The sequence below is a fragment of the Enterobacter sp. PTB genome, assembly GCF_051130085.1.
GTDB lineage: Bacteria > Pseudomonadota > Gammaproteobacteria > Enterobacterales > Enterobacteriaceae > Enterobacter > Enterobacter ludwigii.
Genome location: NZ_JBDKEE010000006.1, coordinates 114,833 through 171,454 on the forward strand (window position 1 = coordinate 114,833; position 56,622 = coordinate 171,454).

At 54.5% G+C, this 56,622-nt stretch carries 56 protein-coding genes and 1 other RNA gene (2 of these 57 only partly in view); 29 read left to right on the plus strand and 28 right to left on the minus strand.

Going from position 1 to position 56,622, the window contains the following annotated elements:
- Positions 1-49: the 3' portion of a thiamine-phosphate kinase gene (gene thiL / locus AAIR21_RS09825; protein ID WP_032677510.1), read on the plus strand. Its footprint begins 923 nt before the window's first position; the window shows 49 of its 972 coding nt (coding positions 924-972); its start codon lies off the left edge, out of view; its stop codon occupies positions 47-49.
- A gap of 81 nt (positions 50-130) precedes the next feature.
- Here the strand turns inward: thiL and AAIR21_RS09830 are convergent, their stop codons facing one another.
- The 4 genes from AAIR21_RS09830 to xseB form a co-directional block, all read right to left on the minus strand.
- A complete protein-coding gene (locus AAIR21_RS09830) occupies positions 131-1,105 on the minus strand; it encodes an aldo/keto reductase (RefSeq protein ID WP_138613387.1) in 975 nt (324 codons plus the stop codon).
- A gap of 63 nt (positions 1,106-1,168) precedes the next feature.
- Positions 1,169-3,031 (minus strand): 1-deoxy-D-xylulose-5-phosphate synthase, encoded by a 1,863-nt coding sequence (dxs, locus tag AAIR21_RS09835; protein ID WP_183516605.1) that lies wholly within the window; start codon positions 3,029-3,031, stop codon positions 1,169-1,171.
- A 24-nt stretch (positions 3,032-3,055) separates the two neighbouring features.
- Positions 3,056-3,955 carry a (2E,6E)-farnesyl diphosphate synthase gene (gene ispA, locus AAIR21_RS09840; RefSeq protein ID WP_047355639.1) on the minus strand — a complete coding sequence of 300 codons (900 nt, stop codon included), beginning with the start codon at positions 3,953-3,955 and terminating at the stop codon, positions 3,056-3,058.
- Complete coding sequence (gene xseB / locus AAIR21_RS09845; protein WP_047355640.1) at positions 3,956-4,198, minus strand: exodeoxyribonuclease VII small subunit; 243 nt, start codon at positions 4,196-4,198, stop codon at positions 3,956-3,958.
- Positions 4,199-4,509: 311 nt separating this feature from the next.
- On the opposite strand from xseB, the gene thiI reads away from it, so the two are divergent.
- Positions 4,510-5,958 (plus strand): tRNA uracil 4-sulfurtransferase ThiI, encoded by a 1,449-nt coding sequence (thiI, locus tag AAIR21_RS09850; protein ID WP_014168857.1) that lies wholly within the window; start codon positions 4,510-4,512, stop codon positions 5,956-5,958.
- 45 nt (positions 5,959-6,003) lie between these two features.
- Here thiI and yajL read toward each other — a convergent pair whose 3' ends face one another.
- Positions 6,004-6,597, minus strand: a complete 594-nt coding sequence (yajL, locus tag AAIR21_RS09855) for a protein deglycase YajL (protein ID WP_020885217.1) — start codon at positions 6,595-6,597, stop codon at positions 6,004-6,006.
- Entirely contained in the window at positions 6,560-7,471 is a 912-nt protein-coding gene (gene panE, locus AAIR21_RS09860) for a 2-dehydropantoate 2-reductase (protein ID WP_183516604.1), read from the minus strand. The genes yajL and panE overlap by 38 nt, the downstream gene beginning before the upstream one ends.
- A gap of 203 nt (positions 7,472-7,674) precedes the next feature.
- Here panE and AAIR21_RS09865 point away from each other — a divergent pair, with 203 nt between their 5' ends.
- Positions 7,675-8,166, plus strand: coding sequence for a YajQ family cyclic di-GMP-binding protein (locus AAIR21_RS09865; RefSeq protein WP_020885215.1), 492 nt, complete (start codon positions 7,675-7,677; stop codon positions 8,164-8,166).
- Positions 8,167-8,198: 32 nt separating this feature from the next.
- Here AAIR21_RS09865 and AAIR21_RS09870 read toward each other — a convergent pair whose 3' ends face one another.
- From AAIR21_RS09870 to AAIR21_RS09905, 8 genes are all read right to left on the minus strand, one after another.
- Complete coding sequence (locus tag AAIR21_RS09870) at positions 8,199-9,560, minus strand: MFS transporter (protein ID WP_183516603.1); 1,362 nt, start codon at positions 9,558-9,560, stop codon at positions 8,199-8,201.
- A gap of 149 nt (positions 9,561-9,709) precedes the next feature.
- Positions 9,710-10,597, minus strand: coding sequence for a heme o synthase (cyoE, locus tag AAIR21_RS09875; RefSeq protein WP_014168862.1), 888 nt, complete (start codon positions 10,595-10,597; stop codon positions 9,710-9,712).
- An 11-nt stretch (positions 10,598-10,608) separates the two neighbouring features.
- On the minus strand, positions 10,609-10,935 hold the full coding sequence (locus AAIR21_RS09880) for a cytochrome o ubiquinol oxidase subunit IV (protein ID WP_006176899.1): 327 nt from the start codon (positions 10,933-10,935) through the stop codon (positions 10,609-10,611).
- Complete coding sequence (locus tag AAIR21_RS09885) at positions 10,935-11,549, minus strand: cytochrome o ubiquinol oxidase subunit III (protein ID WP_014168863.1); 615 nt, start codon at positions 11,547-11,549, stop codon at positions 10,935-10,937. Before AAIR21_RS09885 ends, AAIR21_RS09880 begins: the two co-directional genes overlap by 1 nt.
- The gene (gene cyoB / locus AAIR21_RS09890; RefSeq protein WP_014168864.1) at positions 11,539-13,530 is read right to left on the minus strand and encodes a cytochrome o ubiquinol oxidase subunit I; all 1,992 of its coding nucleotides are present in this window, start codon (positions 13,528-13,530) and stop codon (positions 11,539-11,541) included. Before cyoB ends, AAIR21_RS09885 begins: the two co-directional genes overlap by 11 nt.
- Positions 13,531-13,546: 16 nt before the next feature.
- Complete coding sequence (gene cyoA / locus AAIR21_RS09895) at positions 13,547-14,494, minus strand: cytochrome o ubiquinol oxidase subunit II (RefSeq protein ID WP_183516602.1); 948 nt, start codon at positions 14,492-14,494, stop codon at positions 13,547-13,549.
- Positions 14,495-14,973: 479 nt separating this feature from the next.
- On the minus strand, positions 14,974-16,449 hold the full coding sequence (gene ampG / locus AAIR21_RS09900; RefSeq protein ID WP_183516601.1) for a muropeptide MFS transporter AmpG: 1,476 nt from the start codon (positions 16,447-16,449) through the stop codon (positions 14,974-14,976).
- Between the two features lie 46 nt (positions 16,450-16,495).
- Positions 16,496-17,074, minus strand: coding sequence for a lipoprotein (locus AAIR21_RS09905; protein WP_014168866.1), 579 nt, complete (start codon positions 17,072-17,074; stop codon positions 16,496-16,498).
- Between the two features lie 304 nt (positions 17,075-17,378).
- Between AAIR21_RS09905 and bolA the strand changes: the two genes are divergently transcribed.
- From bolA to AAIR21_RS09950, 9 genes are all read left to right on the plus strand, one after another.
- Complete coding sequence (bolA, locus tag AAIR21_RS09910) at positions 17,379-17,696, plus strand: transcriptional regulator BolA (RefSeq protein WP_013095855.1); 318 nt, start codon at positions 17,379-17,381, stop codon at positions 17,694-17,696.
- A gap of 330 nt (positions 17,697-18,026) precedes the next feature.
- Positions 18,027-19,325, plus strand: coding sequence for a trigger factor (tig, locus tag AAIR21_RS09915; RefSeq protein WP_183516600.1), 1,299 nt, complete (start codon positions 18,027-18,029; stop codon positions 19,323-19,325).
- 260 nt (positions 19,326-19,585) lie between these two features.
- The gene (gene clpP / locus AAIR21_RS09920; protein WP_020885210.1) at positions 19,586-20,209 is read left to right on the plus strand and encodes an ATP-dependent Clp endopeptidase proteolytic subunit ClpP; all 624 of its coding nucleotides are present in this window, start codon (positions 19,586-19,588) and stop codon (positions 20,207-20,209) included.
- A 126-nt stretch (positions 20,210-20,335) separates the two neighbouring features.
- Positions 20,336-21,610 carry an ATP-dependent protease ATP-binding subunit ClpX gene (gene clpX, locus AAIR21_RS09925; protein WP_020885209.1) on the plus strand — a complete coding sequence of 425 codons (1,275 nt, stop codon included), beginning with the start codon at positions 20,336-20,338 and terminating at the stop codon, positions 21,608-21,610.
- A 183-nt stretch (positions 21,611-21,793) separates the two neighbouring features.
- Positions 21,794-24,148: an endopeptidase La gene (gene lon, locus AAIR21_RS09930; protein ID WP_014168872.1), complete on the plus strand. Its 2,355-nt coding sequence runs from the start codon at positions 21,794-21,796 to the stop codon at positions 24,146-24,148.
- Between the two features lie 210 nt (positions 24,149-24,358).
- A complete protein-coding gene (gene hupB / locus AAIR21_RS09935; RefSeq protein WP_002444653.1) occupies positions 24,359-24,631 on the plus strand; it encodes a nucleoid-associated protein HU-beta in 273 nt (90 codons plus the stop codon).
- Positions 24,632-24,843: 212 nt separating this feature from the next.
- Positions 24,844-26,715 (plus strand): peptidylprolyl isomerase, encoded by a 1,872-nt coding sequence (ppiD, locus tag AAIR21_RS09940; RefSeq protein ID WP_020885208.1) that lies wholly within the window; start codon positions 24,844-24,846, stop codon positions 26,713-26,715.
- A 148-nt stretch (positions 26,716-26,863) separates the two neighbouring features.
- A complete protein-coding gene (locus AAIR21_RS09945) occupies positions 26,864-27,244 on the plus strand; it encodes a helix-hairpin-helix domain-containing protein (protein ID WP_020885207.1) in 381 nt (126 codons plus the stop codon).
- A 99-nt stretch (positions 27,245-27,343) separates the two neighbouring features.
- Complete coding sequence (locus tag AAIR21_RS09950; RefSeq protein WP_014168875.1) at positions 27,344-27,742, plus strand: YbgC/FadM family acyl-CoA thioesterase; 399 nt, start codon at positions 27,344-27,346, stop codon at positions 27,740-27,742.
- 60 nt (positions 27,743-27,802) lie between these two features.
- Here the strand turns inward: AAIR21_RS09950 and queC are convergent, their stop codons facing one another.
- Positions 27,803-28,498 (minus strand): 7-cyano-7-deazaguanine synthase QueC, encoded by a 696-nt coding sequence (queC, locus tag AAIR21_RS09955; RefSeq protein ID WP_014168876.1) that lies wholly within the window; start codon positions 28,496-28,498, stop codon positions 27,803-27,805.
- 66 nt (positions 28,499-28,564) lie between these two features.
- Positions 28,565-30,265, minus strand: a complete 1,701-nt coding sequence (locus tag AAIR21_RS09960) for an SgrR family transcriptional regulator (RefSeq protein ID WP_183516599.1) — start codon at positions 30,263-30,265, stop codon at positions 28,565-28,567.
- 101 nt (positions 30,266-30,366) lie between these two features.
- Here AAIR21_RS09960 and cof point away from each other — a divergent pair, with 101 nt between their 5' ends.
- Entirely contained in the window at positions 30,367-31,185 is an 819-nt protein-coding gene (cof, locus tag AAIR21_RS09965; protein ID WP_014168878.1) for an HMP-PP phosphatase, read from the plus strand.
- Positions 31,186-31,226: 41 nt separating this feature from the next.
- Here cof and AAIR21_RS09970 read toward each other — a convergent pair whose 3' ends face one another.
- Entirely contained in the window at positions 31,227-32,273 is a 1,047-nt protein-coding gene (locus AAIR21_RS09970; protein ID WP_020885205.1) for a PLP-dependent cysteine synthase family protein, read from the minus strand.
- 115 nt (positions 32,274-32,388) lie between these two features.
- On the opposite strand from AAIR21_RS09970, the gene AAIR21_RS09975 reads away from it, so the two are divergent.
- The 5 genes from AAIR21_RS09975 (at position 32,389) to amtB (ending at position 38,327) form a co-directional block, all read left to right on the plus strand.
- Positions 32,389-32,847, plus strand: coding sequence for an Lrp/AsnC family transcriptional regulator (locus AAIR21_RS09975; protein ID WP_020885204.1), 459 nt, complete (start codon positions 32,389-32,391; stop codon positions 32,845-32,847).
- 50 nt (positions 32,848-32,897) lie between these two features.
- A complete protein-coding gene (locus AAIR21_RS09980; RefSeq protein WP_020885203.1) occupies positions 32,898-34,670 on the plus strand; it encodes a SmdA family multidrug ABC transporter permease/ATP-binding protein in 1,773 nt (590 codons plus the stop codon).
- Positions 34,663-36,444, plus strand: coding sequence for a SmdB family multidrug efflux ABC transporter permease/ATP-binding protein (locus AAIR21_RS09985; RefSeq protein ID WP_020885202.1), 1,782 nt, complete (start codon positions 34,663-34,665; stop codon positions 36,442-36,444). Before AAIR21_RS09980 ends, AAIR21_RS09985 begins: the two co-directional genes overlap by 8 nt.
- 222 nt (positions 36,445-36,666) lie before the next feature.
- A complete protein-coding gene (glnK, locus tag AAIR21_RS09990; RefSeq protein WP_008503304.1) occupies positions 36,667-37,005 on the plus strand; it encodes a P-II family nitrogen regulator in 339 nt (112 codons plus the stop codon).
- 35 nt (positions 37,006-37,040) lie between these two features.
- Positions 37,041-38,327 carry an ammonium transporter AmtB gene (gene amtB / locus AAIR21_RS09995; RefSeq protein WP_020885201.1) on the plus strand — a complete coding sequence of 429 codons (1,287 nt, stop codon included), beginning with the start codon at positions 37,041-37,043 and terminating at the stop codon, positions 38,325-38,327.
- Positions 38,328-38,402: 75 nt separating this feature from the next.
- Here the strand turns inward: amtB and tesB are convergent, their stop codons facing one another.
- Complete coding sequence (gene tesB, locus AAIR21_RS10000; protein WP_020885200.1) at positions 38,403-39,263, minus strand: acyl-CoA thioesterase II; 861 nt, start codon at positions 39,261-39,263, stop codon at positions 38,403-38,405.
- 203 nt (positions 39,264-39,466) lie between these two features.
- On the opposite strand from tesB, the gene AAIR21_RS10005 reads away from it, so the two are divergent.
- Positions 39,467-39,994 carry a YbaY family lipoprotein gene (locus tag AAIR21_RS10005; protein ID WP_014168885.1) on the plus strand — a complete coding sequence of 176 codons (528 nt, stop codon included), beginning with the start codon at positions 39,467-39,469 and terminating at the stop codon, positions 39,992-39,994.
- A gap of 30 nt (positions 39,995-40,024) precedes the next feature.
- On the opposite strand, the gene AAIR21_RS10010 is transcribed toward AAIR21_RS10005, so the two are convergent.
- Positions 40,025-40,336 (minus strand): MGMT family protein, encoded by a 312-nt coding sequence (locus tag AAIR21_RS10010; protein WP_025204849.1) that lies wholly within the window; start codon positions 40,334-40,336, stop codon positions 40,025-40,027.
- Between the two features lie 170 nt (positions 40,337-40,506).
- On the opposite strand from AAIR21_RS10010, the gene ffs reads away from it, so the two are divergent.
- The 3 genes from ffs (at position 40,507) to AAIR21_RS10025 (ending at position 41,335) form a co-directional block, all read left to right on the plus strand.
- An RNA gene (ffs, locus tag AAIR21_RS10015) (signal recognition particle sRNA small type) lies at positions 40,507-40,603 on the plus strand.
- A 268-nt stretch (positions 40,604-40,871) separates the two neighbouring features.
- Positions 40,872-41,123, plus strand: coding sequence for a hypothetical protein (locus AAIR21_RS10020; RefSeq protein ID WP_020885198.1), 252 nt, complete (start codon positions 40,872-40,874; stop codon positions 41,121-41,123).
- Positions 41,120-41,335 carry a hypothetical protein gene (locus tag AAIR21_RS10025; protein ID WP_014168888.1) on the plus strand — a complete coding sequence of 72 codons (216 nt, stop codon included), beginning with the start codon at positions 41,120-41,122 and terminating at the stop codon, positions 41,333-41,335. Before AAIR21_RS10020 ends, AAIR21_RS10025 begins: the two co-directional genes overlap by 4 nt.
- A gap of 80 nt (positions 41,336-41,415) precedes the next feature.
- Here AAIR21_RS10025 and AAIR21_RS10030 read toward each other — a convergent pair whose 3' ends face one another.
- Positions 41,416-42,837, minus strand: coding sequence for a PLP-dependent aminotransferase family protein (locus tag AAIR21_RS10030; RefSeq protein ID WP_183516598.1), 1,422 nt, complete (start codon positions 42,835-42,837; stop codon positions 41,416-41,418).
- 87 nt (positions 42,838-42,924) lie between these two features.
- On the opposite strand from AAIR21_RS10030, the gene AAIR21_RS10035 reads away from it, so the two are divergent.
- The 3 genes from AAIR21_RS10035 (at position 42,925) to AAIR21_RS10045 (ending at position 47,881) form a co-directional block, all read left to right on the plus strand.
- Positions 42,925-43,536 (plus strand): YczE/YyaS/YitT family protein, encoded by a 612-nt coding sequence (locus AAIR21_RS10035; RefSeq protein WP_183516597.1) that lies wholly within the window; start codon positions 42,925-42,927, stop codon positions 43,534-43,536.
- A 78-nt stretch (positions 43,537-43,614) separates the two neighbouring features.
- Positions 43,615-44,685, plus strand: coding sequence for a LacI family DNA-binding transcriptional regulator (locus AAIR21_RS10040; RefSeq protein WP_183516596.1), 1,071 nt, complete (start codon positions 43,615-43,617; stop codon positions 44,683-44,685).
- A 103-nt stretch (positions 44,686-44,788) separates the two neighbouring features.
- Positions 44,789-47,881: a beta-galactosidase gene (locus AAIR21_RS10045; RefSeq protein WP_434680863.1), complete on the plus strand. Its 3,093-nt coding sequence runs from the start codon at positions 44,789-44,791 to the stop codon at positions 47,879-47,881.
- Positions 47,882-47,914: 33 nt separating this feature from the next.
- Here the strand turns inward: AAIR21_RS10045 and AAIR21_RS10050 are convergent, their stop codons facing one another.
- A complete protein-coding gene (locus AAIR21_RS10050) occupies positions 47,915-48,799 on the minus strand; it encodes a nickel/cobalt efflux protein RcnA (protein ID WP_183516594.1) in 885 nt (294 codons plus the stop codon).
- A 134-nt stretch (positions 48,800-48,933) separates the two neighbouring features.
- Between AAIR21_RS10050 and AAIR21_RS10055 the strand changes: the two genes are divergently transcribed.
- Positions 48,934-49,206, plus strand: a complete 273-nt coding sequence (locus AAIR21_RS10055) for a metal/formaldehyde-sensitive transcriptional repressor (protein ID WP_020885193.1) — start codon at positions 48,934-48,936, stop codon at positions 49,204-49,206.
- Here AAIR21_RS10055 and AAIR21_RS10060 read toward each other — a convergent pair.
- The gene (locus AAIR21_RS10060; RefSeq protein ID WP_063156334.1) at positions 49,199-50,764 is read right to left on the minus strand and encodes an EAL domain-containing protein; all 1,566 of its coding nucleotides are present in this window, start codon (positions 50,762-50,764) and stop codon (positions 49,199-49,201) included. The genes AAIR21_RS10055 and AAIR21_RS10060 overlap by 8 nt on opposite strands.
- 208 nt (positions 50,765-50,972) lie before the next feature.
- On the opposite strand from AAIR21_RS10060, the gene AAIR21_RS10065 reads away from it, so the two are divergent.
- Positions 50,973-51,233, plus strand: a complete 261-nt coding sequence (locus AAIR21_RS10065) for a type B 50S ribosomal protein L31 (RefSeq protein WP_010428154.1) — start codon at positions 50,973-50,975, stop codon at positions 51,231-51,233.
- A 2-nt stretch (positions 51,234-51,235) separates the two neighbouring features.
- Positions 51,236-51,376 carry a type B 50S ribosomal protein L36 gene (gene ykgO / locus AAIR21_RS10070; RefSeq protein WP_003859006.1) on the plus strand — a complete coding sequence of 47 codons (141 nt, stop codon included), beginning with the start codon at positions 51,236-51,238 and terminating at the stop codon, positions 51,374-51,376.
- On the opposite strand, the gene AAIR21_RS10075 is transcribed toward ykgO, so the two are convergent.
- Positions 51,373-52,083, minus strand: coding sequence for a GNAT family N-acetyltransferase (locus AAIR21_RS10075; protein WP_063156332.1), 711 nt, complete (start codon positions 52,081-52,083; stop codon positions 51,373-51,375). The two genes, ykgO and AAIR21_RS10075, sit on opposite strands and share 4 nt — an antisense overlap.
- Before the next feature lie 100 nt (positions 52,084-52,183).
- Here AAIR21_RS10075 and AAIR21_RS10080 point away from each other — a divergent pair, with 100 nt between their 5' ends.
- Positions 52,184-53,644, plus strand: coding sequence for a PLP-dependent aminotransferase family protein (locus AAIR21_RS10080; RefSeq protein WP_183516593.1), 1,461 nt, complete (start codon positions 52,184-52,186; stop codon positions 53,642-53,644).
- On the opposite strand, the gene AAIR21_RS10085 is transcribed toward AAIR21_RS10080, so the two are convergent.
- The 5 genes from AAIR21_RS10085 to acrB form a co-directional block, all read right to left on the minus strand.
- Positions 53,616-54,083: a YlaC family protein gene (locus AAIR21_RS10085; protein ID WP_020885189.1), complete on the minus strand. Its 468-nt coding sequence runs from the start codon at positions 54,081-54,083 to the stop codon at positions 53,616-53,618. The two genes, AAIR21_RS10080 and AAIR21_RS10085, sit on opposite strands and share 29 nt — an antisense overlap.
- A gap of 117 nt (positions 54,084-54,200) precedes the next feature.
- Positions 54,201-54,752, minus strand: coding sequence for a maltose O-acetyltransferase (gene maa / locus AAIR21_RS10090; protein WP_020885188.1), 552 nt, complete (start codon positions 54,750-54,752; stop codon positions 54,201-54,203).
- Between the two features lie 208 nt (positions 54,753-54,960).
- Positions 54,961-55,179 (minus strand): HHA domain-containing protein, encoded by a 219-nt coding sequence (locus tag AAIR21_RS10095; protein ID WP_014168902.1) that lies wholly within the window; start codon positions 55,177-55,179, stop codon positions 54,961-54,963.
- Between the two features lie 27 nt (positions 55,180-55,206).
- A complete protein-coding gene (tomB, locus tag AAIR21_RS10100) occupies positions 55,207-55,581 on the minus strand; it encodes an Hha toxicity modulator TomB (RefSeq protein ID WP_020885187.1) in 375 nt (124 codons plus the stop codon).
- Positions 55,582-56,092: 511 nt separating this feature from the next.
- A protein-coding gene (gene acrB, locus AAIR21_RS10105) for a multidrug efflux RND transporter permease subunit AcrB (RefSeq protein WP_014168904.1) crosses the window boundary here: on the minus strand, positions 56,093-56,622 show its 3' portion. It continues 2,617 nt past the right edge of the window; the window shows 530 of its 3,147 coding nt (coding positions 2,618-3,147); its start codon lies off the right edge, out of view; its stop codon occupies positions 56,093-56,095.

Here is a 56,622-nt window from a genome sequence, read left to right on the forward strand (position 1 = left end):
TGGCGCGCCGGTTACGCTTGACTGGAAGGGTTACGACCACTTTGCGTGATTCGTCTGCCGGGTAGCGCTGCGCTTACCCGGCCGAGGGGTTTTGTTCCCTCTCCTTTTGGGAGACGGGCAGGGCGAGGGCTTACTTAAACCCTACCACCGGATGCTGCTGGTACGGCGTTTCCAGCTCGGCGACTTGCTCAGGCGTCAGCGTTAAATCAACGGCACTCAACAACTCATCCAGCTGTTCTTCCCGCGATGTACCGATAATCGGTGCCGCGACTCCGCGTTTGCTCAGCAACCACGCCAGCGCTACCTGCGCACGCGTGGCACCGGTATCATCGGCAATCCCCGCTAAACGTTCGGCGATCAACGCATCGCTGGCTTCCGTACCTTCGTACAAGGTTTTACCGAACGCATCCGACACCGAGCGGGCAGTGGTCTCTCCCCAAGGTCGGGTGAGGCGTCCGCGCGCCAGGGGGCTCCATGGGATCACCGCTACACCTTCCTGATAGCAGAGCGGCAGCATCTCGCGCTCTTCTTCGCGATAGATAAGGTTGTAGTGATCCTGCATGGTGACAAACCGTGCCCAGCCGTGCTGCGCCTGAAGGTCAAGCGCTGAGGCAAACTGCGAAGCGTGCATAGACGATGCGCCGATGTAACGTGCCTTCCCGGCCTTAACCACATCGTTAAGGGCTTCCAGCGTCTCTTCAATCGGCGTGTTGTAATCCCAGCGGTGGATCTGCAGCAGGTCGACATAATCCATATTCAGGCGCCGGAGGCTGTCATCAATGGATCGCAGGATTTGCGCACGGGAAAGGCCTTCAGGCAAATCACCCACCTGGTGATATACCTTGGTGGCGACGATCACATCGTCACGGCGGGCAAAATCGCGCAGGGCACGGCCGACAATCTCTTCGCTGCTGCCGTCGGAGTAACTGTTGGCAGTATCAAAAAAGTTAATTCCGCCGTCGAGTGCGCGTTTGATGATAAGGCGGCTGCTCTCTTCCGGCAGCGTCCAGGCGTGATTTCCCCGGTCTGGCTCGCCAAAGGTCATGCATCCCAGGCAAAGTCGGGAAACCTGAAGGTCTGTTTTTCCTAATGTCGTGTATTGCATGGTTCCGCTCCTGCTTTTTTAAACAATACGTTTAAGCATAGCAGGAGCGGAAAAGGGGAGGGATCAGGCAAGCCAGGAACGGATTTTCGACTCAATGCCGGCCGCATCCAGGCCAATCGCCGCACGGGCTTCGTCCTGGGTGCCTTGTGGAATGAAATGATCCGGCAGACCAAGGTTCAGTACCGGCACGGCTTTACGGTTAGCCATCAGCACTTCGTTTACGCCGCTGCCCGCACCGCCCATGATGGCGTTTTCTTCCAGCGTGACCAGCACGTCATGAGATTCCGCCATGCTCAGGATCAGGGCCTCGTCGAGCGGTTTCACAAAGCGCATATCCACAAGGGTCGCATTCAGCGCTTCAGCCACTTTCGCGGCCTCCGGCATCAGCGTACCAAAGTTCAGGATCGCCACTTTCTCACCGCGACGCTTCACCAGACCTTTACCTATCGGCAGTTTTTCCAGCGGCTGCAGTTCAACGCCGACGGCATTGCCGCGCGGGTAGCGCACCGCACTAGGGCCATCCTGATAGTGGTAGCCGGTAAACAGCATCTGACGACATTCGTTCTCATCGCTTGGCGTCATGATGACCATATCCGGGACGCAGCGCAGGAACGACAGGTCAAATGCCCCCTGGTGCGTCTGGCCGTCAGCACCCACAATGCCTGCGCGGTCGATAGCAAACAGCACCGGCAGCTTCTGGATAGCAACGTCATGGATCACCTGGTCGTAGGCGCGTTGCAGGAAGGTGGAATAAATGGCGACAACCGGGTTGTAACCGCCAATCGCCAGACCTGCCGCAAAGGTCACTGCGTGCTGCTCGGCAATGGCAACGTCAAAATACTGGTCCGGGTATTTTTTGGAGAACTCCACCATGCCAGAACCTTCACGCATAGCCGGGGTGATCGCCATGAGCTTATTGTCTTTAGCGGCGGTTTCACACAGCCAGTCGCCAAAGATTTTTGAATAGCTCGGCATGCCGCCGCTGCTTTTGGGCAGGCAACCGCTGCTCGGGTCGAATTTCGGTACCGCGTGGAAGGTGATGGGATCTTTTTCCGCCGGTTCGTATCCACGGCCTTTTTTGGTCATGATATGCAGGAACTGCGGGCCTTTCAGGTCACGCATGTTTTTCAGCGTGGTGACAAGCCCCAGAACGTCATGCCCGTCCACCGGACCAATATAGTTAAAGCCCAGCTCTTCAAACAGCGTACCCGGCACGACCATGCCTTTGATGTGTTCTTCGGTGCGTTTAAGCAGTTCTTTGATTGGCGGTACGCCGGAGAAGACTTTTTTGCCGCCTTCGCGCAGCGAGGAGTAAAGCTTGCCGGAGAGCAGCTGCGCCAGATGGTTGTTCAGCGCGCCCACGTTTTCGGAAATCGACATTTCGTTATCATTAAGGATAACCAGCATGTCTGGCTTGATATCGCCCGCGTGGTTCATGGCCTCAAAGGCCATACCGGCAGTGATCGCCCCGTCGCCAATGACGCAGACGGTACGACGCTGTTTATTCTCTTTTTCGGCTGCCACCGCAATACCGATACCCGCAGAAATCGAGGTGGAGGAGTGCCCAACGCTTAATACGTCGAACTCGCTCTCGCCACGCCATGGGAACGGATGCAGGCCGCCTTTCTGACGAATGGTGCCAATTTTATCGCGACGTCCGGTCAGAATTTTATGCGGATAGGCCTGGTGGCCGACATCCCAGATGAGCTGATCGAACGGCGTGTTATAGACATAGTGCAGCGCCACGGTCAGCTCTACCGTGCCAAGCCCGGAGGCGAAATGGCCGCTGGAGCGGCTTACGCTGTCGAGCAGGTAGCGACGCAGCTCATCGCACAGCTTCGGCAGGCTCTCTTTCGGCAACAGGCGTAACTCCTGGGTGGAGTCAACTAACGCCAGTGTCGGGTATTTGGCAATATCAAAACTCATCAAAGGCTCATCGAGATAGTGTGTTTATTTATCACGCTGGATTATATAGTCCGCTAGCGCTTCCAGTGCCGAAGTATCCAGTGATTGCGCGGCCAGTTGATTCAGCGACTGGCGGGCATCCTCTATCAGATCCCGGGCTTTACGTTGGGCTTGCTCAAGACCCAGCAGGGCGGGGTAGGTACTTTTGCCAAGCTGCTGATCCGCACCCTGACGTTTACCCAATGTTGCAGTATCGCCCACCACATCCAGAATGTCATCCTGAACCTGGAATGCCAGACCGATACTTTCTGCGTATCTGTCCAGTATCGGCAGGGCTTTGCGCCCCTGTTCACCCGCGCTCAGGGCGCCCAGACGAACGGCTGCACGAATCAATGCGCCCGTTTTATGGCGATGAATACGCTCCAGCTGTTCCAGATTAACCTGACGTCCTTCCGCTTCCAGATCCAGTGCCTGACCGCCACACATACCGGCGACGCCGCTGGCCATTGCCAGTTCAGAGATCATCGACAGACGGTCACGGTCGGCCACTTCGGCCATCGGCGCATCGCTCAGAATCGAGAACGCCAGGGTTTGCAGGGCATCCCCCGCCAGAATGGCATTCGCTTCGCCAAACTTGATGTGGCAGGTAGGCTGGCCACGACGCAGATCGTCGTCGTCCATGGCCGGCAAATCATCGTGGATCAGCGAGTAGGCATGGATGCACTCAACGGCGGCTGCCGGGGCATCCAGCGTGGTAGCGCTGATACCAAACATATTGCCCGTGGCGTAGACCAGAAACGGACGCAGGCGCTTTCCACCCAAGAGTGCGCCATAGTGCATGGCTTCAACCAGTGGAGTGTTCTGAAAAGGCTGTGGCTCAATAAAACGGCGCAGCGCATCGTTGGCACGCGCGACGCATGCCTGAAGCTCGTTGGCGAAATCCATTTACTCGGCGTCCGGTGTGAATGGCGTAGTTTTAGCGTCTTCGCTGTCGGACAGCAGGATCTGCACGCGCTGCTCGGCCTGCTGCAGTTTGACCTGCCCCTGGCGCGCCAGCTGCACGCCGCGCTCGAATTCATTGAGCGCCTCTTCCAGGGATAAATCGCCGCTCTCAAGGCGGGTGACAATCTGCTCCAGCTCACTCAGCGCAGTTTCAAAACTGGCCGGTGCGTCGTTCTTCTTCGGCATAGTGAATTGACTCTTATATTCTCAGCCCCGACATGGTAACGGACTCGGGGCAATTATCAAATAACGCGCAATGTGCACAGGAGCGGCGTGAAGATGATATACTTGCGCGCCTGGATGCAGCCACGGGTGTGGGCTGCTATACACGTCATCCTTCAGGTTGTCTCTGTTTGGGCTACGTTGCGCCTTTCCGTTACTTACTCGCGTAAGCTTGCGGGGGGCTGTGACTCGCCGCGTTGATGCCACCTGAATGATTTTGTGTATATTTCATTTTCCATTACAAGCCTTAAGCTTGCCTAAGAAACATTGCCGCCATGAAGTTTATCATTAAATTGTTCCCTGAAATCACCATCAAAAGCCAATCTGTGCGTTTGCGCTTTATTAAAATTCTCACCGGGAACATTCGTAACGTATTAAAACACTACGACGAAACGCTCGCCGTGGTGCGTCACTGGGACCACGTTGAGGTTCGCGCGAAAGATGAAAACAAACGTCAGGATATTCGCGACGCGCTGACCCGTATTCCGGGCATTCACCATATTCTGGAAGTGGAAGACGTTCCTTACACCTCCCTGCATGACATTTTTGAAAAAGCGCTGGTGCAGTACCGCGATCAGATTGAAGGCAAAACCTTCTGCGTGCGCGTGAAGCGTCGTGGTAAGCATGAGTTTAGCTCCATTGAAGTGGAGCGCTATGTGGGTGGCGGCCTCAATCAGCACGTTGAGAGCGCGCGCGTGCGCCTGACTAACCCGGACGTGACCGTTAACCTGGAGATCGAAAACGATCGCCTGCTGCTGGTGAAAGGCCGTTATGAAGGTATCGGCGGTTTCCCAATCGGCACGCAGGAAGATGTCCTGTCGCTGATCTCCGGCGGTTTCGACTCCGGTGTTTCCAGCTATATGCTGATGCGCCGCGGCTGTCGCGTACACTATTGCTTCTTTAACCTGGGCGGTGCGGCGCATGAAATCGGCGTGCGTCAGGTCGCGCATTATTTGTGGAACCGCTTCGGCAGCTCCCACCGTGTGCGTTTTGTGGCGATCAACTTTGAGCCAGTGGTCGGCGAAATCCTTGAAAAAGTGGACGACGGTCAGATGGGCGTGGTGCTGAAACGCATGATGGTGCGTGCAGCGTCCAAAGTGGCGGAGCGCTACGGCGTGCAGGCGTTAGTCACCGGTGAAGCGCTGGGCCAGGTCTCCAGCCAGACTCTGACCAACCTGCGTCTTATCGACAACGTATCGGATACCCTGATCCTGCGTCCGCTGATCTCCTACGATAAAGAGCACATCATCGATCTGGCGCGCAAAATCGGTACCGAAGATTTTGCCCGCACCATGCCGGAATACTGCGGTGTGATCTCAAAAAGCCCGACCGTCAAAGCGGTGAAGGCGAAAATCGAAGCCGAAGAAGAGAACTTCGATTTCGGCATTCTGGAGAAGGTGGTGGCGGAAGCGACCAACATCGATATCCGCGAGATTGCCCAGCAGACCGAGCAGGAAGTGGTTGAAGTTGAAACCGTCAGCGGTTTCGGTGCCAACGATGCGATTCTGGATATCCGTTCCATTGATGAACAGGATGACAAACCGCTGCAGGTTGAAGGCGTGGACGTGGTTTCCCTGCCGTTCTACAAGCTGAGCACCAAATTCGGCGATCTCGACCAGAGCAAAACGTATCTGCTGTGGTGCGAGCGCGGGGTGATGAGCCGTCTGCAGGCGCTGTATCTGCGCGAGCAGGGCTTTGCAAATGTGAAGGTCTATCGCCCTTAACCGTTTGCCGGGTGGCGGCTTCGCTTACCCGGCTTTCTTTACACGCTACGCTTCGTAAAAATTATAAATCCCCGCCGCCATCACTAACGACGACGCCACCTCGTAGGCTTTCTCACGCCCGACCAGCAGGTCGATAATCTTCAGTCCAAAATCGATCGCGGTACCCGGCCCCTGGCTGGTGAGCAGATTGACGCGCGGATCCCAGACCACACGTTTATCCACCCATTGCTCTTCAGGAATGGTCTCTTTCAGTCCCGGGAAACCGGTCATATTACCGATCGGGAAAATGTTATGCGGCACCAGAACCGTGCCGGCTGCGGCACAAATTGCCGCAACGATGCGCCCCGACAGATGGAATTGCCTGACAGTTTCGACCAGGAGCGGGCTGTCGCGAAAATACTCCGCGCCCTTCAGGCCGCCCGGCAGTACGATGATGTCGTAATCCCCGTCGGCCACTTGCACAAGCGGTGCATCGGCGAGGATTTTTACGCCGCGTGAACAGGTGATGGTCAGATTACCGTCGCTGGCGACGCTGGCGGTGGTCACGTTAATGCCGCCGCGCACCATCAAATCAATGGTGGTGACGGCTTCTGTCTCTTCGCTACCAGGGGCGAGGCAGATCAGTGCTGACGCGCTCATATTCACTCTCCTTACGTTTAACCAGGTCATACAGACGGGCATTTTCCGGCACGGCAATGCCGTGGGCGCGGGCGCGTTTAAGCAAATAGCCCGTGATGTAATCAATCTCTGTGTGGCGTAATGCCCGAATGTCCTGCAACATCGAGGAGATGTTTTCTGCAGTACTTTCAATTACCTGCTCAACATAATAGCGTAAATCCTCCGCCGAGGTATGCAGGCCTTCACGTTCGATAACCGAGGCGACCTCCGTGCACAGGGTGGCAATTTCCTGCGGATGATTTTTCAGTTCCCCGTTCGGGCAGTTCCACAGCGCCGTCAGCGGATTGATCACGCAGTTAACCGCCAGCTTGCGCCACAGCTGCGGGCGGATAGTGTCATGCCAGGCCACGTCCGGCAGCACCTTCTGCAGAACATCCGCCAGATAGCTGTAGTCGCCATCCTGCGTACGGGCGGGGCCCATGTGCGTTACGCCGCTGGCGACATGCACGATAATGTTGCCATCGCGGCGTGCAGCGTGCGTGGTGGTCGCCATCAACAAGGGATGCGGGATGCTTTTCAGCTCATCAATGGTTCCCATGCCGTTATGCAGCAGCAGAATGGGGGAGTCTGGGGGAAGTTGCGCAGCCAGCGTCTTTACCGCATCTGAAACCTGCCATGCTTTGAGCGTGACCAGCAGCAGATCGCTTTGCGCCAGAAAATCCGGATCGTTCGCGGTGAGTGATTCGTTGAATATACTTCCGTCTTCGTCAATCAGGTTCACACTGCAATAGGGCTGGGGCACGCGCAGCCAGCCCTGTACCTCATGTCCGTGCTTGCAAAGCGCGGTCAGCCATAGCTGTCCAAGGGCTCCGCATCCGAGCACTGTAATTTTCATTGTTCCTCCTCACCTGCAACTGCGCCAGGTGTTACGGCCTAAGTATAGCGCCGTCAGCTAAGCTTCTGTTGAGTAAACCCTGTGACATCTGTGCGGTGTTTCCTCACGTGAGCGGCCAGGGATAGCTGCAACTCGAATTATTTGGGGTATCTGCCTTGTAGCGGGTATTATGCAACGCAACAAAAATGAAGGGAGAAGAAAAGATGCCATCTTTCGATATTGTTTCCGAAGTTGATATCCAGGAAGTCCGCAACGGCGTTGAAAACGCAAGCCGTGAAGTTGAGTCACGTTTCGACTTTCGTGGCGTTGAGGCCACTTTCGAGCTGAACGATGCGAATAAGACCATTAAGGTCCTGAGCGAATCTGATTTCCAGGTTAACCAACTGCTGGATATTCTGCGCGCCAAGCTGCTTAAACGCGGCATTGAAGGCACCTCACTGGATGTACCAGACGAGTTTGTGCATAGCGGTAAAAACTGGTTTGTCGAAGCCAAACTGAAGCAGGGTATTGAGAGCGCGGTTCAGAAGAAGATCGTTAAGCTCATCAAGGACAGCAAGCTGAAGGTTCAGGCGCAAATCCAGGGTGAAGAAATTCGTGTGACCGGTAAATCCCGCGATGACCTGCAGGCCGTTATGGCGCTGGTACGTGGCGGCGATCTGGGGCAGCCGTTCCAGTTCAAGAACTTCCGCGATTAAGACAAAAATGCCCGGTTTTACCGGGCATTTTTTCAGGCTTTGAGAGCCTGCTCGATTTCGAAGCGGTTAGTCACTTTACTGTCTATTTTGACGTAAGCGCTGCGCTCTTGTGGGGCAATAAGCACTTCACTAACCCCCTTTGTTGCTTCAAGACGCTGTTTTAGCGCGTCGGTAATCTCAACATCCTCAGGAATTTCGACCCGCAGACTGCTGACGTAGCGCGGCTCTTTCATGCTGCTGGCGACCAGCAGCCAGACCATCGCCAGCAGTGCGCCTGCGAGGAACACGGTTTGCGAATCAAACAGGCCGTCCACCCAGCCGCCGAGCGAGCCTCCGATAGCCACGCCGATAAACTGGCTGGTGGAGTAGATCCCCATTGCTGTGCCTTTATAGCCGGCCGGGGACTCCTTGCTAATTAGCGATGGCAGCAGAGCTTCCATCAGGTTAAAGGCCAGGAAGAAGAGCTGCACGCCGGCCACCAGTTCCCAGAAGTGCGGGCCGGATCCCCAGAGCACAATCTCGGCAATCAGCAGCACCGCCACGCAGCCAATGAAGACGCGCTTCATCTTGCGTTTCACTTCGGCGTAGATGATGAACGGCACGACCGAGACGAACGAAATCAGCATGGTCACCAGATAGATTTTCCAGTGCTCCGCGGCAGGGAAGCCCGCGGCGGCAAGCTGACCGGGAAGGGCGACAAAGGTCGACATCAGCAGGATGTGCAGACACATGATGCCGAAGTTAAGTTTAAGCAGGCGCGGTTCCACCAGCACTTTGCTGAAGCAGCCTTTCACCATCCCGGATTCACGGTTAAGGACGTGGTTTTTGCTGTCCGGCACCACCCAAAGGGTCAGCGCAATACCGACGGTCGCCAGCACGGCAATCATCCAGAACAGGGCATGCAGACCGAGTTTATGGGTGATGATAGGCCCGAGCACCATCGCAATCGCGAAAGTGACGCCAAAGCTCACGCCGATAAACGCCATCGCTTTGGTGCGATTCTGCTCACGCGTTAAGTCTGACAGCAGCGCCATCACGGCGGCGGCAATCGCGCCAGAGCCCTGCAGGGCGCGACCAAGAATGATTCCCCAGATGGAGTGGGAGAGGGCGGCTATCACGCTGCCGAGCACAAAAATAAGCAGGCCGCCGACAATCAGCGGTTTACGGCCAACCCGATCCGAGAGCAGGCCAAATGGGATCTGAAATACCGCCTGAGCCAGACCGTAGATGCCAATCGCCAGGCCAATCAGCGCTTCGCTGGCACCCTGTAGCGCCATGCCGTACGTGGTCAGAACAGGCAGGACCATAAACATGCCAAGCATCCGTAGCGAGAAAACAGTCCCTAAACCCCAGGTCGCGCGCAATTCGCCTGGCGTCATTTTATAATCGTTCATTACCACCTCAATTCAAAAGCAGGCCATAGTGTAGAGCGGGGAAGGGGCGGGGTAAATAAAGGGTTATTTAACAAATATTACATGCGTTATTAATGGATTCGATGAATAAAAAAGGGTGCCGAAGCACCCTTTTATTCACCTGGTGTGACTTACCAGACGTAAGTCAGCAGGTTGTGTGAATCAGGCACCATGAAATCCACGGACATCATCACCGACAGCGAAGTGATAGCGACAATGGAGAACACGAACAGCTTACGTGCCCAGACCTTGTCATCTTCCACTTTGTAGCCGCGCAGGGCCATGCCGAGCCACCAGACGCTCACCGCAGCCGCTACCGCCAGGTATTTGTACCCGGCGTAACCGCCCAGAGAGAGCATCAGCGTTGCCACGGCAAAGGCGATGATGTACAGCGTGATGTGGTTTTTAGCCACGGAAATGCCCTTCACGACCGGCAGAACCGGAATGTTCGCTGCCTGATAATCCTTAAAGCGGAAAATCGCGATGGCATAGGAGTGCGGCATCTGCCACAGGCTAAAGATAGCCAGCAGGATCAGCGCACCGCTGTCGAACTCGTTCGTGACGGCGCAGTAGCCAATCACCGGCGGCGCAGCGCCGGAGAGAGAACCAATCAGCGTTCCGTAGACGGAGTGGCGTTTCATATACAGGCTGTAAACGCCCACATAGACGACGAACCCCATCACCCCCAGCCAACAGGCCAGAGGATTAGCGCCAAACCACAGCAGCATAAAGCCAGCAATACCCAGCAAGGTGGCGTACACCAGCGAGACGGAAGGGGCGATCAGGCCTTTAACCAGCACCCGATTTTTAGTCCTTTCCATCTTCTTGTCGATATCCATGTCGATGTAGTTGTTAAATACACAACCGGATGCAACAACCAGCGACACACCGACCAGCGTAGCGATAAAGAGGGTGTAATCGATGCTGCCTTTAGAGGCCAGCAGGAACCCCCCAATTACGGAGATCAGGTTGCCAAAGATGATGCCTGGTTTCGTGACTTGCAGGTATTGCTTAAACATACTCGCCGCTCTTAGTGAACCATCATGTTGTAGTTAAGGTTCCACATAATCCAGATGGAACCGACTACCAGGATAGCGATGATAATCACGGTAAAGATGAAAGCCGTCATGTTCCAGCCTTCATCGGACTTGGTGTTCATGTGCAGGAAGCAAACCAGATGCACCAGAATCTGAATCACCGCGGTTACCAGGATTGCACCCAGAATAACCGGCTTAGACGCAGAACCGCTCATCACCATCCAGAACGGGATCACCGTCAGAATGATCGACAGGATGAAACCTGTCATATAGGTTTTTACGCTACCGTGGGAAGCGCCATGATCGTTTGAATGACTCATTACATCGCCCCCATCAGATATACAACAGAGAACACACAGATCCACACAACGTCCAGGAAGTGCCAGAACAGGCTCAGGCACAGGATACGCGTGCGGTTAGTGCTGGTCAGGCCACGACGGGAGATCTGGAACATCAGTACTGCCATCCAGATCAGACCAGACGTTACGTGCAGACCATGGGTCCCTACCAGTGCGAAGAACGCAGACAGGAAGCCACTACGATCCGGCCCGAAGCCTTCCATAATCAGGTGATGGAATTCATAGATTTCCATCCCGATAAAGCCAGCACCAAACAGCCAGGTCAACGCCAGCCAGGAGACAACCTGGCTCTTGTTGTTTTTGTACATGGCGATAGCCGCCATGCCGTAGGTGATGGAGCTGAACAGCAGCAGCGCGGTTTCTACCAGAACGAACGGCAGTTCAAAGATGTCCTTGCCAGCCGGGCCGCCCGCAGTGCCGTTCACCAGAACGGCATACGTTGCGAACAGACAGCAGAACAGAATGCAGTCGCTCATCAGGTAGATCCAGAAACCGAAGACTTTCGTCGGTCCTGTATCGTGGTGCGCATGTTCATGCGCGTGGGCAGTAGAGTGCGCCAAAGTATCAGTTGCCATTTTTCAGCCCCGCTTTAGAAATCTCATCGAAATGCTGGTTTTCCAGTTTTTCGACTTCACGGACTGGTACGTAGTAGTCTACGTCCTCGTCAAAGCTCTTCACAATCCAGCTGATTACAATGCCGGCGAAGCCAACAATCGCCATCCACCAGATGTGCCAGATCATTGCGAAGCCAAATACCGTTGCGAAAGCGGCAATAACAATGCCCGCACCGCTGTTTTTCGGCATGTGGATCTCTTCGTAATGAGCAGGTTGCTTGTACGCTTCACCTTTTTCTTTCATTTCCCAGAATGCGTCGCGTTCATGGACCTGCGGCACAATGGCGAAGTTATAGAATGGTGGTGGAGAAGAGGTTGCCCACTCCAGCGTACGGCCACCCCATGGGTCACCGGTCAGGTCACGGTTCTGATCGCGGTCGCGAATAGAAACGTAGAACTGAATCAGCTGAGACGCGATACCACAAGCAATCAGCACGGCACCGCCCGCTGCAACCATCAGCATTGGGTGGAACTGTGGATCAATCTGCTGGCTCAGACGACGGGTCATACCCATGAAGCCCAGCACGTACAGCGGCATAAATGCAACGAAGAAGCCGATGATCCAGAACCAGAATGCGCGTTTACCCCATTTTTCGTTCAGGGTGAAACCGAACGCTTTTGGCCACCAGTAGGTTACGCCAGCGAAGCAGCCGAAGACCACACCACCGATGATAACGTTATGGAAGTGCGCAATCAGGAACAGACTGTTGTGCAGAACGAAGTCAGCACCCGGTACCGCCAGCAGTACACCGGTCATCCCACCCACGGAGAAGGTGACGATGAAGCCGATAGTCCACAGCATTGCTGAGTGGAACACGATACGGCCCTGGTACATGGTGAACAGCCAGTTGAAGATCTTAACCCCGGTAGGGATTGCGATAATCATGGTTGTAATACCGAAGAAGGCGTTTACGTTCGCGCCAGCACCCATGGTGAAGAAGTGGTGCAGCCAAACGATGAACGACAGAACGGTAATACACACGGTTGCCCACACCAGAGAGGTGTAACCAAACAGACGTTTACGCGAGAAGGTTGCTGCGATTTCGGAGAACACACCGAAGACCGGCAGAACCAGGATGTACACTTCCGGGTGACCCCAGGCCCAAATCAGGTTGATGTACATCATCATGTTGCCACCCATATCGTTGGTAAAGAAATGGGTGCCCAGGTAGCGGTCCAGGGTCAGCAGCGCGATGGTGACGGTCAGAATTGGGAATGATGCAATAATCAGGATGTTGGCGCACAGAGATGCCCAGGTAAATACCGGCATCTTGAACATGGTCATGCCAGGGGCACGCATCTTGATAATGGTCACGAAGAAGTTGATACCGGTCAGGGTTGTACCGACACCGGAGAGCTGAAGTGCCCAAATCCAGTAATCGACGCCAACGCCCGGACTGTACTCAATTCCCGAAAGCGGCGGGTAAGCCAGCCAGCCGGTCTGCGCAAATTCGCCCACACCCAGTGACAGGTTAACCAGGATAACGCCAACAACCGTGAACCAGAAGCTCAGGTTGTTCAGGAACGGGAACGCTACGTCGCGCGCGCCGATTTGCAGCGGAACGACAACGTTCATCAGACCGATAACCAGCGGCATCGCCACGAAGAAGATCATGATAACGCCGTGGGCGGTAAAGATCTGGTCGTAGTGATGCGGCGGCAGGAAGCCGGCTTCACCCGCGGACGCGAGTGCCTGCTGGCTACGCATCATGATCGCATCCGCAAAGCCACGAATTAACATGACGATACCGACGATGCAGTACATGATACCCAGTTTTTTGTGGTCAACCGAAGTCAGCCACTCGTTCCACAGGTAGCTCCACTTACCGAAGTAAGTGATCAAGGCCAGTAAGGCTGCGCCACCGATGATAATTGCAGCAACCGTAACCACGATAATGGGTTCATGGTAGGGCACTGCATCCAGTGTCAATTTTCCGAACATTTTCTTCCTCGGCCCCTTAGTGAGCGGTTTCCGCGTGGCTCATGTCCATGCCTTCCATACCTTCGTGTGCGCTATGCTCACCTTCAGGCTGGGTCATGTCCATGCTCTTGCCGTGATCCATAAATTTGCCAATAACGTCTTTGAACAAATCTGGTTTCACGTTAGAGAAGTACTCCACCTTGTTATATTCGCTAGGTGCTGCCACTTTTTCGAACGCCGCCATGTTAGACATGGTGTTTGGAGACTGCTTCGCTTTTTCAACCCACTGGTCGAAAGCGGCACGGTCTGGCGTCGCGATAGCTTTGAACTTCATACCTGAGAAGCCCGGGCCGCTATAGCTGGCGGAGATACCATCGTAGGTGCCTGCTTCATTCGCGATCAGGTGCAGGTTAGTCTGCATACCGGCCATCGCGTAAATCTGGCTACCCAGACGTGGGATGAAGAAGGAGTTCATTACGGAGTTGGAGGTCACTTTGAACTGAACCGGAGTGTTCGCCGGGAAGGCGATTTCATTCACGGTGGCAATGCCCTGTTCCGGATAGATGAAGAACCATTTCCAGTCCATGGAGACCACTTCAATGGTAATCGGTTTTTCATCGTGAACCAGCGGCTTGCTTGGCTCAAGTGCGTGAGTGGTTTTCCATGTCAGTACGGCAAGGAACAGGATGATCAGGATAGGTACCGTCCAGACCACAGCTTCCACTTTATTGGAGTGTGACCAGTTAGGGCTATACTTCGCATCTTTATTGCTCGCACGATACTTCCAGGCGAAACCAACAGCCATCAAAATGGCTGGAATAACCACAATCAACATCAGGCCAAAAGCCGTCAATATCAGTGAACGTTGTTCCAGTCCAATCTGTCCTTTGGGGTCAAGTAGTGCAGAATCGCAGCCACTGAGTAATACAGTGCCTGCGAATAATGACAACCATCCCAAACTTTTATTGTATTTCCTGAGTCTCATTTAACGACCTCAATTCCACGGGAGTCTGGTGGCGTTTAAAGTGTGGGGGCATTTTACGGGAAGGTTACATTACTGTAAACATCATTAGACCTGTGTCAGGAAGGTGTTACCGGGTTCTGCCGCACATGTCACAAGTGTTGCAAATTATGTCGCTTTTTAAGACGTAAGCCGCATGGCATGGGCTTTATAACGAAAGGACCCCCAAGCATACCCTAAAAGGGGCAATTGGTATAACCATTGTGAAAAATAAACAAAAAATTAACAATTAATTATCAATAAAAAGACAACTAAAAAACGAAAAATCAAACTCTCTGATGCTGAATCGTTTAATGAAAAATAGCGTTCTGCAATTGACTCCAATAATTTCCGAATCCTATCCCGCACAAAACAACAAATATTTTTTTTAGCGGCTGGCGGCTATTTCACCGTTATAATTTCGGTTCGTGATTACAACGGGAAATAACCTTTCGGATTTTACTTCAGATTAACTGCGTTTTACGCAGCGCCATGAAATCGAGCAGCCCGCCAGTCAGGATCCCGGCAACCGCCAGCAGCGCGCCGGCATCCAGCAGAAGCGCTTCGAGAGGCAGTACCAGAGAGGTGGTGGCATTAATAATGAGCACCACGAGCCACAGCACCAGGGCAAAGCAACCCGCCATTAACAGTCGTAACGCAAAACGGTAAGCGCGATGATATTCCGTGCGTGGCATAAAGTGTTCTGTTCGCTGGGTATATTCCAGCGTCTGGCGACAGACCAGTAACAATAAGAGCCCAGGCACTGCCGCTACCACGGAGAAGAGGTAGAACGTTGGCCAGCCATGGGCTTCAACAAACCAGCCGGCAATCGGCCCGACATACACGCGACCAACGGCGGAAAGCGCCGAGAGCAGAGCGAACTGCGTCGCGGAAAACGATTTGTTGCACAGGGTCATCAGCAGGGCAACAAACGCCGCTGTCCCCATACCGCCGCACAGGTTTTCAAAAAACACCGCGGCGCCCATGCTGATCATATGCTTATCCGTCACCGACAGCAGCCAGTAACCGGCGTTCGATGCCCCCTGCAGGATGCCGAAGATCAGCAGTGCGCGAAAGAGCGTCAGACGCTGCATTAATACGCCGCCGTACAGGGCCCCGACAATAGTCGCAAACAACCCGAGCGTTTTGTTCACCACGCCGACTTCACCGGCATCAAACCCGACCCCGCGAATTAGGAAGGTGGTGGTCAGGCTCATCGCGAAGGCATCGCCGAGCTTATAAAGGACGATTAACAGCAGGATAAGCCAGGCGTTGTTGCGGCCAAAGAAGTCGCGAAGAGGTTCGGCAACGGCCTGCTCCAGAGAACGTGGAACCGGGATCACATCGCTCGGTTCGGGGGCGAGCAGGGTGGCAATAATACAGGGGATCAACAGGGCGGCCATCAGCCAGTACATGCCCTGCCAACCGAGATAACGGTCGGCCACCCACAGCGCCAGACCACCGGATACCAGCATCCCCAGACGATAGCCCAGCACGCTAATGGCTGCGCCGGCTCCCCGCTCTTCTGCAGGCAACACGTCCGTCTTCCAGGCATCAAAAACGATATCCTGCGAGGCAGAACAGAAGGCGATTACCACCGCAAGGGCGGCCATCCAGCGAAGCTGCGTCGTGGGTTCAAGAAAGCCCATCGCCGCGATTGCGATCAGCAACAGGACCTGGGTCATCACTAACCAGCCGCGACGACGGCCCAGGAACGGCGGGGTATAACGGTCCATCACCGGCGACCACAGGAACTTAAAGACGTAAGCCTGGCCGACGAGGGAGAAGAAACCAATGGTTTTGAGATCGATATTCTCGACGGTCATCCAGGCCTGCAGCGTGCCGGAGGTGAGGGCGAGAGGTAAACCGGAGGCGAAACCAAGGATCAGCAGGATGGCTGATTTGGGTTGCTGGAAAATGCGTAAGTAATGACTCGACATGTTCATATAAAGCTGACCCGGTGAAACACCGGGTCAGGAAGCGGGATTAACGCGCGTTTTGCTTGATGAAGTCGTGGATGCTGGTGTCCTGCGCCATATCGGAAATGGTGTCAGTCAGCACGCTGTTAACCGCGTTAGCAATATTTTTGTTGGACGCCTGGAACGCGCCTTCAACAGAGTAGCTCGCACGGTAGTTTTTGGTCATCTTGTTGCCGTTCTTCGCGGTCGCGATGATGGCGATATCCGCTTTGGTGGAGATGTTGTAGCGAACGTTACCCTGGGACACGTCAGCGTACAGGTTGTTCACGATGATCTGCAGATCAACCGCACCGCTTGGGCCAATCATATAGCCGCGGGAAGTCATCTGTTTCTCGAGCACTTCCTGCAGCAGGAAGCGCAGGTCGCGTGAGGCGGTCAACGTCACCTGCTGGTTGTCGCGGGTCACTTTAGCCAGGGCTTGATCCTGACGCTGATCGGCACCGTTAATGCTCACGGTTACGCCCATCAGGCTAGGATCCTGCTGAGGCAGGGTAATCTTAGGGGAGACATCAATGGTTGTAGGCGGGGTAGCGCAGCCTGCCAGCATAAAAAGTGCTACCAACGGAAAGAAGAGTTTTTTTAACATTTTCAGGTTCTCAACGAATCGTAAGCATTACAGAGAAAAATTGCCGCCATCATAACATCGCTAACGGCCAGGGGAAGTGGTCAACGCATGTAAATTCATCGCCTTGTCCGAAAACTGACCAGCCCCGCCTTTTTCTCCACGCGCGAAGGTCAAAAGGTATGAGTCTCACAGTGAACTTCATTCGTCTGAATGAGAAAATAAGACGAAAGCTAAATATTTGTTGTCTTGTTGTAATGGAAACGGTAAAAGCGGCTAATATTTAAAGGGATGGGTGACATCCTGGCGTTGTCGGAGGAGTGATTTCATGATGATACGTGAACAGATAGAAGATAAATTAAGGGCAGCGTTCAACCCTGTGTTCCTCGAAGTCGTCGACGAAAGCTATCGTCATAACGTGCCGGCAGGTTCTGAAAGCCACTTTAAAGTGGTTCTGGTCAGCGATCGCTTCACGGGAGAACGTTTCCTGAACCGACATCGCTTGATCTACAGCACCTTGACGGAAGAACTCTCCACAACCGTACATGCGCTGGCATTGCACACCTATACCATTAAGGAATGGGAAGGCTTGCAGGATACGGTATTTGCATCGCCGCCGTGTCGCGGCGCAGGCACCATCGCCTGATAAATCGGATTTGCAACGGCTGGAGCTTTTCCAGTATGTTGCATACAGATTTCCTCAAAACGGCCTCCGGGCCGTTTTGTTTTGTCTGAGTTTTGAGCGGATGGTGCGTTTTTAAGGCTAAAAATAGCCTTAAAGTGTGAAAAAAGCCGCAGCAACATGCCCCAACCGTTCTCGACTCACCTAAGTGATGCCGCTATAATGCCGCGTCTTAATGAATGTCTTCGGGATGATTCTGGCGACAGGGAATGTGAATCTGCACTAAGAGAGCATCCCGGTATAACAGACAGATTCAGAGTTGACCGAGCACTGTGATTTTTTTGAGGTAACAAGATGCAAGTTTCAGTTGAAACCACTCAAGGCCTTGGCCGCCGTGTAACGATTACTATCGCTGCTGACAGCATCGAAACTGCTGTGAAAAGCGAGCTGGTCAACGTAGCAAAAAAAGTACGTATTGACGGCTTCCGTAAGGGCAAAGTACCGATGAATGTTGTTGCTCAGCGTTATGGCGCTTCCGTGCGTCAGGATGTGCTGGGTGAACTGATGAGCCGCAACTTTATTGATGCGATCATCAAAGAAAAAATTAATCCGGCCGGTGCGCCGAATTACGTTCCAGGCGAATACAAACAGGGTGAAGACTTCACCTACTCCGTAGAGTTCGAAGTGTACCCGGAAGTTGAGCTGAAAGGTCTGGAATCTATCGAAGTTGAAAAACCTGTTGTTTCCGTGACTGACGAAGACGTTGACGGCATGCTGGACACTCTGCGTAAGCAGCAGGCGAACTGGAAAGAGAAAGAAGGTGCTGTTGACGTGGAAGACCGTGTGACCATCGACTTCACCGGTTCTGTAGACGGCGAAGAGTTCGAAGGCGGTAAAGCGTCTGACTTCGTACTGGCAATGGGCCAGGGTCGTATGATCCCAGGCTTCGAAGACGGTATCAAAGGTCACAAAGCGGGCGAAGAGTTCACCATCGACGTGACCTTCCCGGAAGAGTACCACGCTGAAAACCTGAAAGGTAAAGCAGCGAAGTTCGTTATCAACCTGAAGAAAGTTGAAGAGCGCGAACTGCCTGAACTGACTGAAGAATTCATCAAGCGTTTCGGCGTGGAAGATGGTTCTGTAGCCGGTCTGCGTACCGAAGTGCGTAAAAACATGGAACGTGAGCTGAACGGCGCTGTACGTAACCGTGTGAAATCTCAGGCGATTGACGGTCTGGTAAAAGCGAACGAAATCGACGTTCCGGCTGCCCTGATTGATAGCGAAATCGACGTTCTGCGCCGTCAGGCTGCACAGCGTTTCGGTGGCAACCAGCAGCAAGCGATGGAACTGCCACGCGAGCTGTTCGAAGAGCAAGCTAAACGCCGCGTTGTTGTTGGCCTGCTGCTGGGCGAAGTGATTCGTACCCACGAGCTGAAAGCTGACGAAGAGCGTGTGAAAGGCCTGATCGAAGAGATGGCTTCTGCATACGAAGATCCATCAGAAGTGATCGAGTTCTACGGTAAGAACAAAGAGCTGATGGACAACATGCGCAATGTTGCCCTGGAAGAGCAGGCTGTTGAAGCGGTACTGGCGAAAGCGAAAGTGACCGAAAAAGCGACCTCTTTCAACGAACTGATGAACCAGCAGGCGTAATTTCGCCCCCAGGGTTTAAAGTTTGAACAAAAAACCCGTTGCCTTCCGGCGACGGGTTTTTTTTATCACGGCTTTACCCCAGGAAGAGTGCTAAAACGCCCTTTCAGTGTTAGCGTAACAACAAAAGGTTGTTATGCTTGAAATAGGGCAGTATGAACCCCATAAGTGTGTAATCACGATGATTGAGACTGGCTGATAATCCGTCCGTAAGGTTACAATCAGTACAGCAGGTGTTTTCAATTTTGATCCAGGAGACGGAAATGTCATACAGTGGCGAACGAGATAACTTTGCACCCCATATGGCTCTGGTGCCAATGGTTATTGAACAGACCTCACGTGGTGAGCGTTCTTTTGATATCTATTCCCGTCTGCTCAAGGAGCGCGTTATCTTTTTGACCGGCCAGGTGGAAGACCACATGGCTAACCTGATCGTGGCGCAGATGCTGTTTCTGGAAGCGGAAAACCCGGAAAAAGACATTTACCTGTACATTAACTCCCCGGGCGGCGTGATCACGGCAGGTATGTCCATTTATGACACCATGCAATTCATCAAGCCAGATGTCAGCACTATCTGTATGGGTCAGGCTGCATCTATGGGTGCGTTCCTGTTAACCGCAGGGGCTAAAGGTAAGCGTTTCTGCCTGCCAAATTCCCGCGTGATGATTCACCAGCCGCTGGGGGGTTATCAGGGGCAGGCGACGGATATTGAAATCCACGCCCGCGAAATTCTGAAAGTAAAAGCGCGCATGAATGAACTTATGGCGCAGCATACGGGTCAATCTCTTGAGCAGATCGAGCGCGATACCGAGCGCGATCGTTTCCTCTCTGCCTCTGAGGCTGTTGAGTACGGCTTAGTCGACTCCGTTTTGACCCATCGTAATTGATGCCCGTGACGCGAGTGTGCCGCTATACTCAGGTAGGGCGGCATGTTGCTAAAAGCAGCTTGCGTCTGAAAATGGCATTTGCGTCGTCATGTGCGGCACAAAGAACTTAAAAAGAGGTTTGGACTCATGACAGATAAACGCAAAGATGGTTCGGGCAAACTGCTGTACTGCTCTTTTTGCGGCAAAAGCCAGCATGAAGTGCGTAAACTGATTGCCGGGCCGTCCGTGTATATCTGCGACGAATGTGTTGACTTATGTAACGACATTATTCGCGAAGAGATTAAAGAAGTAGCACCTCACCGCGAGCGCAGCGCGCTGCCAACGCCGCATGAAATTCGTCATCATCTTGACGACTATGTCATCGGTCAGGAGCAGGCGAAAAAAGTGCTCGCCGTGGCGGTATACAACCACTACAAACGCCTGCGTAACGGTGATACCAGCAATGGCGTAGAACTGGGTAAAAGTAATATTCTGCTGATCGGCCCAACCGGTTCCGGTAAAACGCTGCTGGCTGAAACGCTGGCGCGTCTGCTGGATGTTCCGTTCACAATGGCCGATGCCACCACCCTGACCGAAGCCGGTTATGTGGGTGAGGACGTAGAAAACATCATCCAGAAACTGCTGCAGAAATGCGATTACGATGTACAGAAAGCGCAGCGCGGGATTGTTTACATCGATGAGATCGACAAGATCTCCCGTAAATCTGACAACCCGTCCATTACCCGTGACGTATCGGGTGAGGGCGTGCAGCAGGCATTGCTGAAGCTGATCGAAGGTACGGTTGCAGCCGTTCCACCGCAGGGTGGCCGTAAACATCCTCAGCAGGAGTTCCTGCAGGTTGATACGTCCAAGATCCTGTTCATCTGTGGTGGTGCGTTTGCCGGTCTGGATAAAGTGATCTCTCACCGTGTTGAAACCGGCTCCGGCATTGGTTTTGGCGCGACGGTGAAAGCCTCGTCCGAAAAGCCGAACGAAGGCGAGCTGCTGTCACAGGTTGAGCCAGAAGACTTGATCAAGTTTGGTCTGATTCCTGAGTTCATTGGCCGTCTGCCTGTTGTGGCAACGCTGAACGAACTGAGTGAAGACGCGCTGATCCAGATCCTGAAAGAGCCGAAAAATGCGCTGACCAAGCAGTATCAGGCGCTGTTCAATCTGGAAGGCGTTGAGCTGGAATTCCGTGACGAAGCGCTGGACGCGATTGCCAAGAAAGCGATGATCCGTAAAACCGGTGCGCGTGGCCTGCGTTCTATCGTGGAAGCGGCGCTGCTTGATACCATGTACGATCTGCCGTCGATGGAAGATGTTGAGAAAGTGGTGATTGATGAGTCGGTCATTAGCGGCCAGACCAAGCCATTGCTGATTTATGGCAAGCCGGAAGCGCAACAGGCATCTGGCGAATAATTCGCCAAATCATACAAGCAGTTAATCAAAAAGGGGGGATTTTATCTCCCCTTTTATTTTTCCGTATACGCGGCGTTGAATGTGTGGGAAACATCCCCATATACTGGATACATGTTAATGGTTATGTGAAGCACAGTGACATGACCAGTTTACCTGGCGGACACTAAACTAAGAGAGAGCTCTATGAATCCTGAGCGTTCTGAACGCATTGAAATCCCCGTATTGCCGTTGCGCGATGTGGTGGTTTATCCGCACATGGTCATACCCTTATTTGTAGGGCGGGAAAAATCTATCCGTTGCCTCGAAGCCGCCATGGATCATGATAAAAAAATCATGCTGGTGGCGCAGAAAGAAGCATCAACGGATGAGCCGGGTGTAAACGATCTTTTCACCGTCGGGACCGTGGCCTCTATTTTGCAGATGCTGAAGCTGCCTGACGGCACCGTTAAGGTGCTGGTAGAAGGCTTGCAGCGTGCGCGTATTACCACCCTGTCTGACGATGGCGAGCATTTCTCTGCCAAGGCAGAGTACCTTGAATCACCTCAGTTGGATGAGCGCGAGCAGGAAGTGCTGGTGCGCACCGCGATTAGCCAGTTCGAAGGCTATATCAAGCTGAACAAGAAAATCCCACCAGAAGTGCTGACGTCGCTGAACAGCATCGACGATCCTGCGCGTCTGGCGGACACCATCGCTGCACACATGCCGCTGAAGCTGGCTGACAAACAGTCCGTTCTGGAGATGTCCGACGTTAACGAACGTCTGGAATATCTGATGGCGATGATGGAGTCTGAAATCGATCTGCTGCAGGTTGAGAAGCGTATTCGTAACCGCGTTAAAAAGCAGATGGAGAAATCTCAGCGTGAGTACTATCTGAATGAGCAAATGAAAGCCATTCAGAAAGAGCTCGGCGAGATGGATGACGCGCCGGACGAAAACGAAGCGCTGAAGCGTAAGATCGACGCGGCGAAAATGCCGAAAGAGGCCAAAGAGAAAGCCGAAGCAGAACTGCAGAAGCTGAAAATGATGTCTCCAATGTCGGCTGAAGCGACCGTCGTGCGTGGCTATATCGAATGGATGGTTCAGGTTCCCTGGAATGCCCGCAGCAAGGTCAAAAAAGACCTGCGTCAGGCGCAGGAGATCCTGGATACCGACCACTACGGCCTTGAGCGCGTGAAAGACCGCATTCTTGAGTACCTCGCAGTCCAGAGCCGTGTGAACAAAATCAAAGGCCCGATTCTGTGCCTGGTGGGACCACCGGGGGTAGGGAAAACCTCTCTGGGTCAGTCCATCGCCAAAGCGACCGGACGTAAGTATATCCGTATGGCGCTGGGTGGCGTACGCGATGAAGCGGAGATCCGCGGTCACCGTCGTACCTACATCGGTTCTATGCCGGGTAAACTGATCCAGAAGATGGCGAAAGTGGGCGTTAAAAACCCGCTGTTCCTGCTCGATGAGATCGACAAAATGTCTTCGGACATGCGTGGCGATCCGGCGTCAGCTTTGCTGGAAGTTCTTGATCCAGAACAGAACGTGGCGTTCAGCGATCACTATCTCGAAGTGGATTACGACCTGAGCGATGTCATGTTTGTCGCGACCTCGAACTCCATGAACATTCCGGCGCCGCTGCTGGACCGTATGGAAGTGATTCGTCTCTCCGGTTATACCGAAGACGAAAAACTGAACATTGCGAAACGGCACCTGCTGCCGAAGCAGATTGAGCGTAATGCGCTGAAAGCTAACGAGCTGACCGTTGAGGACAGCGCGATTATTGGCATCATCCGCTACTACACCCGTGAAGCGGGCGTGCGTAGCCTTGAGCGCGAAATCTCTAAACTGTGCCGTAAGGCGGTTAAACAGTTGCTGCTGGATAAGAGCCTGAAACACATCGTGATCAATGGCGACAACCTGCATGCCTATCTGGGCGTTCAGCGCTTTGACTATGGTCGCGCGGACAATGAAAACCGCGTGGGCCAGGTCACCGGTCTGGCATGGACGGAAGTGGGTGGCGATCTGCTGACCATTGAAACCGCCTGTGTCCCGGGTAAAGGCAAGCTGACCTACACCGGCTCTCTGGGTGAAGTGATGCAGGAGTCGATTCAGGCCGCGCTGACCGTGGTACGCGCACGTGCGGAGAAATTGGGCATTAACCCTGATTTCTACGAGAAACGCGATATCCACGTGCACGTGCCTGAAGGGGCAACGCCGAAAGATGGCCCAAGCGCAGGTATCGCCATGTGTACCGCACTGGTTTCCTGCCTTACCGGCAACCCGGTGCGTGCCGATGTGGCAATGACCGGTGAGATCACGTTGCGTGGCCAGGTGCTGCCAATCGGTGGGTTAAAAGAAAAACTGCTGGCGGCACACCGTGGTGGGATCAAAACCGTATTGATCCCTTACGAAAATAAACGCGACCTGGAAGAGATTCCGGACAACGTGATTGCCGATCTGCAGATTCATCCTGTGAAGCGAATTGAGGAAGTTCTGACTCTCGCCCTGCAGAATGAACCTTCCGGAATGCAGGTTGTAACCGCAAAATAGTGACCTCGCGCAAAGAGCGTCAATAAAAGTAAGGCTGGTAAGTCATTTCGCACTTGCCAGCCTTTTTTTGTATAGCTAATTTAGATTGCTGATTAGGCCAGCCATCAACAACGGGTGTTGTAAGGTCATGGCAGGCCTGATATAACTGCTGCGCGGTCGCGTTGTGAAGGATTCAGGCGCGATATAAATTATAAAGAGAGGAAGAGAACAGTGAATAAATCTCAACTGATTGACAAAATTGCTGCTGGTGCTGATATTTCTAAAGCTGCAGCTGGACGTGCGTTAGATGCATTAATTGCTTCTGTTACTGAATCTCTGCAGGCTGGGGACGACGTTGCACTGGTAGGCTTCGGTACTTTTGCTGTTAAAGAGCGTGCTGCCCGTACTGGCCGCAACCCTCAGACCGGTAAAGAGATCACCATTGCTGCCGCTAAAGTGCCGGGTTTCCGTGCAGGTAAAGCGCTGAAAGACGCAGTAAACTGATTGCTTTCCCATCTCAGGGAAGCCGAATAGTACAAGGGCGCATCATTTGATGTGCCTTTTTTGTTTGTCCAGGCCTGATTTGTGCGAGTTTATGCGAGTTGTGGGCTGACAATCGCACCGTTTTCTTGTCACAATACGCCTTTACGCGCGACGGGCAGGATTTTCCGTTAGCGTCAGGTAACCAGTCACCTACAGCGGAGTGTTGTTACACCATGATGGACAGCTTACGCACGGCTGCTAACAGTCTCGTGCTCAAGATTATTTTCGGTATCATTATCGTGTCGTTCATATTGACCGGCGTGAGCAGTTACCTTATCGGCGGTGGCGCGAACTATGCCGCAAAAGTGAATGGCCAGGAGATCAGCCGCGGTCAGTTCGAGAATGCTTTTGCCGGTGAACGTAACCGTATGCAGCAACAGCTGGGCGACCAATTCTCTGAACTCGCGGCAAACGAAGGGTATATGAAATCCCTGCGCCAACAGACCCTGAACCGTCTGATCGACGAAGCGCTGCTGGATCAATACGCGAAAAAACTGGGCCTGGGCATCAGCGATGAGCAGGTTAAAAAAGCCATCTTATCGACTCAGGCTTTCCAGTCTAACGGCAAATTCGACAATGCGCGTTACAACGGCATCATTAATCAGATGGGCATGACTGCCGATCAATACGCTCAGGCTCTGCGTAATCAACTGACAACCCAACAGCTCATCAATGCCGTCGTTGGCACTGATTTCATGCTCAAAGGTGAGACGGAAGAGCTGGCAGCCCTTGTTGCACAGCAGCGCGTGGTACGTGAAGCGACCATCGATGTGAATGCTCTGGCGGCGAAGCAGCAGGTTAGCGACGCGGACATTAACGCCTACTACGAGCAGAACAAGAGTAACTTCGTTGCTCCAGAACAGTTCCGTGTGAGCTACATCAAGCTGGATGCTGCCGCGCTGCAGGAAACAGCCTCTGATGCGGAAATTCAGTCTTATTACGATCAGCATCAGGATCAGTTCACTCAGCCGCAGCGTAACCGCTACAGCGTGATCCAGACCAAAACTGAGGCAGATGCCAAAGCCGTGCTGGATGAGCTGAATAAGGGCGCTGATTTCGCCTCCCTCGCGAAAGCAAAATCCACCGATATTATCTCTGCTAAAAACGGTGGTGATATGGGCTGGCTGGAAGAGAGCACCACTCCTGACGAACTGAAAAATGCCGGTCTGAAAGACAAAGGCCAGCTTTCGGGTGTCATTAAATCTTCCGTTGGTTTCCTGGTGGCGCGTCTGGATGATATCGAGGCCGCGAAAACCAAGCCGCTGGCTGACGTTCGCGATGATATCGCAGCGAAAGTGAAGCAGGAAAAAGCGCTGGATGCATACTACGCGCTGCAACAGAAAGTCAGTGATGCTGCCAGCAACGACAACGAATCTCTGGCTGGTGCTGAGCAGGCTGCAGGGGTGAAAGCGGTTGAGACCGGCTGGTTCGGTCGTAACAACCTGCCGGAAGAGCTGAATTTCAAACCGGTTGCTGATGCCATCTTCAACGGTGGTCTGGTTGGCGAGAACGGCACGCCGGGCAGCAACTCTGACATCATTACCGTCGACGGCGATCGTGCGTTTGTTCTTCGCGTCAGCGAGCACAAACCAGAAGCGATTAAACCGCTGGCAGAAGTGAAAGATCAGGTGGTTGCTCAGGTTAAGCACAACAAAGCGGAACAGCAGGCAAAACTGGATGCTGAGAAGATACTGGTTGACCTGAAAGCGGGTAAACAGGATGCGCTGAAAGCGGCAGGTCTGAGCTTCGGTGAGCCAAAAACGCTGAGCCGTACCGGTCAGGATCCTGTCAGTCAGGCAGCGTTCGGTCTGAGCCTGCCTGCGAAGGATAAACCAAGCTTCGGTACCACTACCGATATGCAGGGTAACGTCGTTCTGCTCGCACTGGACGACGTGAAAGCAGGCACGATGCCTGAAGAGCAGAAGAAAGCGATGGTGCAGGGTATTACCCAGAACAATGCCCAGATTGCTTTCGAAGCGATGATGAGCAACCTGCGCACAGAAGCCAAAATCAAGCTCGGTGACGTGATGACTCAGCAGCAATAATTACGTATTTGCTCGCATATTTTCGTAACGCTCTGCAATAACTAAAGGCCGCTTTCGCGGCCTTTTCCATTTCTGCAATCTGCCGTTTGTGCCGGGTTATAGCGCTGGATATTGTGGCCTGGCTGTCAACAAACAAGGAGATAACAGCATGAAATGTGGAATCAAGGCTCTGTTCATTACTCTGGTGATTGCCACCACCGGGATGAGCGCAGGTGCGCTGGCGACGACACCTGCGGCGAAAACACCGGCGGTGCAAACCAGGCCTGACGCAGCGGCACCCGCAGCTGGCCAGACGAAAGCCACGGATGCCGGAAAAAGCGTGGATGATGACGGTACGCGAGTCAGTATCAATTCGGCATCGGCAGAGGATCTCGCCCGGGTAATGAATGGCGTAGGGCTAAAAAAAGCGCAGGCGATAGTCAGCTATCGCGAAGAGTACGGTCCTTTCAAAACGGTTGACGATCTTAAGCAAGTGCCCGGTATGGGCGGAGCGCTGGTTGAGCGCAACCTCTCACACCTGACGTTGTAATCACATAATTACTTGCACGGCGGCAAAATTTTGCCAGGATAAAGAGGTCATACCAGTCATGACCTCTTATCCTATAACAACAGTAAAGGCTATTGCGCTATGCAGACAAAAATCAAAGTACGCGGGTACCACATCGATGTTTACCAGCACGTCAACAACGCCCGTTATCTTGAGTTTCTTGAAGAAGCGCGCTGGGACGGTCTGGAAAGCAGCGAAAGCTTTCAGTGGATGACCGCGCACAACATCGCGTTCGTGGTCGTCAACATCAATATCAACTACCGTCGCCCGGCCGTGCTGGGTGATGTGCTGACCATCACCAGCCAGCTTCAACAGTTAAACGGCAAGAGCGGCGTGTTAACCCAGGCGGTGACGCTGGATCCTGAAGGCCAGGCCGTTGCCGACGCGCTGATCACCTTTGTCTGTATCGATCTGAAAACCCAGAAAGCGTTGCCGCTGGAAGGGGAGTTGCGGGAAAAACTGCAGTTGATGATCGTCTAGACGCGTTGTGTTCATGACCCGTGCTGTCGATATTCTGTTCGCCAGCACGGTCAAAGAGGCTTATTTGAGCCCGGTTTTTTTCTTCATCGCCGACATCACGCCCGCTTTATCGGCCAGATAGTGATTCAGTCCGTTTGCGCGTAGATTACAGGCCGCACACTGGCCACAGCCATCACCTTTAATGCCGTTGTAGCAGGTAAGGGTTTCGCTGCGAACCATGTCCAGTTTGCCCCAGTAGTCTGCCAGTGCCCAGGTTTCCGCTTTATCAAGCCACATCAGTGGCGTTTCAAAGCGCGTCTCTTTTGCCATCCCCAGATTCACGGCGTGGTTGAGAGCCTTCACGAACTCGTCACGGCAGTCAGGGTACCCGGAGAAGTCGGTTTCACACACGCCCGTGATCACCGCTTCGGCTTTCACCTGGTAGGCGTAGATCGCCGTCAGCGTCAGGAAGAGAATGTTGCGGCCTGGCACAAAGGTGTTCGGAATGCCGCTGGCATCAGGTTCATAGTCAGGAACGGGAATACTGTCGCGGGTGAGGCTACTGACGGCCAGTTCATTTAACAGCGTAACGTCCAGCACCTTATGCGCGCGCGCGCCCAGTTTCAGCGCCAGTTCACGGGCGACGTCGATTTCAGCGCGATGTCGCTGACCATAATCGAAAGTGACACAGTGAACTTCATCGTACTGATGAAGCGCCTGAACCAGGCAGGTAGTGGAATCTTGTCCTCCGCTGAACACGACGACGGCACGTTTCATAAATCATCTCGACAGTTACGGTAAAAACATCATGTTACCGTCTGACTACGGCGACGACCAGCTTCTTCACGATTTGGGGGCCGGGAGCCAGGCTTCGGTGAAATCGAACCAGCCGCGGGTGTTAAGCCGTATGCCATTGACTCCCGGGGGCGCGCTGATTTGGTACTGATAGTTAAACAACGGCGTCAGCACCGCGCTCTCCATGAGTTGGGTGAAAATAGCTTTCAGCCCGCGATGCCGGGCATGCGCGTCAGCCTGAGTCTGAACGGCATCCAGCGTCGCCTGCAGATGGGCATATTGCGGCGCGCTCAGCAGATGCGGCCATAGCGCATCGCAGCGAAGCCACTGCTCAAGGGTGTATTCCGGTGCTTCGCCAATCAGCCTGTCTCCCATCATGAGGTCCGCGTCGGCAAGATGCTGACATCCGTCCCACGTTTTGGCATTGTGAAAGATGACCGTTAACGCGCAGCCCTGGCGGGAAAGATACGCTTTTAGCTGACTCGCCATGGTATGTAACTCGACGGGCAGATGGTAAATCAGGGTCAGCGTCTCAGGCAAAGGGACATCCGTGAGATCCGGCCACTCAGGAATACGCCAGCCCGGCAGCAACTCCTGCGTTGGGGTGATAAGCCCCTTATCCAGAGGAAGAGTATGCAGAAGCGTTGAGAGGTGAATGATGTTGATAAGGCGTCTTGCCTGCATTTCGCTAAGACGCGGGCTGCGCTTCAGCGTGAGGTAGCAAAACCCCAGGCTGATGCTGTTACTCACCAGCCGCAAACGGGTCAGTTCGTCAGGCTCTCCGATGGCGATTTGTACCGGATGCCGGCAGCTGGTTCCAAGCCCCTGATCAAATAGCTGAGGGGTGATCCAGAACTCGATGGCCTTCAGTAGCGGGTGGCTAAGGTGATACTGCTCATGGCTTTCCAGACGAACCAGGTCCGGCTTATACGCGGTGAGCCTGAAAGGTCCGCTGCCTGTCATCGGTTGTGCCGGGTGCGCCACACGGCTGCAATAGGTTGCCAGCCGATGCGCCAGCCAGTAGTCGGGCTTGTGTAAAATAAACGTCAGACACTGCGGATGGGTAACTTCAATGCGCAGCACGCTCTGAAAAAGCCTGTGCATGGCCGGGAGCGTCAACATCGCATTCAGACTCTCCTGTAACTGGACCGTTTCGACTTTATCACCGTTATGCCAGTGAAGCGTGGAGCGAATATAAAAATGCCAGCGCAGCCCGTCCTCCGACACGTCCCAGTGATGGGCAAGATCGCCCGTCGGTTCGCTGCTGTTACCGTGAAAACGCGTCAGCCCGGAAAAAACCTGTCCTGCCAGATGCTGTTCCGCCCGACCGGGTAAAAAGCCGGGATGCAGTGGATCCAGCGAGCGGTAATAGGGAATGCGCAGCGTCGGCGTATCGTTTTGCCACTGGCCGCCTAAAAACGGATGAAGCAGTGACCGCAGCTCCTCCGGTGCCAACTGGGCCAGCTCAAGCGCGTTATGCTGCTGCCCACTCTTCAGTGCCTCTTCCATCATCGCATTGCGCAGTGACTCCGGGGTGACGTGGAAAGTCAGCTCCCCACGCTTACCGCGGCCAGACTGCGCTCGCCAGCTAAGCCAGCCCGCCTCCTGCGCCTGACGCAGTAACGTACGGACATGCCGTTCGCTGCAAAAACAGCGGGCGGCCAGCTCGCTGATGGTGGCCTGCTGCGTCGCGCCAGCGGAAGGCTGCCACAAACGGTGGTACTGGTTGAGTCGGTTAAGCTGGCGCATGAGAAACCCTGAACAATAATTATCATCTATTCACTATTACTTCCGTATATCTCACGCAATACTGATGCACAAGTTAACCGCATCACATTTCAGGAGTAATCATGGCTCGTCTCGCTGCGTTTGATATGGACGGTACGTTGTTAATGCCGGATCACCGTCTGGGTGAGAAAACCCTGAGTACCCTGAAGCGCCTGCACGAACGTGATGTCACCCTGACGTTTGCCACCGGCCGTCATGTGCTGGAGATGCGCCATTTGCTGGGGGCGTTTTCCCTGGATGCTTTTCTTATTACCGGCAATGGGACGCGCATTCACTCTGTCGAAGGCGATGTTCTCCACCGTCAGGATCTCAACCCGGAAGTGGCAGATATCGTATTGCACAGCACCTGGGACACCCGGGCCAGCGTTCATGTCTTTAACGATAACGGCTGGTTTACCGGGCATGACATTCCGGCATTGCTGCACGCCCATGTCTACAGTGGTTTCCGCTATCAGCTTATCGATCTGCGCCGTATTCCGGCTCACGCGGTGACGAAGATCTGTTTCTGCGGCGATCATGACGATCTTTGTCGCTTACGCATTCAGCTGAATGACGCGTTAGGCGACCGGGCGCACCTGACCTTTTCAGCGGTGGACTGTCTCGAGGTTTTGCCGGTTGGGTGTAATAAAGGATCGGCGCTGGCGGTACTGAGCGATCACCTGGGCTTAACGATGCAGGAATGTATGGCGTTTGGCGACGCCATGAACGACCGCGAAATGCTGGGCAGCGTTGGTCGCGGTCTGATCATGGGAAATGCGATGCCGCAGTTGAAGGCAGAGCTTCCCCATCTACCGGTTATCGGGCACTGCGGTAACGAAGCAGTGTCTCATTTTTTGACGCATTGGCTGGACAACAACAACCTCCCATATTCCCCCGAATAGTGAGACCCTTCCAGCAAGCCAGACCCCGGTCTGGCTTTTTTTTATTTCACCAGCTGCGTAATCTGCGCTTTCCACGGCTCAATATCGCCGATGTTTGCCTGAACCCACTGCGCATTGTAATAGGTCTCAAGATAGCGCTCGCCGCTGTCGCAGAGCAGGGTGACGATAGAGCCGGTGCGCCCCTCTTCACGCATGCGAGCCGCAAGCTGCAGGGCTCCCCACATGTTGGTGCCGGTAGATGCACCGACTTTACGACCAATTTGTGTCTCCAGCCAGTGCGCGGTTGCCACGCTGGCGGCATCCGGCACGCGGAGCATTTCATCCACTACGTCCGGAATGAATGAAGGCTCCACGCGCGGGCGGCCAATACCTTCAATCTTACTGCCCACCGGGCTGCGCAGATCCGCATTGCGGCTTTGCCAGTAGTCCAGGAACACCGAGTTCTGCGGATCCACCACCATCAGCTGCGTATTATAGCCCTGACAGCGGATGTAACGTCCCAGGGTGGCTGAGGTGCCGCCAGTACCGGCGCTCATCACGATGTACGACGGAACAGGGTGAGGTTCGTGGGTCATCTGGCGGAAAATACTGTCGGCAATGTTGTTATTGCCGCGCCAGTCTGTGGCTCGCTCCGCAAAGGTGAACTGGTCCATATAGTGGCCATTCAGCTCACGGGCCAGCATTTCAGACGCGGCGTAAATTTCGCAGGCGCTTTCCACAAAGTGGCAGCGTCCACCGTAAAATTCGATCTGCTCAATTTTTCGTTTCGCGGTGCAGGAGGGCATCACGGCGATAAACGGCAGGCCCAGCAGGCGGGCAAAGTAGGCTTCGGATACGGCGGTTGAACCGGAGGAGGATTCAATAATCGTGGTTCCCTTCTTAATCCAGCCGTTACACAAACCGTATAAAAAGAGCGAACGCGCCAGGCGATGCTTCAGGCTACCGGTGGGATGGGTGCTTTCATCTTTCAGGTACAGCTGGATGCCAGCAAAACCCGGCAGAGCCAGGCGAATGAGATGGGTGTCCGCCGAGCGCTGATAGTCGGCATTGATTTCGCTGATGGCATGTTTAACCCAGGCGCTATTCATCGTATTTATCCGTTTGTCATTTTGTGCCCAGCATAGCGAAAAGCACAGAAAAAATTGTTGCTATATGGCCTTTAAAATAGAATGAAGGGAGAAAATTTTTCTCTGTGAGGTGGGTATGCTAGATAAAATAGACCGTAAGCTGCTTTCTTTACTGCAAAGTGACTGTACCCTCTCTTTGCAGGCACTGGCAGATGCCGTTAATCTGACCACCACGCCGTGCTGGAAGCGCCTCAAGAAGCTTGAAGATGACGGCATCCTTCTGGGGCGAGTCGCGCTTTTAGATCCCGAAAAACTGGGGCTTGGGTTGACGGCATTTGTCCTGATAAAAACCCAACATCACAGCAGCGAGTGGTACAGCCGCTTCGTAACACAGGTCTCCGAGATGCCGGAGGTGCTCGGTTTCTGGCGCATGGCGGGAGAGTATGACTATCTGATGCGCGTCCAGGTGGCAGACATGAAGCGTTATGATGATTTTTACAAGCGGCTGGTGAACAGCGTACCGGGCTTGTCGGACGTCACCTCGAGCTTCGCCATGGAACAGATTAAATACACCACAGCACTACCCATTGATTAATTGAATAACTTCCCGGCGTAGCCGGATCCATACCTTCAGGAACAAACCGCGTGCGATTATTTGCCCAATTAAGCTGGTACTTTCGTCGGGAGTGGCAACGCTACCTCGGCGCTGTGGCCCTGCTTATTATCATTGCCATCCTGCAGTTAATTCCACCGAAAGTGGTGGGATACGTTGTGGATGGCGTTACAGAACAGCATTACACCACCGCACGGGTGTTGATGTGGGTCGGCACGCTGGTGCTGACGGCCATCATTGTCTATCTGCTGCGCTACGTCTGGCGGGTACTGCTGTTTGGCGCGTCCTATCAGCTGGCCGTCGAACTGCGTGAAGATTTTTATCGTCAGCTGAGCCGCCAGCATCCCGAGTTCTACCTGCGCCATCGCACCGGGGATCTTATCGCTCGCGCCACCAATGACGTTGACCGCGTCGTGTTTGCCGCCGGGGAAGGGGTGTTAACGCTGGTGGACTCTCTGGTGATGGGCTGTGCGGTTCTGATTGTGATGTCCACCCAGATAAGCTGGCAGCTCACGCTGCTGGCGTTGCTACCTATGCCGCTGATGGCGCTGGCGATCAACCGCTATGGCGAACAGCTTCATGAGCGCTTCAAGCTGGCGCAGGCGGCGTTTTCCTCGCTGAATGACCGTACGCAGGAGAGCATGACCAGCATCCGCATGATCAAAGCGTTTGGCCTGGAAGATCGACAATCCGCGCTGTTTGCAGCCGATGCCGCCGACACGGGGGCGAAGAACATGCGCGTTGCGCGTATCGATGCGCGGTTTGACCCGACAATCTATGTCGCGATTGGCATGGCAAACCTGCTGGCCATTGGTGGCGGGAGCTGGATGGTGGTGCAGGGCTCGCTAACCCTCGGGCAATTGACCAGCTTTGCCATGTACCTGGGGCTGATGATATGGCCGATGCTGGCACTGGCCTGGATGTTTAACATCGTAGAGCGCGGCAGCGCCGCCTACAGCCGTATTCGCGCGATGCTGGCCGAAGCGCCAGTGGTGAATGACGGTAGCGAATCGGTACCGGACGGGCGCGGCGTGATGAATGTCGACGTCCGTAAGTTTGTGTATCCGCAAACGGAACATACGGTACTGGAGAACGTCAGCTTTACGCTCAAACCGGGTCAGATGCTCGGTATCTGCGGTCCGACAGGCGCCGGGAAAAGTACCGTACTCTCCCTGCTTCAACGTCATTTTGACGTCACGCAGGGCGATATTCGCTTCCATGATATTCCGTTGACGAACCTGCTACTCGATGACTGGCGCGGTCGTCTGGCGGTGGTCAGCCAGACGCCGTTTCTCTTTTCTGACACCGTGGCGAATAACATTGCCCTCGGACGCCCGGCGGCAACTCAGGAAGAGATTGAGCACGTCGCGCGCCTGGCCAGCGTCCATGACGATATTCTGCGTCTGCCACAGGGCTATGAAACGGAAGTGGGTGAGCGTGGCGTTATGCTTTCCGGCGGGCAAAAACAGCGTCTCTCGATTGCCCGCGCGCTGCTGCTGAATGCCGAAATCCTGATCCTTGATGATGCGCTCTCTGCCGTCGATGGCCGCACCGAGCACCAGATCCTGCATAACCTGCGACAGTGGGGGGATGGAAGGACGGTGATCATCAGTGCACACCGGTTGTCGGCGCTGACGGAAGCCAATGAAATTCTGGTATTACAGCACGGGCACATTGCCCAGCGCGGACAGCATGAACAGCTTGCGGAGCAACCGGGCTGGTATCGCGATATGTATCGTTATCAGCAGCTTGAAGCGGCGCTGGACGACGCCCCGGAACAGGATGAGGAGAACGCTAATGCGTAAGACCGTGACGCAGTGGCCGACGCTAAAACGCCTGCTGGCCTATGGTTCTCCGTGGCGAAAACCGCTTTCGCTTGCCGTACTGTTGCTGTGGATTGCCGCGATTGCAGAAGTGAGCGGTCCGCTGCTTATCAGCTACTTTATCGACAATATGGTGGCAAAAAGCTATTTGCCGCTGGGGCTTGTCGCGGGGTTAGGTGTGGCCTACGTTGGGCTACAGCTGACGGCGGCGTCACTGCATTACGCCCAGTCTCTGCTCTTTAACCGGGCGGCCGTGGGCGTGGTGCAGAAGCTACGTACGGATGTGATGGATGCGGCGCTACGCCAGCCGTTGAGCGAGTTTGATACCCAGCCGGTTGGGCAGGTGATATCCCGGGTGACCAACGATACCGAGGTGATCCGCGATCTGTATGTCACCGTCGTGGCAACCGTGCTGCGCAGCGCGGCGCTGATTGGCGCCATGCTGGTGGCGATGTTCAGCCTCAACTGGCGTATGGCTCTGGTGGCGATCACCATCTTCCCGGCCGTATTGATTGTAATGGTCATCTATCAACGCTACAGCACGCCGATTGTGCGTCGGGTGCGGGCCTATCTGGCCGATATCAACGATGGCTTCAACGAAGTGATCAACGGCATGAGCGTCATTCAGCAGTTCCGCCAGCAGGCTCGCTTTGGTGAACGCATGGGGGAAGCCAGCCGGTCGCACTATATGGCGCGTATGCAAACGCTGCGACTGGACGGTTTCCTGCTGCGTCCGCTGCTGAGCCTCTTCTCGGCGCTGGTTCTCTGTGGCCTGCTGATGCTTTTCGGGATGAGCGCGAACGGAACAATTGAAGTTGGGGTTCTGTACGCTTTTATCAGCTATCTGGGACGCCTTAATGAACCGTTGATAGAACTCACCACCCAGCAGTCTATGTTGCAACAGGCCGTGGTGGCGGGGGAGCGCGTGTTCGAACTGATGGACCGGCCACGTCAGACCTACGGCGATGATGAGCGTCCTTTGCAAAGCGGAGAGATTACGTTTGATAAGGTCTCGTTTGCTTACCGTGAAGACCGTCTGGTGTTGCAGGACATCTCTCTTGATGTGCCGTCGCGCGGCTTTGTGGCGCTGGTGGGGCACACCGGCAGCGGCAAAAGTACCCTCGCCAGCCTGTTGATGGGCTATTACCCGGTCAGTCAGGGTGAAATCCGCATTGATGGTCGTCCGCTCGCATCACTGAGCCACAATGTGTTGCGCAAAGGCGTTGCAATGGTGCAGCAAGACCCGGTAGTCATGGCCGATACCTTTTACGCCAACGTCACCCTGGGGCGAGATTATACCCAGCAACAGGTGTGGGATGTGCTGGAGACCGTGCAGCTGGCAGAACTGGCGCGCGGTTTTAGCGATGGGATCAATACCCGGCTTGGTGAGCAGGGGAATAACCTCTCGGTGGGACAAAAGCAGCTTCTGGCCCTGGCGCGGGTGCTGATTGAAACGCCGCAGGTGCTGATACTCGACGAAGCGACCGCCAGCATTGACTCTGGTACTGAGCAGGCTATCCAGCTGGCGCTGGCCGCGGTGCGTGACCACACGACGCTGGTGGTTATCGCACACCGTCTTTCAACGATTGTCGACGCAGACACCATCCTGGTGTTGCATCGCGGTCAGGCCGTCGAACGCGGTACGCACCGGGAGCTGCTCGAAGCAAAAGGGCGCTACTGGCAGATGTATCAGCTGCAGCTGGCCGGTGAAGAGCTGGCCGCCAGCGTGCGTGAGGACGAGTCCCTCAGCGCCTGATGCACCAAAACAAGGCAGCGCGCTAACAGTCATTACTGTTGGTGCAAAACTGAAACGCACCGTGCACTGTCATGGTGCGTTTTTTTTCACCGGTTCGTTAAACATGCTCGTGTAATGCTCATTGCAGCGCGTTTCCCTCAGGTTTTCATTTCTGGCACACCCCTTGCAATGTCTTCTGCGTATTAGCGGCGGCCATTACCGAATTCTGACTGGAGGGGATCTATGAAGCTGGTTACGGTTGTAATCAAACCATTCAAACTCGAAGACGTGCGTGAAGCATTGTCTTCCATGGGTATTCAGGGACTGACTGTCACCGAAGTGAAAGGCTTTGGTCGTCAGAAGGGTCATGCCGAGCTTTACCGCGGGGCAGAATACAGCGTTAACTTCCTGCCAAAAGTAAAAATTGATGTCGCGATTGCTGATGACCAGCTTGATGAAGTTATTGATGTCATTAGCAAAGCGGCCTACACCGGCAAAATTGGCGACGGCAAAATTTTCGTTGCCGAATTGCAGCGCGTCATTCGCATCCGTACCGGCGAATCTGACGAAGCGGCACTGTAAGTAACTCCTGGCACACAGTGATAGGGATCGAGAAAATGAAGATAGCAACAATCAAAACGGGTCTGGGTTCGCTGGCACTGCTGCCGGGCCTGGCACTGGCTGCCCCTGCGGTGGCAGACAAAGCCGATAACGCCTTTATGATGATCAGCACCGCGCTGGTGCTGTTCATGTCCATTCCGGGCATTGCGCTGTTCTACGGCGGCCTGATCCGTGGCAAAAACGTTCTCTCCATGCTGACGCAGGTTGCCGTCACGTTCGCGCTGGTTTGCGTGTTGTGGGTTGTCTACGGTTACTCTCTGGCCTTCGGCACGGGCAATGCGTTCTTCGGAAACTTTGACTGGGTCATGCTGAAAAACATCGAACTGACCGCGCTGATGGGCAGTTTCTATCAATATATTCACGTTGCCTTCCAGGGCTCGTTCGCCTGTATCACCGTCGGGCTGATCGTCGGTGCGCTGGCTGAGCGTATTCGCTTCTCCGCCGTACTGATCTTCGTGGTGGTCTGGCTGACGCTCTCCTATGTGCCGATTGCACACATGGTCTGGGGTGGCGGTCTGCTGGCGAGCCATGGCGCGCTGGACTTCGCAGGCGGTACCGTTGTACACATCAACGCCGCGGTGGCGGGCCTGGTAGGGGCATACCTGATTGGCAAACGCGTGGGCTTCGGTAAAGAGGCGTTCAAACCGCACAACCTGCCGATGGTCTTTACCGGTACAGCGATCCTTTACTTTGGCTGGTTCGGCTTCAACGCCGGTTCAGCAAGCGCAGCAAACGAAATCGCCGCGCTGGCCTTCGTGAACACGGTTGTGGCCACGGCGGGTGCGATCCTCTCATGGGTGTTTGGTGAGTGGGCGGTACGCGGTAAGCCTTCACTGCTGGGTGCCTGTTCAGGTGCAATTGCCGGTCTGGTTGGTATCACGCCAGCTTGTGGCTATGTCGGTGTTGGCGGCGCGCTGCTTGTCGGGCTGGTCGCCGGTCTGGCGGGTCTGTGGGGTGTGACGGCGCTGAAACGTGTTCTGCGCGTCGATGACCCGTGCGATGTCTTCGGTGTACACGGCGTCTGCGGCATCGTCGGTTGTATCATGACCGGTATCTTCGCGGCGAAATCGCTGGGTGGCGTGGGTTACGCAGAAGGCGTCACCATGGTTCACCAGGTGCTGGTGCAGCTGGAAAGTATTGCCATCACCGTCGTGTGGTCTGCCGTTGTGGCCTTCATCGGCTATAAGCTGGCGGATATGACCGTCGGTCTGCGTGTTCCGGAAGAGCAGGAACGCGAAGGTCTGGACGTCAACAGCCACGGCGAGAATGCGTACAACGCCTGATAAGCAAAACGGCAACCCAGGGTTGCCGTTTTCGTTTTGTTCCCTTTCCCGTCGGGAGAGGGCCGCAGTACAACATCACCCGCGGTTACGCATTACCCCTTCCTGCACCGTCGACGCGACCAGCACGCCATCCTGAGTGTAAAACTCACCGCGCACAAAGCCGCGCGCGCTTGACGCCGAAGTACTCTCCACGCTGTAGAGCAGCCACTCGTTCATGTCGAACGGACGATGGAACCACATGGAGTGATCGATGGTGGCCACCTGCATCCCTTTTTCAAGGAAGCCCACGCCGTGCGGCTGCAGCGCCACCGGCAGGAAGTTGAAATCTGAGGCATAACCCAGCAGATACTGATGAACGCGGAAATCCGCGGGCACGGTGCCGTTAGCGCGGATCCAGACCTGGCGCTTTGGCTCGGCCGTGTGGCCTTTCATCGGGTTATGGAATTCGACAGGGCGGATCTCAAGCGGTTTATCGCAGAGAAACTTCTCCTTTACCTGCGGTGGAAGCAGATGCGCCAGCGCACGAGCGATATCGGTCTCGGATTTGAGATCGTCTGGCGACGGTGCGGGTGGCATCGTTTTCTGATGCTCATAACCCGGTTCCGGCGCCTGGAACGAGGCGGTCATGTAAAAGATAGGCTTGCCATTCTGAACCGCCGCGACACGACGCGCGCTAAAGCTGTTACCATCCCGCAATACCTCAACGTCATACACGATGGGTTTCGCGCTATCACCAGGGCGTAAGAAGTAGCTGTGAAATGAGTGCACCAGACGGTCTGCAGGGACGGTCTCCTTTGCTGCGTAGAGCGCTTGTCCTACGACTTGCCCGCCGAAGACCTGGCGTAAGCCGAGATCTTCGCTCTGTCCGCGAAAGAGTCCTTCCTCAATTTTTTCCAGATTCAGTAATGTCAGCAGATTGTTCAGTGCCTGACTCATAGTTGTCCTCAATAAACGCCGTAGCGAAAGATAGGCAGAGTATAACGCAGAAATGAAAGTGGTCCGATGGGTAGAATAATCTGAATATCTGGACGATTTTAGGCATAAATCAGTGATCTGTGCCAAACTTACCTGTGTTATGTGATTGAAACGACATCGGATGGGATCGATCCCGCTGGTGCATTGATGATAAGGAGACTTCAATGAAACTCGTGCCCATGCTAAGTGGTGTAGCAATTGCGGTGGCGTTGTCCGCCTGTGCAGGAAAGAGCGCCCAGGTGCCGGTGCCAGCAGCAGATCCAAACGGGATTAATACACTCTCACAGCAGTCCATTCAGCAGCCTAACGTTTCTGGGACTATCTGGATTAAACAGAAAGTCGCGTTACCGCCAGATGCGGTATTAACGGTAACTCTGTCTGATGCTTCCCTGGCAGACGCGCCGTCTAAAGTATTGGCCCAGCGTGCCGTACGTACGGAAGGTAAGCAGGCACCGTTTAGCTTCGTGTTGCCGTATAACCCATCAGACGTGCAGCCTAATGCCCGTATCCTCCTGAGCGCAGCAGTAACGATCAACGATAAACTGGTGTTTATCACCGATACGGTGCAGGAAGCGATTAACCATGGCGGGACAAAAGTTGACCTGAACCTGGTTCCGGTACAGCAAACCGAAGTGCCGGTTGCGCCACAGACTAACCAACCGTCTCTGCCAACCCCTCCGACCCAGATGTAACGCTTTAAACCCTCTCCTTCGGGAGAGGGTTTAATACACCCAGCGGTACTTTTGCAAATCAATCTGTCCTGACCCCGACACCTGCACCCCTTCTGACAGTAACGCCTGACGCTGGCGCTGCAGATCCGGCCCGGTCAACGAGATCGCCCCATGACGATTTACCACCCGATGCCAGGGCAGGGTACTTCCTTCCGGCAACCTTTTCAGTACGCCACCGACCTGCCGCGCCGCACGCGGAGAACCGGCCAGACGCGCTACGTCGCCATAGGTGGTGACATAACCTTCCGGCACAGAGGCCACAATTTGCCATACGCGTTGTGGAAAGGAGTCATGTTCGTCCATACGTCTACCTGTGGGGAATGTCTGGACAGTCATGTTAAACGAAGATAAACCCAATTGCTGCGCCAGTTTGCGCAAGAAACCAGCATCCAGTTGCGGGTCGCTTGCAATTGGCGGTAAGCACAGGGATAATGCGCCAGCGCGTTGGTTATCAACGCTCTCAATGGGGGCTCTGTTGGTTCTCCCGCAACGCTACTCTGTTCACCAGGTCAGGTCCGGAAGGAAGCAGCCAGGGCAGACGACGTGTGTGCCGGGATGTAGCTGGCAGGGCCCCCACCCATTTCTGCTCTCATCAACACTCTCCCTGTTTCTCCTCGCTTCGAATAGCCTTTAATCCACAACGTTATTAGGACTTTACTGACCGCATGTAATATATATTTTATTGCATTGAAATATTACTGTCATAAACCTGTAATAATAGACTGTCATTTTAATATCGGATGTCTTTTTTCTGTCATAACTTAAAAATATATATCTGGATAACATTGGTAAGTTCGTGTATTAAATAAAGTACTTATTCCGAAGGGAAGTGACAAACATGGCTACTGCGGTGTTAAACGTTAAGATTGATCAAGCGCTAAAAGAAAGACTTCGCCACTATGCTGAAGTTAATAACGAGAATTTAAGCGTGACGACAGAGAAACTGCTGCTGCTGGCATTCGAAGCGGTAGAAGAGGCGGGAGTATCGGAAGAGGATATTGATAACCAGCATACGGAAGAAGAGAGTGTTTCTCCATTTACTCCTAAAGAAATCAAGGCTCTACGTAAAATTCTTAAGAAGAGAAAATGAAACAACAACTGTCAACTGCCAGTGACTACAACGAGGCCTGCGATCTGTTGCGTTCAGGCTACGTGAAGCATGTACGTCTTGGCTGGAATGTAGGAAGTGATGAGTTCTTTCGTATTGCGTCTGACTGGTGTGATACCGGCGCAAAAATAAAGAAAGACGGTGAAAATTTCGTTATTTCACTGAAAGGTTTTCCTATTCCTCCTCAGCACTAAATCCTGAATGGTGAAAACTGCTGACTGTATCTGTGACAGTCAGCAGTTTTTATTTTATGATCCACTTCAAATTTTTTATATCAAACAAGACTTCTTTTTATTGATGGCACGTTTTTATTCAGGGCGAGCCACAAGGGTTTAATTCTCATTAACGCCTGTTCAAGCTCAGCCGGATCGAGTGAAAAGGGCATACGTAAATACCGATCAAACGCACCCGATAAACCAAACCGCGTGCCGGTCCCCAGGTTGATTCCCAGTATCTCTGCGCGTGCAGCAAGCTGTGTTGCCAGCATCCCCGGCAGTTCAATCCAGTAGGAAAGCCCGCCTTCCGCTTCATGGAATGTCCATTCAGGGAAGTGCTCGCGCAACAGCGCGCCGCATTGGTCTCGTCGTTCCGCCAGCATCTTCCGGCGAGCAGGCAAAAACGTTTCGCTGTTATTGATAAGCCACAGCGTCGCCAGCTGTTCGAGCATGGGCGATCCTAAATCCAGGGTATCCCGCGTCTGGGCAAGCGTAGCGATGGTGCGCGAGGAGGCACGGATCCAGCCAAGACGAAGGCCGCCCCAGAAACTTTTTCCGGCAGAGCCTAACGTTATCACGGTGGCCTGCGGGTTAAATGACGCCAGCGGCGGCGGCGGGGGCGAGTCAAACCACAGATCCACCATCGTTTCATCTACTACCAGCGTCGTGCGGGTTTGCGCGGCAATCTCGGTGATTGCCTGACGGGTGGGAATATCCATGCATCGCCCGGTCGGGTTATGAAAATCGGGCATCAGGTATGCGAGGCGCGGCGCTGTCTGGGCAAGCGTTGCGGCAAACCCATGGGTATCCCAGCCCGTTTCCGGCAGCGACACACCCACTGGACGGCACTGCGCTCCCTGAATGGCGGCGATCGCCAGCGGGTAAGTGGGATGATCGACCACGACGCGATCCCCCGGGCCGGTCATCATCCGCAGGACCAGCGCAAAACCGCTGACCGCGCCATTGACCACCATCACCTCGTCTGTCCGGGTCGGAAGCCCCCGCGCGGTATAGCGTGCGGCGATGGCTTCCCGCAGCGCCGGCAACCCAAGCTGATCGTAACCCGTAAGCGAGAGATGTTGCGTAATGGCCGTGAGCGCATGGGTATAGGCCTGGTGGATCTCAGGCCCGGCATTGAGCGCCGCGGTGGAGAGATCCAGCGCGGCACTGGCTGCTGAAAGGGTCGGCACGGCGCGTGTGTCGGGCAGGATCACGCGTGAACCGCTGCCGTGGCGGCTTTCAAGATAACCTTCCTCACGCAGATGGGCGAGCGCGCTGCTGATGGTGGTCCGGCTCACATCCAGCGCAGTGGCCAGCTCCCGCTCGCCGGGTAGACGGGTGTTAAGCGCCAGTCGGCCATCAAGAATTAACAGGCGTAACGCATCCGCCAGCTGACGCCAGAGCGGGGTCCGGGACGAGGTTTGTTGCCAGTGGCCTAACAGGCGTACCAATGACTGGCTTCCGAAGCGGCGAGATGACATGTGCAGTCCACTATTTGAAAACTGGACATTAATCATAATGCCATTTTCACTCAAGATGAAAGCCTGGTTCACTGGAGAAGATAAAAAATGGTACGTCGTCTGCTACAACTGTATGTCGGTTTAGGGCTGTATGGGCTTTCAACCACGATGTTTATTCGTTCGGATCTGGGGCTCGATCCGTGGGACGTCTTCCACCTTGGCGTGGCAATCCAGCTGGGGTTGAGCATTGGGATGGTGATTATTTTAACCGGTGCGGCGGTACTGCTGCTGTGGATCCCGCTGCGTCAGATGCCTGGTCTGGGAACCCTCAGTAACGTGATTATTATTGGCCTGGCGGCAGATGCCTCCATGGCCCTGATCCCCGAGGTGACCTCGCTGCCCCTGCGTATCGGGCTGCTGGTGGCCGGAATTGTCGTGAACGCGATAGCCACCGGTATGTATATCGGTGCCGGTTTCGGGGCGGGCCCGCGCGACGGTCTCATGACCGGGATCCATGCCCGTATGGGATGGTCCATCCGCAGTGTACGTACCTCGATTGAAGTGTCCGTGCTGCTGATTGGGTGCATGCTGGGCGGAACGTTCGGGATAGGCACCGTCGCGTATGCGCTGACCATTGGCCCGCTTATCCAGATCTGCTTGCCTCTGTTCCGTTATAAGCCTCGCGTTGAGAAGACTCCCCAGCCGGAGCGGGTTGTTTAATTCTGCGAAGCGCTCACATGTTTTCATGGCGTCGCTGTGTCAGAATGGTGGCCTTCGAATGACGCGATGCCAGAATGCATGAAAGCAATCACTCTTTATGATGTTGCCCTCCTTGCGGGGGTTTCTTATCAGACCGTTTCCCGTGTGATTAACGACGCGGAGCATGTCTCTGCCCGCACGCGGGAAAAGGTGCAGCAGGCGATGGCGGAACTGCACTACGTCCCCAATCTCAGGGCACAACAACTGGCGGGTAAACGTACCCGTACGCTTGGTCTTATTACTACCGATCTGGCGCTGCACGCCCCTTCGCAAATTGTTTCGGCGGTAAAATCCCGGGCGGTTGAGCAGGGGGCGAGCGTGCTTATCTCAATGGTGGAACATCCACAGCAGTGCCAGTCTGCCCTTCAGGCGTTGCTGGCGCAGCGTGTGGAAGCTCTGCTGGTGAATGTGCCGCTGGAGGATCCTCATGCTGAAGCGCTGAAAGCCCTCGCATCGCCCATTCCGGTGCTGTTTCTGGATGTCTCGCCCTCGGCTCAGGTAAACAGTCTTGTGTTTAATGCAGAGCAGGGTGCTCGTCTCGGGATTGAGCATCTGCTTTCGCTGGGGCATGAGCGTATAGCGCTGCTGAGTGGACCGGAGAGCTCTGTCTCTGCCCGGGCACGTCTCGCAGGCTGGAATGCCACGCTGGCACAGGCCGGGCTTGAGGCTGTCGCGGTGGCGCACGGCGACTGGAGTGCGGCAAGCGGCTATGAGAAAGGACATTTGCTGTTATCTGCCGCGCAACTCCCGGATGCGATAGTGGTCGCGAACGACCAAATGGCGCTGGGGGTGATGCGCGCCTGTGCGGAAAAAGGGACCGCGATCCCGGGCCAGATGTCGGTTGTCGGGTTCGACGATACGGCAGACAGCGCCTGGTTTTCTCCCCCACTGACCACTATTCGCCAGGCTTTTCGCGAGGCCGGCGAGCGAAGCGTGGAGTGGCTGCTGGCACCAGTTGAGGGTGATGCATACTGGCAGGTTCAGCTTCCGGTGACGCTGGTGACCCGCCATTCTACCGCTCGCCACGATCCGCAGCAGATCGAACGCGAGGATCTGGCACAGCAGCTCAGGAGCCTGGCGTTAGCGGCTGAGCAACTTGCCCGCCGGTAAGACTTTTGTGATCTGACTCGCTACCCCGCGATCCGATGCTTTACCGCACCCGGTAGCCAGGGCATGTTAGCTAAAATTGTGAGCGCTTCGCAAAGAGGTTAATATGTCCAACACTCCATCGCTGACCCTCAGCGCACTTCTGGCTCGTCGGGACTGGGAAAATCCCGGAGTCACCCAGTGGAATCGCCTGGCAGCACATGCTCCCTTGCACAGCTGGCGTGACGAACACTCCGCCAGAGAAGACGGGGGAACCGTCAGCCGACGCCTCCTTAACGGGGAGTGGCGTTTTAGCTTCTTTCCTGCACCAGAGCAGGTTCCTTCGGTATGGGTCAGTGAAGATTGCGCCGATGCGGTGCTGATGCCCGTGCCCTCTAACTGGCAGATGCAGGGGTTCGACACGCCCATCTACACCAACGTAACCTATCCGATCCCCGTAAACCCACCGTTTGTGCCGCAAGAAAACCCAACAGGTTGTTACTCGCTCACATTTGAGATGGATGATGCCTGGCTGCAGAACGGTCAAACCCGCATTATCTTCGATGGCGTGAATTCGGCGTTTCATCTGTGGTGTAACGGCCGGTGGATCGGTTATTCACAGGACAGCCGACTGCCCGCCGAATTCGATCTCTCAGCGGTGCTGCGTCCTGGCGAGAACCGCATTGCGGTCATGGTGTTGCGCTGGTGCGACGGGAGCTATCTGGAAGATCAGGACATGTGGCGCATGAGCGGGATTTTCCGCGATGTGTTGCTACTGCATAAGCCAGAGACGCACATTGCCGATTATCAGGTTGTGACTGACCTGAATGCGGAGCGGGATCGCGCGGTGCTGAAGGTGGATCTCGCGCTCGCAGGCGCACAGTTTGCGGAGTGTGAGGTGGCGTTTACCCTGTGGCGCAACGGCGAAAAATGCGCCAGTGCCACCGGGCGGCCGGGCACTGCCGTTGTCGATGAGCGCGGCGGCTGGGCCGAGCGGCTAACGGTGGCGCTCCCCGTTGAGGCGCCCGCCTTGTGGAGTGCGGAAACGCCGGAACTTTATCGCCTGACGATGACCCTTCTGAACGCGCAGGGTGAGGTGCTGGAAACGGAGGCCTGCGATGTGGGGTTCCGCCGCATAGAGATCAGCAATGGCCTGCTGAAGCTCAACGGTAAACCCCTGCTGATCCGCGGCGTTAACCGGCATGAGCATCACCCGGAAAACGGCCAGGTGATGGATGAAGCGACGATGCGCCGCGATATCGAACTCATGAAGCAGCATAACTTCAACGCCGTGCGCTGCTCGCACTATCCGAACCATCCGCTGTGGTACACGCTTTGCGACCGCTATGGTTTGTATGTCGTCGACGAAGCCAATATTGAAACCCACGGCATGGTGCCGATGAGTCGCCTTGCTGACGATCCGCGCTGGCTCCCTGCCATGAGCGAACGCGTCACCCGCATGGTGCAGCGCGACCGCAATCATCCTTCGATTATCATCTGGTCGCTGGGGAATGAGTCCGGCCATGGCGCGAACCATGACGCACTGTATCGCTGGCTGAAAACCACCGATCCGACGCGTCCGGTGCAGTACGAAGGCGGTGGGGCGAATACGGCAGCGACCGATATCGTGTGCCCGATGTATGCCCGGGTCGATCAGGATCAGCCCTTCCCGGCGGTACCGAAATGGTCTGTTAAAAAATGGATCGGCATGCCGGATGAAACGCGTCCGCTTATTCTCTGTGAATACGCCCACGCGATGGGGAACAGCTTCGGTGGTTTTGCCAAATACTGGCAGGCGTTTCGCCGCCATCCTCGCCTGCAGGGGGGATTTGTCTGGGACTGGGTTGACCAGGCGCTGACCAGAAAAGATGACAATGGCACACCGTTCTGGGCCTACGGGGGAGACTTTGGCGACACGCCCAATGACCGCCAGTTCTGCCTTAACGGGCTGGTTTTTCCCGATCGCACACCGCATCCGGCGCTGTATGAAGCCCAGCGCGCTCAGCAGTTTTTCACCTTTACGCGGATAAGTACGTCTCCGCTGGTGATTGAAGTCCACAGCGATTACCTGTTCCGTCATACCGATAACGAGGTGCTGCGCTGGACCCTTGTCCGCGACGGCAACGTGCTGGCCAGAGGGGACGTGACGCTCTCCATTGCTCCCCAGGGCACACAGCGTCTGGACATCAACCTGCCAGCGCTGGCGCCTGAACCGGGTGACGTCTGGCTGAACGTTGAAGTGCACCAGCCGCGGGCGACGCCGTGGTCACCGGCAAACCATCGCTGCGCGTGGGAGCAGTGGCCGGTTCCAACTCCCCTGTATATCGCCCCGCCAGCACCAGGAGGTGTACCGCCGGTGTTAACGCAAACTGGCGACGTGCTTGAGCTGGTGCATCAGCAGCAACGCTGGCAGTTCAACCGCGCATCAGGACACCTGACGCAATGGTGGCGCAATGGCGTTGAAACGCTGCTCTCACCGCTGACGGATAACGTTAGCCGCGCACCGCTGGACAATGATATTGGCGTGAGCGAGGCCACGCGAATCGATCCGAATGCGTGGGTGGAGCGCTGGAAAGCGGCAGGCATGTACGAGCTCACCCCGCGATTACTGCACTGTGAAGGAGAGCAGCATGCAGCCGAGGCGGTGGTGAAAACCCTGCATGTCTGGGAGTATCGCGGTAAAGCGCTCTTCCTGAGCCGTAAAGTCTGGCGGGTGGACGATCGGGGCGTTTTGCATGGCGATATTCAGGTCGATATTGCGTCTGATATCCCGGAACCGGCACGCGTAGGCCTGAGTGTTCACCTTGCCGCAACGCCGGAAACGGTTCAGTGGCTGGGGCTTGGGCCACATGAAAATTACCCGGACAGAACGCTGGCGGCTCAGCAGGGGCGCTGGACATTACCGCTGGAAGCCATGCACACGCCTTACATCTTCCCGACAGAAAATGGTCTGCGCTGTGATACCCGTGAACTGCTGCTGGGCGCGCATCGGCTGAATGGCCTGTTCCATTTCTCCGTCAGCCGCTACAGCCAGCAGCAGTTGCATGAGACAACTCACCATCATCTGTTGCGCGAGGAGCCGGGGTGTTGGCTTAACCTGGACGTGTTCCATATGGGCGTGGGCGGTGATGACTCGTGGAGCCCCAGCGTCTCGCCGGAATTTATTCTGCAGAAACGCCAGCTTCGCTATACCTTCAGCTGGCAGCAGAACCCTGACTGAGCAAAGAGGCGGCCACAGCAGTGGCCGCCTCGCTTACGCCAGGATACCGCTCAGGCCGTGCAGGCTCATGTAAATCCCGACCACAGTAATCAGGGCAGCGGAGATCCACGGTGCTTTTCGTGAAAACTCGCTGAAACCCGGCCAGCGTTTTGTCGCATGCTTAAGGCTCAGGGCGGCAATTGCACCGGAAGCGACCAGCGTTAACGCCAGACCAATACTGAAGCTGAATACCAGCGTTGCGCCGAGGGCAAAATGCTTCAGCTGCAGGCAGATGAGCAGGACCGTGATTGAGGCCGGGCAGGGGATAAGCCCTCCGGTCAGGCCAAACAGTGCAATTTGTCCGGTGGTAACGTTCTGGCCGTTGAAGCGGCGGTTAATATCCTGCGCATGCGCGCGCTGGTGGGCGTCCTGCCACTCTTCTTCAACCAGTGGATGTCCATGGTCGTGATGATCATGATGATGGTCATGGTCATGGTCATGGTTGTGGTCGTGATGATCATGATGATGGTCATGGTGATCGTCATGGTGATCGTGATGATGGTCATGGTGATCGTGATGATGGTGGTGATCGTGTGGCTGACTCTCCTTCCAGGTTCGCCAGGCCATCCACAGGGCGATCAGCACGATCAGTATCCCCGAGACCAGCTGGAACCAGGGCTCAGACGTATGCGCATCCCAGCCCCGGCCAAACCATAATCCTGCCATGGCAATGATCCAGACCACCGCCGTATGGGAAAGCGTTGCCGCCAGACCAAGCAACACCGCCTGTTTCAGCGTACCGCGAATAGCCACAATAAACGCGGCCATCATCGTTTTGGAGTGGCCCGGCTCCAGGCCATGCAGCGCGCCGAGGAGGATAGCGCTGGGTACAAACAGCCAGGCATTGCCCTGCTGCAGGAGTGAAGCAAAATCGTTCATGGAAAATTCCGGAGTGGAAAGCGTGTTCAGATACTACTCCCCCCCAGTAGTCTAATACTACCCCCCAGTAGAAAAATACTCAGGGGGAGTAGAGCATGATATGCTTTAAAAGCCATACGATAAGGGAGACAGAGATGTCACATACGGTTCGCGACAAGAAGATGTTATTGACTCGCCTGAAGAAAATTCAGGGGCAAAGCGCTGCCCTGGAAAAAATGCTCAATAGCGACCACGAATGCGCCGACGTGTTACAACAGCTGGCGGCGATCCGCGGCGCGGTAAACGGCATGATGATGCAGGTGATCGAAGGTCATCTCACCGATCATGTGGTGAAAGAGCCTGAAGAAGCTCAGCGCGAAGCCGATCTTGGCGTCGTGTTACAGGTGATCAAATCCTATCTTAAGTAGGATGTGTTTTGAGGTTATCTTCCGCCCAAAGAATAAAGTCCGCTTTCGGCAACGCCTTGCTGTAGTACCAACCCTGCCCATACTGCACGCCGTGACGACGTAGCCAGGCGAGTTGCCCTTCGGTCTCCACGCCTTCCGCAACCATCGCCAGCTTCAGCGATTTTGCCATTTCAATAATGTGTGGCGTCACGTTTTTATATTCCAGTGCATCCACAAACGCTTTATCGATTTTTAGCGTGTCGACATCCAGATCCTGCAGGTAGCTCAGGCTGGAATAGCCCGTACCGAAATCATCAATATAGATTGCGTGGCCTGAATGACGAAAGGCGGCGATGGCCGGTGCGCTGATTTTAGGATCGGCAAAGCCGCGCTCGGTTAACTCAAGGGCGATCTGTTGCGGATGGACTTTCCACTTATTCATTAAGTGACTCAACAGTGGCGGGAGTTTTCCCGAGGTCAAATCGGCCGGCGCGAGGTTAATGGAAATATGCTGACCGGCGTGAAGGTGCAGCCAGTAGCCCATATCCTCAAACACCTTTTCAATGACCAAATGCGTCAGCTGCGAGATGAGCCCCGTTTGCTCAGCAAGCGGCACAAAAATATCCGGTGAAAGGCTGCTCCCGTCAGGCTGGGGCCAGCGGGTTAGCGCCTCTGCGCCCACAATCTTCCCGCTAGAGAGTTCAATAATGGGCTGGTAATGCACCACAAATTCCCGGTTGTTGATGGCGTCAAGCAGGCGGTTGCGTGGCGACTGGATGCGACGCAGCAATCGTAAAACAAAGAGTGCGGCAAGCAGGCTTATCAGTATGCCGAACGGCAGCCAGATAAGAAGTTGCTGGTGCCAGGTTTCAGCCAGCGGTTTTAACGCCGCCCAGGCGACCACCGTAAACCCCAGTTCAGGAACAGGCTTCATAATGTATATCGAGCCGTTGTACTGAATGCGGGTGACGCCCTGATCCTTAACCAGATTGCGGATATGCGGATCGAGCTTGCTGCTGCTGGCAAAAATGAGATGTGATTTGCTGCCCACCAGGGCGGCATCTGTGGCGATCTCACCGAAAGGGATCACATCGACAAGCGAGGCAGGATCCACCAGCACCAGATAGTGGCCCCGACCCAGGACCGCCATGTAGCGGCTAAAACCGAGATCGTTTTGCGTGGTGAGCCATGCGCCATAACCATCTTCCGTGATTCGCATGGGCGGGGGGAAAGGGGCCGACTGACTGGTTTGTTCCAGGGACGAGCAAAGGGGTTCAAGATTGTTGATATAAATAACTTCCTGAACATAACGCCATGAAAAAGCGACCCGCCGCATCTCCCTTAAATGCATAACGCTACAGGGGATCCCTTTAAAGGTCTGCAGGCTATTGAGCGCTTCCTTTGCATCATCCACTACCCTGGCGGTACGTATCAGCACGCGTGAGGCATAGCTATCCAACGCATCGACAAACTTATCTTCCGCCTGGCGATGTGCCAGCCAGATGCTCAGGCTAATCGGAACCAGCACCGCAATGATAAGTACGCCGGTCACCAGACTGACCAGATGTCGGGTTTTCATGGTGCTGTTTCCTTCCTCTTATGCCCGCTCCTGGGCGCTGAAAAACCTGCCAGAGGAGAAAGATTTTACCGCTAAATGATAAAGTTATAGCACGCGCAGGTCATGATTTACGGCACAACAGAAAATATCGTCGGGGCAGAGGGGTTGTTTTTTCAGCAGGGGTTAGATATTATTTTGTTATGTTATAACAAAACATAAAGAGTTTACGATGAAACCAGATATCCACCCAGCCTATCGCACCGTGGTGTTCCACGACACCAGTGCTAATGAATACTTTAAAGTCGGCTCAACCATTAAGACCGACCGCGAAATTGAACTCGACGGTGAAACGTATCCGTATATCACCATCGAGGTCTCTTCAAAATCGCACCCGTTCTACACCGGCAAGCAGAAAACGTTCTCGACGGATGGCAGTGCGGCGCGCTTCCGTAAGCGTTTCGGCGGCTTTCTTAATGCGAAGCGGGGATAACCATGCAGGTACTTAACTCATTGCGCAGTGCAAAACAGCGTCACCCGGATTGCCAGATAGTCAAACGCAAGGGACGCTTATACGTGATTTGCAAATCCAATCCGCGCTTTAAGGCGGTTCAGGGACGTAAGAAAAGACGCTAGACGCGTGTTTCGCGCCAGCTTTCCAGGGATCTTTTCTGGTTGCCATCGGCAGTAAAATTGTCGGTGGCAAGCCAGCCTTCAAAGGCACTCGCCAGCGCCGGCCACTCTTTGTCGAGAATTGAAAACCAGTCGGTATCCCGGTTATGACCTTTCGTGACCAGTGCCTGACGAAAACGCCCCTCAAACTGAAAGCCAAGACGCAGTGCCGCCTTGCGCGAAGGCGCGTTCAGGCTGTTGCACTTCCACTCGTATCGACGATACCCAAGGGTGTCGAACACGTATCGCATCAGCAGATATTGCGCTTCCGTCGACATCGGTGTGCGGCTGAGCAGCGGGGAGAAATGAACATGTCCCACCTCCACGACGCCGTTGGTTGGATCGATCCGCATCAAAGCCAGCGTGCCGACCGGAGACTGGGTCTGGTTGTCGATAACGCTAAAGTGAATCGGATCGGATAAGTCACGCACGCTCTCTACCCACCCTGCAAACGCCTCTGCGCTGGCATCCGGCTCGCGCAACAGCCACGTCCAGCTGCGGGTATCTTCGGCCAGAGAATACGCTCTGAACAACGCCTCAGCGTGCTCCACCCGCAGCGGCTCAAGGCGACAATAGTGGCCCTGAAGCACCACACGTGAAGGGTGCTGGCGGGGTTGCCAGTCGATAAGCGCCTCGCCTACTGGCTGTCCAAACTCGTTGAATGTTTTCATTTTACTGTCCGTGACGTTGATAAGAACGCCAGACTAGTGAATTACTGGTTCCTTAAAAAGTGCCACTCAGCTATGTTTTGGTGGTACCACGGGAGGCGAGATGAACATACCGGGCGATGAATTTTATACTTTGCTGAATGCCGCGTTGAAAGCGCGGGGGGAAGAGACGCTGCAGCGCGCGCTGTATCATGCACTGCGTGAAGCGATACTGTGCGGCAAGCTACACGCCGGGAGCCGGCTTCCCGGTTCGCGAATGCTGGCTCAGCAGCTCTCGCTTTCACGGAATACCGTCAATGCGGCGCTGGAACAGCTGACGCTCGAAGGGTATCTGCTGCGTAACCGCCAGGGGACGCGGGTGGCGCAGCTGGCGCAGCGTACGCTCGTTCAGGCATTGCCGGACTCTGCCGTCGCGCTCGGCAGCCGGGTCGCCTCGCTGCCTGCGCCGGTGCCGCGTGATACTCCGGTTCCGGCATTTACGCCGGGAACACCAGCCATCAACTACTTTCCCCTGCCGCTGTGGCGGCGCTTGTACGACCGGGTTCTGCGCGAAGAGGGCAGCGCGCTGTTAGGGTATGGCGATCCTGCCGGGGAGCCGTCGCTGCGGGCGGCCATTGCCCGCCACCTTGCCCTTTCGCGCGGCATTGACTGCGATGCCAGTCAGATAGTAATGACCGAAGGCGCGCTTGAAGGGGTAAACCTTTGCACGATGCTGCTGAGCGAACCCGGCAGCGTCGCGTGGGTGGAAGATCCTGGCTATGGCGGGGCTAAAAGCGCCTTTGCCAAAGCGGGCTTAGTCATGACGGGGATGCCGGTTGATGACGAAGGCATGTTCTGGGAAGGGCTGGATACGCCGTCCCCTGCGCTTATTTTCACCTCACCTTCGCACCAGTTTCCGTACGGAAGCGTGCTCAGTGCGCGGCGACGCCTGGCGCTGCTGGATCTGGCCCGGCAGCATAACGCCTGGATTATTGAAGATGATTACGACAGCGAGTTTCGTTATTCCGGTGAGCCCGTGCCCGCAATGCTGGGAATGGTCAACAATGCGCCGGTTGTCTATCTCGGTACCTTCAGCAAAACCCTCTTTCCGTCGCTGAGAATGGGGTTCATGGTGTTACCCCCGGCGCTGGCAAAAGCGGCCCGTCCAGCCATTGGCGCGCTGCTGCGTGGCGGGCATCGCGCCGAACAGCGAACCCTGGCGCTATTTATTGAGGAAGGACATTATGCCCGCCACCTTGCCGCCATGCGCCGGCTCTACCGTAAGCGCTACCGACAGCTGCGTGAGGTGCTGAGTGCTGAGCTTCATACCCCGCATCGCATTCTGGCGGGTGAAGGGGGGATGCATCTGACGCTGGCAATAGACGGCATCGACGACCAAAAAGTGGTCGAGCAGGCGAGGGCGTTTCAGCTGGCACCCGCTGCACTGAGCGGGTATTACCTGGAGCCGAAGCAGGGGCAAACCGGTCTGGTGTTAGGTTACGGCAATACCTCTGCTTCTCAGTTTGTGTCGGGTATCCGACGCATACAGGCTTTAATCACACAGCAGCAGGACGGGAAAGGGTAAAGACATCATAAAAAGAGAGCTGACCTTTGGTGGATACCATCTTCTGCAGCTTCTCTTTTTGCACTGTTTCAACCGCGGGGGAGTGCATGATGCTTTCGATCAGCTCCGGCGGCACGTAACGCGTGTTATACCATTCACCGTTATAGCAAACCCGGAAATCAAGGACGTCGATATCTTCGTAGCGGTAGCGGGGATTAACGTCAAAAAAGAAAAAGGCGTTAAACACCACAAACAGAATGACAAGCAGCCAGACGGAGTCCACCAGAGTTTCGGACTTCAGCATCACAATCAGTGTCGCCAGCCAGGCGGCATACATTGCGACAAACAGTCCAGGGTGTTTGCGAATAAAGCTGATGCTAAAGCGCGGGCGATTGTCGCGCTTTTCGCGGTGATTAAGATCGTCGATGGTGGCAGTAAGCAGGCGCTGTATCTCGGTCATTTTTTGCCTTTATGAGAATTGACAATACAGGATGTCTGCCAATTTTAGGGGAGCCATTTGGCTGAAAAAAGTAACAGTCAGGCGCTAAAAGACCATAACAGTTGACTCCCCGTCACTTTACAGCCGTTTAATGATTGTTGCCGGATTGCCGCCAACGACGACATTCGCCGGGACGTCTTTCGTTACGATAGCGCCGGAGGCCACCACCACATTATCACCCAGCGTAACGCCCGGGTTAATAACCGCCCGTCCGCCAATCCAGACGTTATTGCCGATGGTCACCGGCTTGCCAAACTCCACGCCGCTATTACGCGCGTCGGCGTCCAGCGGATGGGTTGCCGTGTAAATATGCACCCCTGGCGCGAGCATGCAGTTGTCGCCAATATGTATCGGGCAGACATCCAGCATCACGCAATCGAAATTGGCGTAAAATTCTTTGCCCAGATAAATGTTATATCCATAGTCACAGCGGAAGCTCGGCTCAATATAGGCCCCTTCGCTTTGCCCGAGGAGTTCCGCCAGAATGTTCTGGCGTTCGAGTTTCTCATCAGGTGCAGTGTGGTTATAACGGTGAACCAGGTGTCGGGCGCGTAATCGGTCGGCCCGTAATGTTTCATCACCAGGGCGGTAATGTTCACCTGCAATCATCTTCTGCTTTTCTATGCTCATTGGGAACCCACTGGTCGTCTTTACCGTAGGGTAATCGGAACAGGATGACAGGGGAACGTTCCCGGAAAACCACTGTGACTATAATCACAATAATATTGCGGATGAGCACGTTTTGCACGGAGACCTGCACTGGGGCAGGAGGGTATAGCCAGAAAGTTGAATACAGCTGAGAAAGTGGCGTAGAACCTCTACAGACACACTTCAAAGATTAACGGACAAATCTCCACACGGACGTTGGGATTTTGTCATACAGCTTATTCATAGTCAGTTCTGCAAGACGGTGGTCAGCCGCTGAATAAAATACCGCCAGTTCATTATCAGAAAGCTCGTATTTATTCTTTTCAATTACACGTTCAAGCGTGTCTATTGACTGACAGCGTCGCAAACGCATCAAATAATCGATTTTTGTGAGTGGTTTTTCAGACATAAATTTACCTTACTAATTGTAATAATTTTAACAGGAAAGACTAACGGGGTTAGCTCTGCTCACGTTGATGAAGCAACGAAATAGTCGGTTGCCCGATTTACGCCATTTCTGCAAATCTTGCGCATTAATGCCGTAGCTGCTGAACAACATAAAGGTGTCATCCAGGTATTCATCAATTTGCTCAATCAGCTTATTATCTTCATTGTACTTAATTTTATAATTAAGTGCGAAGGTTGCAATATGCTCGATCAACTCGTTTAACTGTAAATTGATGGCAGACGTTGGGTCGTTTACCCAGCCATGGTTACTTTCATCAAGATTGGCAAGGCAGTCATGGTACAAGGATTCGCAGAGAAATTTCAACTGCGCGATATCATGCCTTTTTGGCGAGTACTCGTCCATAGCGCATCCCCTTCTGAGTGATTTCTTACTCACCGAACATCATGTCGGGATGGATACAACATACTTAGCCGCACGGGTGCTGTGTTCCTGATAACTCTAACTATAATCCACTCTGATCAAGATTTCACCGCGCTATTACGAAAAATTACAAATAAAAGCACTGACTGCGAGCCTTTACGCAAATGTGCCTTCAGCGCTAAACATTTTTATCCAGATTAACGTGGAACTTTTTTCGCTCCCTTACGTTTCATTGGCTTAGCGTAAACAATCCTAAGATGTCCAAATCCGGAGTTCTCTTTGTCTGAAGATATGGTTAGGAATATTCCTAATCATTTAAGCAGGGAAATGAAATTAAAAAAATCCTGAATTCAGCGATTACGTTATCACTTAATTATGATATGTCATTGTAGGCGGCAGGAAATAAATAGAAGCACAATAAGCCTATTTTATGATTTTTTTCTGAAAAAGAAAAAGGCCGCTAATGCGGCCTTTTTATCATGTGAAACCGGTATCAGTGCGGTTCTACCGAATGACTGTGCTCAATATCTTCATTCTTGCGGCTAAAGCGGCGGCGAACCACCACGAAGAATACCGGAACGAAGAAGATAGCAAGTACGGTTGCGGTAACCATACCCCCCATAACGCCTGTACCGACGGCGTTCTGTGCACCGGAACCCGCACCGGTACTGATAACCAGCGGCATTACCCCGAGGATAAATGCCAGTGATGTCATCAGGATTGGGCGCAGACGCATACGCACCGCGTCAAGCGTCGCCTCAATCAGGCCTTTACCTTCTTTCTCCATCAGATCTTTGGCGAATTCAACGATAAGTATCGCGTTCTTCGCCGACAAGCCAATGGTTGTCAGCAGGCCCACCTGGAAGTACACGTCGTTGGTTAATCCACGGAACGTTGCCGCAAGCAGCGCACCGATAACCCCCAGTGGCACCACCAGCATAACGGAGAACGGAATCGACCAGCTCTCATACAGTGCCGCCAGACACAGGAAGACCACAATCAGTGAAATGGCGTACAGGGCAG

Bases quoted from the DNA above. Each gene is read 5' to 3' on its own strand.
- AAIR21_RS10075 (WP_063156332.1), bottom strand. From the start codon at position 52,083: ATGAAAACATTCAACGAGTTTGGACAGCCAGTAGGCGAGGCGCTTATC.
- ispA (WP_047355639.1), bottom strand. From the start codon at position 3,955: ATGGATTTCGCCAACGAGCTTCAGGCATGCGTCGCGCGTGCCAACGAT.
- tomB (WP_020885187.1), bottom strand. From the start codon at position 55,581: ATGGACGAGTACTCGCCAAAAAGGCATGATATCGCGCAGTTGAAATTT.
- thiI (WP_014168857.1), top strand. From the start codon at position 4,510: ATGAAGTTTATCATTAAATTGTTCCCTGAAATCACCATCAAAAGCCAA.
- panE (WP_183516604.1), bottom strand. From the start codon at position 7,471: ATGAAAATTACAGTGCTCGGATGCGGAGCCCTTGGACAGCTATGGCTG.
- AAIR21_RS09975 (WP_020885204.1), top strand. From the start codon at position 32,389: ATGCTAGATAAAATAGACCGTAAGCTGCTTTCTTTACTGCAAAGTGAC.
- xseB (WP_047355640.1), bottom strand. From the start codon at position 4,198: ATGCCGAAGAAGAACGACGCACCGGCCAGTTTTGAAACTGCGCTGAGT.
- queC (WP_014168876.1), bottom strand. From the start codon at position 28,498: ATGAAACGTGCCGTCGTCGTGTTCAGCGGAGGACAAGATTCCACTACC.
- AAIR21_RS09960 (WP_183516599.1), bottom strand. From the start codon at position 30,265: ATGCGCCAGCTTAACCGACTCAACCAGTACCACCGTTTGTGGCAGCCT.
- clpX (WP_020885209.1), top strand. From the start codon at position 20,336: ATGACAGATAAACGCAAAGATGGTTCGGGCAAACTGCTGTACTGCTCT.
- AAIR21_RS09870 (WP_183516603.1), bottom strand. From the start codon at position 9,560: ATGAACGATTATAAAATGACGCCAGGCGAATTGCGCGCGACCTGGGGT.
- AAIR21_RS10010 (WP_025204849.1), bottom strand. From the start codon at position 40,336: ATGGACGAACATGACTCCTTTCCACAACGCGTATGGCAAATTGTGGCC.
- glnK (WP_008503304.1), top strand. From the start codon at position 36,667: ATGAAGCTGGTTACGGTTGTAATCAAACCATTCAAACTCGAAGACGTG.
- AAIR21_RS10050 (WP_183516594.1), bottom strand. From the start codon at position 48,799: ATGAACGATTTTGCTTCACTCCTGCAGCAGGGCAATGCCTGGCTGTTT.
- tesB (WP_020885200.1), bottom strand. From the start codon at position 39,263: ATGAGTCAGGCACTGAACAATCTGCTGACATTACTGAATCTGGAAAAA.
- AAIR21_RS10030 (WP_183516598.1), bottom strand. From the start codon at position 42,837: ATGTCATCTCGCCGCTTCGGAAGCCAGTCATTGGTACGCCTGTTAGGC.
- AAIR21_RS10035 (WP_183516597.1), top strand. From the start codon at position 42,925: ATGGTACGTCGTCTGCTACAACTGTATGTCGGTTTAGGGCTGTATGGG.
- AAIR21_RS09880 (WP_006176899.1), bottom strand. From the start codon at position 10,935: ATGAGTCATTCAAACGATCATGGCGCTTCCCACGGTAGCGTAAAAACC.
- cyoB (WP_014168864.1), bottom strand. From the start codon at position 13,530: ATGTTCGGAAAATTGACACTGGATGCAGTGCCCTACCATGAACCCATT.
- AAIR21_RS09970 (WP_020885205.1), bottom strand. From the start codon at position 32,273: ATGAATAGCGCCTGGGTTAAACATGCCATCAGCGAAATCAATGCCGAC.
- lon (WP_014168872.1), top strand. From the start codon at position 21,794: ATGAATCCTGAGCGTTCTGAACGCATTGAAATCCCCGTATTGCCGTTG.
- AAIR21_RS10085 (WP_020885189.1), bottom strand. From the start codon at position 54,083: ATGACCGAGATACAGCGCCTGCTTACTGCCACCATCGACGATCTTAAT.
- AAIR21_RS09865 (WP_020885215.1), top strand. From the start codon at position 7,675: ATGCCATCTTTCGATATTGTTTCCGAAGTTGATATCCAGGAAGTCCGC.
- AAIR21_RS10060 (WP_063156334.1), bottom strand. From the start codon at position 50,764: ATGAAAACCCGACATCTGGTCAGTCTGGTGACCGGCGTACTTATCATT.
- clpP (WP_020885210.1), top strand. From the start codon at position 19,586: ATGTCATACAGTGGCGAACGAGATAACTTTGCACCCCATATGGCTCTG.
- ampG (WP_183516601.1), bottom strand. From the start codon at position 16,449: ATGTCGAGTCATTACTTACGCATTTTCCAGCAACCCAAATCAGCCATC.
- maa (WP_020885188.1), bottom strand. From the start codon at position 54,752: ATGAGCATAGAAAAGCAGAAGATGATTGCAGGTGAACATTACCGCCCT.
- cof (WP_014168878.1), top strand. From the start codon at position 30,367: ATGGCTCGTCTCGCTGCGTTTGATATGGACGGTACGTTGTTAATGCCG.
- AAIR21_RS10045 (WP_434680863.1), top strand. From the start codon at position 44,789: ATGTCCAACACTCCATCGCTGACCCTCAGCGCACTTCTGGCTCGTCGG.
- tig (WP_183516600.1), top strand. From the start codon at position 18,027: ATGCAAGTTTCAGTTGAAACCACTCAAGGCCTTGGCCGCCGTGTAACG.
- AAIR21_RS10065 (WP_010428154.1), top strand. From the start codon at position 50,973: ATGAAACCAGATATCCACCCAGCCTATCGCACCGTGGTGTTCCACGAC.
- AAIR21_RS10005 (WP_014168885.1), top strand. From the start codon at position 39,467: ATGAAACTCGTGCCCATGCTAAGTGGTGTAGCAATTGCGGTGGCGTTG.
- AAIR21_RS09830 (WP_138613387.1), bottom strand. From the start codon at position 1,105: ATGCAATACACGACATTAGGAAAAACAGACCTTCAGGTTTCCCGACTT.
- AAIR21_RS10025 (WP_014168888.1), top strand. From the start codon at position 41,120: ATGAAACAACAACTGTCAACTGCCAGTGACTACAACGAGGCCTGCGAT.
- dxs (WP_183516605.1), bottom strand. From the start codon at position 3,031: ATGAGTTTTGATATTGCCAAATACCCGACACTGGCGTTAGTTGACTCC.
- AAIR21_RS10040 (WP_183516596.1), top strand. From the start codon at position 43,615: ATGAAAGCAATCACTCTTTATGATGTTGCCCTCCTTGCGGGGGTTTCT.
- bolA (WP_013095855.1), top strand. From the start codon at position 17,379: ATGATGATACGTGAACAGATAGAAGATAAATTAAGGGCAGCGTTCAAC.
- cyoE (WP_014168862.1), bottom strand. From the start codon at position 10,597: ATGTTTAAGCAATACCTGCAAGTCACGAAACCAGGCATCATCTTTGGC.
- AAIR21_RS09905 (WP_014168866.1), bottom strand. From the start codon at position 17,074: ATGTTAAAAAAACTCTTCTTTCCGTTGGTAGCACTTTTTATGCTGGCA.
- yajL (WP_020885217.1), bottom strand. From the start codon at position 6,597: ATGAGCGCGTCAGCACTGATCTGCCTCGCCCCTGGTAGCGAAGAGACA.
- ppiD (WP_020885208.1), top strand. From the start codon at position 24,844: ATGATGGACAGCTTACGCACGGCTGCTAACAGTCTCGTGCTCAAGATT.
- AAIR21_RS10080 (WP_183516593.1), top strand. From the start codon at position 52,184: ATGAACATACCGGGCGATGAATTTTATACTTTGCTGAATGCCGCGTTG.
- AAIR21_RS10020 (WP_020885198.1), top strand. From the start codon at position 40,872: ATGGCTACTGCGGTGTTAAACGTTAAGATTGATCAAGCGCTAAAAGAA.
- AAIR21_RS09945 (WP_020885207.1), top strand. From the start codon at position 26,864: ATGAAATGTGGAATCAAGGCTCTGTTCATTACTCTGGTGATTGCCACC.
- ykgO (WP_003859006.1), top strand. From the start codon at position 51,236: ATGCAGGTACTTAACTCATTGCGCAGTGCAAAACAGCGTCACCCGGAT.
- AAIR21_RS10095 (WP_014168902.1), bottom strand. From the start codon at position 55,179: ATGTCTGAAAAACCACTCACAAAAATCGATTATTTGATGCGTTTGCGA.
- AAIR21_RS09950 (WP_014168875.1), top strand. From the start codon at position 27,344: ATGCAGACAAAAATCAAAGTACGCGGGTACCACATCGATGTTTACCAG.
- AAIR21_RS09885 (WP_014168863.1), bottom strand. From the start codon at position 11,549: ATGGCAACTGATACTTTGGCGCACTCTACTGCCCACGCGCATGAACAT.
- AAIR21_RS09985 (WP_020885202.1), top strand. From the start codon at position 34,663: ATGCGTAAGACCGTGACGCAGTGGCCGACGCTAAAACGCCTGCTGGCC.
- amtB (WP_020885201.1), top strand. From the start codon at position 37,041: ATGAAGATAGCAACAATCAAAACGGGTCTGGGTTCGCTGGCACTGCTG.
- cyoA (WP_183516602.1), bottom strand. From the start codon at position 14,494: ATGAGACTCAGGAAATACAATAAAAGTTTGGGATGGTTGTCATTATTC.
- AAIR21_RS10055 (WP_020885193.1), top strand. From the start codon at position 48,934: ATGTCACATACGGTTCGCGACAAGAAGATGTTATTGACTCGCCTGAAG.